Below are 57,671 nucleotides of genomic sequence, written 5' to 3' on the forward strand. Positions count from 1 at the left end.
GTTTAAACATCAGTGGCAGCGGTCTTTTGCTGTCACTGGTGCATTTCAAAAGACTTACTGAGCAACACTTTCTTAAGTTCTAGCGAGACATTACGTTGATCGACAGGTTTACACAAAAACGCTGACATGCCTGCTTCTCTACACGCTTTTCTGTCTTCTTCTGACGTATTGGCCGTAACTGCTACAATACTACCTTGGCTGTGCATTAACCCCTCTTCAAGAATGATTTTTGTGGCCGACACTCCATCGAGCACTGGCATGGCACAATCCATGAAAATAAGATCGTAGTCTTTCTCTCTGGCTTTTTGTATTGCCACTTCTCCATCTTCAGCTTCATCGGCAATGAAATTGTATTTTTCCAACATGGAGGCAAGCACGATGCGGTTAATATCGTTGTCATCCACCACCAGGATAGACAATGGTATAGTGAGTAAACTTGATGATAGGGCTTCGTCGTGTTCAAGCAGGCCTTGTTTAACATCAGTTAGGGTCACCGGAAGAACAATATCAAAACAAGTGCCTACATTCATTTCAGAACGAAGCTCTAGCTCGCCATCCATTTTCTCAACTAACTGCTTTACGATAGAAAGCCCTAAACCTGTTCCACTTCCTTTAATAGCCGATTGCTTTTGCCCTTGTACGAAAGGCGTGAATAACGAAGCTTTAGTTTCCTCATCCATTCCTTTACCAGTGTCTTCTATGGAAATAAGCAAGTTAGGCACTTTGAATGCTTCTCTTAGCGTCAACTGTATGGAGATGTGCCCCCGTGAAGTAAATTTAATGGCGTTATGGATTAATTTGGAGATGATTTGCCCTATCCTGTTGGCATCACCATTTATGTAACTATTTTCGGGGAATGACAGAGCCGCGTATAAACGAAGCCCTTTTTCTTTGCACAAGGGTTTAAATACATCAGTCAACTCTTCTGCCATTGCCCGCACGCAGAAGTCATTTTTCTTCAGTACAAGCTCACCATTGGAAATTTCAGTATAGTCTAAAACATCATCGATAAGCAGCAATAAGCGATCAGCACTCTTAAGCGCTAAATCAGTTTTTCGCTCACGAATATTTACGCGCTGCTCAAACTTTATTGCCTGCAGCATGCCTGTAATACCATTAAGCGGTGTTCTCAATTCATGACTGATACGAGATAACAAGTGGCCTCTTTCTTTGAATGCCATTTCAGCATCTTTCTGCCTTGCTTCTACTTCCAAGCGAAGTTTTACCGACTTATCAACATTTTGAAATGTACCGAAAAGGCGAACACAATGGCCATCAAACATTTCAACCATGCCATGATTTTCTACCCAGACAGAGTTTCCTTTTGCGGTTACTAACTGCAAAGTAGCACTCCATGGCTCACCCGTTTCTATCGCATGATTAACTAGGCGTATTATTTCATCACGGTGGGGCCCCTCTTTATAAAACTCTATGGCAGAGCTAAGCGCTGGCACATAGTTTTGAGGGACTTCGTGAATTACGCGGGTCTGAGATGACCAAAAAAGGGCGTTTTCAACAATATCAACTTCCCACACGCCTATGTTGGCCACTGACTGCAGTTTTTCGAACAACTCAGCATGCTTTATAGAATTATCGTCAGCACCACGTTCTTTTTGTAAAACGCTTTCTAACCAGTTATCAAGAAGAGACAACTTTCCTTTATCGTAAGAAGATTCTATATCTTCCACACTGTTTACCAGTATTAACACAACATGATAGTTACCAACACGGTGAACTCGGCCAATAATAAAGTCTTTTGCCAATAAGTTTTGCTTCGCCCACAGCTTAACCTCAGCGCAGCTTTCTAACTGACTGGAAGGAAGAGAAGCTATATCAACAGGAAAAGGGGGCAATAGTAATTGATGGGGAGCTAGAGAGGCATCGGCTTTGGCAATAACATCGATATGTTCACAAGTAACATGCAACAGTAAGCCTTGCTGCATGGATAATATGTCGCAACCAGACCTTAGTACTTTTTCAAAGTTAAGTACCGTTGAAGAAACGGAAATAGGGTACTTTTCTTTACTATCGAATTGTTGAGACATAGCAAACCGCCATTAAAATCAAGAAGCCCTCTAAGGGAGAGAGGAGCTACTACAGTTATTACACTGCTCCATTACGGCAATAATAGTGGTTCTTGCAAATAAAAAAAATTAAACAATAGGCTATTATTCTAAGGGAGAAGCGGTTTACCCTATGGCGCGATTACGCCCTGACTCTTTGGCTTCAAAGAGAAAAATATCAGCAGACTCGATAAGTGAAGATACGCCGGTGTCCTGTAACTCAACGGCAGATCTGACAGCATAGCCCGCGCTAAGGCTTAGCATTCCACCTTTACCGGCATAATGCGTAATACATTCACTTCTTATTGCAGCCACAATGTCTTCTGCAATTTTCTTAACGCCATTCAAATCGGTATAAGGTAATACCAACATAAATTCTTCACCACCAAATCGAATGGCAGCATCTTTAGGGCGTCGAGCATGCTCAGCAATAAGCCCTGACACTTGTTGAAGGCAGATATCACCTTGAAGGTGGCCATAGTTATCGTTGTAGAGTTTAAAAAAGTCGATATCCATCATGATGACACCTACGGTGCCATGATCGCGCGCAACTTGCTTTACTAATAATGGAATTTCATTGCTCAAGTACATTCGGTTGTATAAACCTGTTAACTGATCGTGAAAGGTCATTTTTTTAAGTAGTTCTGTGCGTAACTTACCTTGTAAGTGGTTTTTTATGCGATGCACAAGTGTAGAGGCGGTAACTGGTTTTAAAACAAAATCTGAAGCCCCCACTTCCCAACACATATTTTCAGTTTCAACATCAATAGTAGAAGTAACAAAAACAACCGGTATGTGAGCGGTATCAGCACTGTCTTTTAAAGTTCGACAAACCGTAAGCCCATCAATATCGGGCATGTTCATGTCTAACAGAATGAGATCGGGCTTATGCGCAACACATTGGCTAATTGCCTCTTCGCCGCTTGCAGCAGAAATACATGTAACGAAAGGCTCGAGTATTGAGGTTAAAAGCATCCTGCTAATAGGCTCATCATCGACTACGAGCACTTTGCATGCCGCGTATGGTTTAAGTTCTAACTGCATAAATTAACAAAACTGTTTTAAGCTCGGGAGGAAAATTGCAATTGATGTCATACTACAGCAACATTCGCTAAATATTAACTCAAAAAAATAAAACTTATATCTTTTCAGAAACTTAACAACTTAATTTTTTAAGTTGTTAAGTTATTATAGCATATCACTACGTCATTAATGACGTCTGGCTCAAAAATCGTGCGGTGAATTCATCCTCTGATAAAGGTTTACACATGTAGTAACCTTGGCCATATTCACAGCCTAACTGCCTCAGCGAGTGAAACTGCAATTCGGTTTCAAGCCCCTCTGCCACCAAAATCATGTTTAGACAATTGGCAAGGCGAACAATAGCGGTAACAATATCGAGCGCCTGGGGTTCGTGATCCATATCTTTTACAAAAGAGCGGTCAATTTTAAGTACGTTTAAAGGAAACTGACGTAAGTAAGATAAACTTGAATAGCCAGTGCCAAAGTCATCTAGTGCAAGTGAAAGCCCCAATGAGGAAAGCGCGAGTAACATTTTTCGCGTTTGGTCAAAATCGTCCATTAATGCAGATTCGGTTACCTCTAACTCTAACAGCCTTGGGTCGATGCCGGTCGAAATAATCACTTCCTCAACTTCTTTAGCAAAGCAAGGGTTCGCTATTTGCTGGGCAGATACATTAACTGCAATCACGAGCGGTTTATTTGCTTCAACACACTTAGCAATAAACTCACAGCTTTTTACCAAAACTTGCTTACCTAGCCGATGAATTAACCCCGTTTCTTCAGACAATGGAATAAATTCATCCGGTGGGATTATATTGCCGTCTTCGTCAATGAGTCTCACAAGGCTTTCTGCGCCAACAACTTTGTTTAAATTCAAATCGTATTTAGGTTGGAAAAATACCGCCAAGCCGTTGCTATCAAGCGCGCTACGAAGCTTTACTTCGGTCTCAACCCGCTTGCGCATGGCCAATTGGAGATCTTTTGAGAAGAAGCTGAATTTATCTTTACCTGTGGCTTTTGCGCGATACATAGCGGTGTCTGAGTGACGCATCATTTCTTCTGCACTAGAAGCATCTTGTGGATACAAGCTAATGCCAATACTCAAACTTAGTTGGTGATGCCGACCATTAATATGAATGGGTTCTCTTGCACTTTGCAAGCAACTCATTGCCACCCCGTCGGCACTTAAACCACTACCTACAGTCAATAAACATGCAAACTCATCACCGCCCACCCTTGCCAGTATTGCTGACGTACCACATGCTTGTTGAAGGCGTTTCGATATAGATAATATAATAGAGTCGCCGACTTTGTGTCCCAGCGCATCGTTTAAATATTTAAAATTATCAATGTCTATAAGTAACAAAGCGACACTATACTGCGCTTTGTCGGTGCGATTAATAGACTGAACAATTCTGTCATGCAATAGCACGCGATTAGGTAAGCCTGTAAGTTGATCGTGGTTAGTGACATGGGTCATTTGAACGGCCATTGCCACCGATTCAGACACGTCTTGAAACACTACAACGGCCCCTCTAACATTGCCTTGCGTATCTAAAATGGGAGATGCCGTATCTTCTACCCTGCACTCTTTACCTTGCTTGCTCACTAACTTTACGTTAAACGCCATTGCAACAGGTCGCTTAACCTTCATGGTGTATAACGCTGGGTTAATCATTGCCGTATTAGTTGTGGCGTCTCGCAACTCCATGATGTCATCAACCATTCGCCCGCACGCTTCAAATTCGTTAAAGCCCGTTAAGCGCTGAGCAACCGGGTTTATAAACGTCACAATACCTTCTGCATCTGTGGCGATAACGCCATCAGCGATAGCATTAAGCGTAATGTTTAGTTGCTCTTTTTCCTCAAGAATTCTTTCGTTATAAATGGCTAGCTGTGACTTTTGACGTTGAATTAAAAGATGGTTTTTAACTCGCATTCGACAAATTTCGATATCGATAGGCTTCGCAATAAAATCGATAGCGCCCAATGCGAGTGCCTTTCGCTCATTATCGCTGTCGGTAAACGATGTAACAAAAAGAATGGGGATTTCTCGTAAACCTAAATCCGCCTTCACCGCTCTGCAGATGTCGAAACCTGAACGCTTGGGCATACTGATATCAAGAATAATTAAGTCGGGTTTGTGTATTTCGATAAGGTGAAGGGCTTCTACACTGTCACTGGTACTAATTACGTTCGCTAAGCTACCTACCGCTGATTCTAAGATGACGACATTGACGGGTTCATCATCAACAATAAGCACTTTCTGTGCACGCATATCCATAGCTGTCGTTTTTCCTATTAACTTTTCTTAAAACCCTTTTCTATTACAAGTATCGACCACGCCATCTTTTTCGTTATTAGCCTTTAGTATATATTCGACCGAGCTTATGTAACTAAAATTGTATTGGCAGTATTGATGAAACGGGTTATCAGCCAAACAAAAGTTCATTAGGTTCAACCTTTGCATTAAAGTAAAACTTAAATCTGATTTTAGTATAAAATGTTTAAACGTATTGCAAATATGTTCACAATTAAATTTTTTTAATATAAGGTTTCTTTAAGAAGTTAGTTACTGACATTTTTAATCGGCTCAACAGGCAAAAGCAACTTATGAACTTAGACACTGCGTCGCTTTGGCAACATGAACAGGCGCTACAACGCTTAGCGGGAAACCACACGCTATTGAAACGCGTTGTTGAAATGTTTATTGATCAAATCGATGAAAAATATTTAGCGCTTACTACTGCACTTTCAAATAAAGAGCGAGAAGAAGTTCGCTTTATTAGCCACGCTATTAAAGGTGTATCAGGTGATGTGGGTGCCGAACTGTTGCGTCACAAAGCCTCATCTATTGAAATATTATCAGCATCGGATAATTGGGAAGAAATTGAAGTACAGGTTAATGCATTAGCAGAAGTGATTGATGCTACTAAATCTGAAATGGTTGCCGCCCACGCATAAATGCTATAACAAGCTAAGATACAATGAGCGGCATACCATCTTAGCTTGTTAAAGCATGTATGTGAGCAATGTGTTGTTGCTTAATGTCATCCGGTAAAAAACTCGCCTCGAAACTATTAATAGCCAGTTGCTTCACGTGTGCGTCTGTCACAGGTAGCGCATCACACAAGGCTGTATAATTATCATTTAAAAACCCACCAAAATACGTTGGGTCGTCTGAATTCACAGTAACCATTAAGCCCTTGTCGAGTAACGATAATATATTGTGTTTGGCTAGGTCATCTACCACGCACAACTTTAGATTGCTTAATGGGCATACAGTAAGAGGTATTTGGTTAGCGTTAATGTAAGCCATCAACTTCTCGTCTTCCTGACACCTTACGCCATGATCAATCCTATCAACGTTAAGTAAATCTAGTGCTTCCCAAATATATTCTGGCGGCCCCTCTTCACCTGCATGAGCGACTATTTTAAACCCAAGCGCTCGCGCTTCTCGAAAAACCCGTTCAAATTTAGACGGAGGATGACCTAGTTCAGAACTGTCTAAACCAACCGCATCTATTACACTGTAATAAGGCTTGGCAGCTTCAAGTGTGGCAAAGGCGTCGCTTTCTGGTAAATGCCTTAAGAAAGACATGATCAAATAACTAGAAATACCATACTGCTTTTGTGCATCTTTCATAGCCCGCAAAAAACCGGGCATGAATACATCAAATCCTATACCTCTTGCGGTATGGGTTTGTGGGTCAAACATGATTTCGGTGTGAACCACATTGTCTTCATGACATCGGGTGAAATACGCCCACATTAACGCGTAAAAATCATCTTCATCAATGAGCACGCCCGCACCGGCATAATATATATCAAGGAAGCTTTGCAAGTTAGTAAATTGATAGGCGGCAGCTATCTCTTCAATGCTTTTATATGGCAACGTGATACTATGTTTACTTGCCAGGTGCCACATAAGCTCAGGTGTTAGGCTGCCTTCTATATGTAAGTGCAGTTCAGCCTTCGGGAGTTTTTGAATTATTGTTGATAGCGACATGGCCCCTCACAGTTAGAAGCGCACCATTTTGATGCATTTTGATCTTAATTGGTGCGCAACTTCTTTTCTAGCGTTGATTTAGTCAGGCGTTGTTATAACGCTTCCGATGTGAAATACACGGTTTTTAAAACCTTTATTAGTTAGTTTCACTGGCGTACCACTGACTTTGCGTATTCTGGCTATGATTACCGTAGCACAAAACGCACCAACAAACTGACTAAGTGGTCAAGTTTTTGCTTCATGCAACATCAAATAATGATAAATGACTCAACGCATAGAGAAATCTACATGTCCAATAACGTATTAGAGCGCCTGTTTAAGCTTCAGGCGCATGGAACCACAATAAAAACAGAAGTGGTAGCGGGGCTAACTACTTTCGCCGCCATGTCATATATCTTAGTGGTAAACCCAGGGATCCTTGGTTTAAGTGGCATGCCTATCGAAGGGTTAATCACGGTAACCGCACTAGCTGCCTGTTTAGGTACGTTATTGATGGCGTTTATGACTAACTATCCCATTGCGCTTGCGCCTGGTATGGGGTTGAACGCCTTTTTTGCTTTTACTATTTGTTTGTCGAGAGAAATTCCTTGGGAAGCCGCACTCGGGATAGTATTTTGGAACGGTATTTTATTTTTGCTTCTTTCCCTAACTGGGGTTAGGACAAAAGTAGCCGAATCTATTCCCCCTGCCCTGAAAATTGGTGTGCAATGCGGCATAGGATTATTCATTGCCTTTATCGGCCTGAAGAATGCTGGGCTAATTGTTGATAACCCAGCTACTTTCGTGAGCCTTGGTGATTTATCTAACCCTGCGGTGATGCTGGCTTTACTAGGCATCATTTTTACCATTGTAATGGTAGTAAAAAAGGTGACGGGCGGTATTCTTATTTCTATCGTATTGCTTACCGTAATTGGTGCGTTTGTGCCCACAGAAAACGGTATGTTAACCGCAACCCCTGAAGCCATTATTGGCTTACCAGAACCTATATCAAACACCTTTATGGCAATGGACTTTTGGTACCCTATAGATCATATCGCTGAAACATGGGATCTAATATTTGCCCTTATGTTCGTGAATATGTTCGACACCATCGGCACCTTAATTGGCGTTTCTCGCCGTGCGAACTTGCTAGATGAAAATGGAAAGCTTCCTAAAATTGGCCCTGCTATGACTGCAGATGCTTCTGCCAGTGTGGTGGGTGCGTTTATTGGTACATCACCGGTCACCAGCTATGTAGAGTCTGCTACTGGGGCATCAGCCGGTGGTAGAACAGGGTTAACTGCGGTAGTGGTTGCACTGTGTTTTGTTTTAGCATTATTCCTTACGCCTTTAATGAAAGTCATTCCTTTAATGGCTACTACTCCTGCACTTATCATGGTGGGGATTCTCATGATGGAAGCCATTCGCCAAATAGATTTCGACGATTTAGGTGCTCTTGCTACCGCAACAGTTGCGCTAATAGCCATGCCCCTCACATTTAGTATTAGTGAAGGTATTGCACTTGGCTTTATTACCTATGTGGGTATTAAGATGGGTACAGGGAAATTCAGAGAAGTGAGCGGGTTAACCTACGCACTGGCGGGTGTGTTTATACTGCGCTATATATTTGACCTAAAATAGTAAACACAGCCCTATGCTTAACATATAAAAAAACGGTGAAGATAATCTTCACCGTTTTTTTATGCTTAACCTAAACTCATTGACCTATCTAGACCATCTAAATTATCTACACTGCTTAGGCGGCTATACGTAGATTGAACTTTCTAATCCTACTCTAAACCATCGTAGCTAAAGGTAACCGCTTTATCGCCCATAAAGACTATCTTTACGTGCTTCGCTTCTTCGTTACCCCAAACGCACGACACTGCGCCCATAGTTTTTGCGCAATTATCTGCAGCCCCTATCACTGATGACACTTCATCTTGTGACATACCCATTTTTAGTTTGTCGTAGTTTTCTTTATTTAGCTTCGAACAGCCCGTTAACACGAGTGCTGTTAATAAACATAAGGCAATTTTTGCTTTCATTTTTATATCTCCAGTTTATATAGCGTAGCTTACTTCTTATAGCTTTACACTTTACTGAGATTTTTCAACCATTGGATGTTCGGCTAACCAATGTCGAGCAATGTCTTCACGGGTAGCAAGCCACACTTTATCGTGAGATTTCACATATTCGATGAAACGTTTCAACGCCGCCATTCTTGCCGGACGCCCTAAAATACGGCAATGCATGCCTATTGATAACATTTTAGGTGCTTCGCTGCCCTCTTCGTACAACACATCAAAGGCGTCTTTTAAATACTGGAAGAACTGCTCGCCACTATTGAAACCTTGTGGTGCAGCAAAGCGCATATCATTGGTGTCTAGGGTGTAGGGCACCATTAATAGGGGTTTACTGTAATGGTTATCAAAATAGGGTAAATCATCGGCATAAGAATCGGCACAGTAGAGAATGTCTTCGCGCTCAGCAATAAGTTTGAGCGTATTAGGACTGGTTCGCCCTGTATACCAGCCAACGGGTTTCTTGCCGGTGAGTTGCTCATGCAAATTAATAGCGTCATCGATTTCTTTGCGTTCAGTGTCTTCATCCATGTCTTGATAATGAACCCACCGCATAGCATGACTCGCTATTTCCCATTTAGCATCTAACATAGCCTGCACCGCATCGGGGTGACGCTGCATGGCCATAGTGACGCCAAAAACCGTTACGGGAATATTGTAGCTGGTAAGCAACCTATGAAGTCGCCAAAACCCTGCTCGACTGCCGTATTCGTAAATAGATTCCATACTAAGGTGTCTATCATTGAATGCTTGAGCACCGATGATTTCAGACAAAAACGTTTCTGAGTGCTCATCGCCATGAAGCACGCAGTTTTCGCCGCCTTCTTCATAATTTAATACAAACTGGAGGGCAATTTTAGCGCCGTTCGGCCAGTTTGCTTTAGGTACATCAGCCCCGTAACCGATAAGATCGCGAGGGTAAGCGTGGGAGTTATTCGACATCAACATTCTCAATATAACGACTTGGCACAGGCAGATTGCAGCCACCTAGCACTAATTGAATTAACTGGCGTGTGGCCGTTTCAAAATCTGCTTTAATCATTTTACGACCACGAAGACGGGTAATTTGGGCAGAGAAATCGGCATAATGCTGGGTGCTGGCCCAAATGGTATAAAGTAAGTATTCGCCATCAAGCTGGGGGAGTTTACCGACTTCAATCCACTGATCGATAAGTGCTAAGCGCCCTTCCATCCATTTGGCATGTTCTTCATCAAAATAACCGGTTAAGTTCTGCGCACCGTTAATAATTTCCATCGCAAATATTTTAGAAGCTTGGGGATGGGTGCGAGATACTTCCATTTTTTCTGTGATGTATGCCGCTAACACTTCAGCGGGATCGTCTTCTACAGTGGCTCTGTCGAAATGGGAGTTCCATAAAGACAGTGTTTCTTCTAACACTGCCACATACAATTCTTGCTTCGTTTTAAAATAATAAAGCACATTGGTTTTTGGCAGGTTCGCTTCATCGGCAATTTTTTGAACCGCCGTACCTTTGAAGCCGAACTGGGCGAAACATTTTTCAGCTGCTTGCAGTATGTTTCTTTTGTTTGTGGCGCCGACACCTGCGTCCGTGTCTCTTAATTTGGTCATCGTTATTATTTTATCCTTTACTACACATCTGGCATCCGTTTGTATTACGTTATCACGGTTTTAGCGCAAAACAGAAAACGTAAACACTGTACCGTTACCTCAACTGAACATTGTGTTCTCTATATTCAACCTTGCATGATTCTTGCCTGTATTACATCAACAAGTATGCAGCTTTGCTTACCAGATCAGGGGCTATTCTCAAAGGAAGCCTTTTTTTTAAAGCAATTTTTTGACCAAATGGTCTACTTTTCTTTCAAGAATACCGCTATATTAATGGATATATCAATGAAAATAGTTATGAGGTGCGGGTATGATTCGCTTTCTTATTAATCAACAACTCGTTGAGCTGGACGATACCCGGGCTGAGCTAACGTTACTCCAATTCTTACGCGAGCACAGAAAACTTACGGGTACAAAAGAAGGGTGCGCCGCTGGCGATTGCGGTGCATGTACCGTTGTTATTGCAGAGCCAACGCCACAGTTTAATGCGTTACATTACCGTACGGTAAACAGTTGTATTACCTTAATGTCTGCTGTGCACGGAAAGCAACTCATTGCGGTAGAACATTTAGCTCAAGACAATACATTACACCCGGTACAACAAGCACTTATCGACTTTCATGGGTCACAGTGCGGCTTTTGCACGCCAGGGTTTATTATGTCTATGTTCGCTTTATATCATCAAGAAGGTACGCCCAATCGCGATGATGTTTTGCATGCACTATCGGGCAACCTTTGCCGCTGTACCGGCTATCGTCCGATTATTGATGCTGCACTATCCGTGTGTGGAAACACACCTGATGACACATTTGCGCGTAATGAAGCCGATACCTTGAGCGCGTTAAAGCAACTCACCAGTACGCCTGTAATTGGTACTAATAATTTGCTTGTGCCAGATTCCCGCACTGCATTAGCTGATGCCATCGCACAGCACCCAGATGCACTCTTAGTGGCAGGCAGTACCGATTTAAGCTTGATGTTTACTCAACAACTTAAAGATGTGAGCACGTTAATCAGTTTAAGCGGCGTAAAATCTTTAAAGGGATGCACTGTAAACGAACATTCGATCACCTTTGGTGCAGCCACACCACTAAGTGATTTAACACAGCCGTTATTAGCGCACTTTCCTCAGTTGGCAGAGTTGATTACCCGCTTTGCTTCATTGCCTATTCGCAACCAAGCCACCCTAGGCGGCAATGTTGCTAACGCTTCACCAATAGGTGATATGCCGCCGGTATTGCTTGCCTTGAACGCGGTATTGCATATTGATAATGGAACAGACACTCGCGCTGTACCTGTGAATTCGTTTTTTACTGGCTATCGCCAAACGGCGCTACAAAAAGGCGAATGGCTATCTGCCATTGAAATTCCTTACCTAACGGCCAATGAATTAGTGGCCGCGTACAAAATTTCAAAACGCATGGAAGATGATATTTCTGCCGTGTGTGCCGTGTTCAAGGTAACCTTGAATGACGGCAAAGTGGAAGATGTTAGCACTGGGTTTGGCGGTGTTGCCGCAACCCCTGCTAGCTGCGATGCATTAAATAGCGCACTAAATGGCAAACAGTGGGCTAGTAGCGAGTGCTTAAGTATTGGTAAGCAGATTTTGAGCGAAGCTTTCTCCCCTATTGATGATGTGCGCGCGAGCGCAGAATATCGTAAAACGGTACTGGCTAATTTGTGGCATCGGTTTTGGCTAGAGCATCAAAACGCTAGCCAAACTGGCGGTCACACAAGTAACAAAATTGAAACTCGGGTGGTGCAACATGCGTAAACTCATCGATAGCGCAAAAGATTCAGCCTCAACACAGGTTGTTCATACCTCGGTAAAGCATGAAAGCGCAGCTAGGCAGGTTCAAGGAAATGCGAAATACATTGACGATTTAGTAGAACCGCAAGGCATTCTGTATGCTGCTATTGGCACCAGCCAGTGCGCGGCCGGAATTATTGAGTCTATGGATTTGTCTGCCGTACGTGCAAGTGAAGGTGTGGTTGATGTTATTACCATCGATGACGTACCAGGTCATAAAGACATTGGGCCGGTTTTTGAAGGCGATCCTTTGCTGGCCAATGGTGAAATTAAATTCTACGGTCAGCCGTATTTTGCCGTACTTGCTACCTCAGTACATTTAGCCCGTAAAGCGGCATTAAAAGGTACTGTTCAGGTTATTCCTACAGCCCCTGTGTTTACCACCGATGAAGCACACAAGCACGAACGCTTTGTACGCCCTACTCATCGCTTTGGCCAAGGTGACGCTGATACCCAACTTGCAAGCGCGCCGTTAAGCTGCAAAGGTCACCTTTCGATTGGCGGTCAAGAGCATATGTATCTTGAAGGGCAAGTCTCACTGGCTATCCCTGATGAAGATGGCCGTATGAAGGTGTATACCTCTAGTCAGCATCCTAGTGAAGTACAAAAGCTTGTAGCTGAAGTGCTTGATATTAAATTGCATCATGTGATGGTAGATATGCGTCGCATGGGCGGCGGCTTTGGGGGAAAAGAAACCCAAGCAGCCCAATGGGCTTGTCTAGCGTCTTTATTAGCTTCTCGCAATCAATGCGCAGTGAAATGCCGTTTACCCCGAAGTACAGATATGCACGTGACGGGCAAGCGTCATCCTTTCGATAATAGCTTTGAAGTTGGCTTTAACCAAAACGGTAAAATTGTCGCCACAAAAGTGGATATTAACGGCAATTGTGGGCATTCCCCTGACTTGTCAGATGCCATTGTCGATAGAGCCATGTTTCATGCCGATAACGGTTACTTTTTAGGTGCAAGCAATATTGTAGGTCATCGCCTGCAAACTAACATAGTATCGCACACGGCTTACCGTGGATTTGGCGGCCCGCAAGGGATGATTATGGCTGAGGCCATGATGGATGCCATGGCTCGTAAATTACAGGTAGATCCGCTAACCGTACGTAAACAAAACTTATACGGGCCGGAAACTGGCACTACTACCCCATACGGAATGAAAGTAGAGCACAACTTACTGCCTGAAATGATAGCGAAACTTGAAAAAGACGCTAATTATTGGGCACGTAGAGACGAGATTACCGAATTCAACCGCAACAGCCCTGTGATTAAAAAAGGGCTAGCCCTTACCCCTGTTAAGTTTGGTATTTCTTTTACCGCAAAGCATTTAAACCAAGCAGGCGCACTAGTACATATTTATACCGACGGTAGCATTCAAGTAAACCATGGAGGCACAGAAATGGGCCAAGGTTTGCACACCAAAATTGCACAAATTGCGGCAAATGAATTTGGTGTGTCAATGGACATGATAGAGGTGACTGCCACCCGTACCGATAAAGTACCCAACACATCGCCGACGGCGGCTTCAAGCGGCACAGATATGAACGGTAAAGCCGTGCAAAACGCTTGCATCACGTTAAAGCAACGTTTAGCACTGTGCTTTGCAACCGAGCTAGGCATGCCAGAGCAAGCTGAAAAGGTACAGTTTATAGCAGGTAACCTGGTGTTAGGTGAGCATCAAAAAGCCTTTAGCGATTTAGTTCAAGTGGCCTACTTTGATCGGGTTTCTTTATCCGCTAATGGATTCTATAAAACGCCGAAACTGCATTACAATCGTGAAACTGGCGATGGCCGCCCGTTTTTCTATTTCTCTTATGGCGTGTCGGTAAGTGAAGTCTCTGTCGACACCTTAAGTGGTGAGTATTGCGTTGATAAAGTCGATGTACTTCACGATGTAGGTAACAGCTTAAACCCCGCCATTGATATTGGCCAAATAGAAGGTGCCTTTATTCAAGGCATGGGTTGGCTTACAACTGAAGAACTAGTATGGAATGATGATGGTCGTTTAACCAGTGAAAACATGGCGACCTATAAAATTCCTGCCATTGGCGATACACCTAAGCATTTCGATGTGAAACTTTTTGGCAGAGATAACGCTGAAGACAGTATTTACCATTCAAAAGCCGTAGGTGAACCTCCCTTTATGCTAGCGATTTCGGTATGGTGCGCATTGAAAGACGCCATTTCAAGTATTTCTGGTTACACCCAAGATCCACAATTAGATACCCCCGCCACGCCAGAGCGGGTGCTTAACGCCGTAATACAAACGCAACAAGCAGCGCATTTTCAACCGGATCAGAACACAAAACAGGCACCGCAATGAAGGCGAGCACCTGGTATGAGGCGGTAGCTCAGTGTCAGCAAGACGGTGCGCCCTATGTTATCGTGACGGTCATTAGCATTGCTGGCTCTACTCCCCGTGAAGCTGGCAGCAAAATGGTGGTTACCGATGCACAAAGCATTGATACCATTGGCGGCGGGCATCTTGAGTTCGACGCCATTAAAACAGCTCGGGGAATGCTAAGTTCTGGCGCTAATGCTGGTGCTAGTGGTGGTCGCAGTGAAAACCATGCCTATAATAATGCCAACACCGAAATACGTTCTTACCCTCTTAGCAGTAAGCTAGGTCAGTGCTGTGGCGGTGCAGTCAAAGTGTTGTTTGAAGTATGCAATCGACATGCACAGCACATTGCTATTTTTGGCGCGGGACATGTGGCAAAAGCACTAGTGCCTATTCTAGCTCAACTTCCAGTACGCATTTCGTGGATTGATAATCGAGAAGACTTGTTTAGTGACCCATTGCCAGCAAACGTCAAAAAAGTCGTAGAAGAAGCGCCTGAAACCGAAGTGCGTGGCCTTGAAGAAAATACGTGGTTAATTATTCTGACTCACGATCATCAACTCGATTACCGCATTACCGAGCAAGCCTTGAAATACCCTGCGTTGCCCTTTGTGGGGCTGATTGGTTCACAAACTAAAGCCAAGCGTTTTATTACGAAATTAGAACATCGTGGTTTTAATGAAAGTGATTTAGCGCGCTTAGCAACCCCTATTGGCGATACTTCAATACCCGGCAAGCGCCCTATTGAAGTAGCGGTGTCTATTGCCTCACAAATTATTCAGCGCTTACATGCTAGTGAGAACAATGATCAAAACACTGCCATTACTAACGCCGCGACATCCATGAATAAGGAACATAATGTATGACCTTAAACGAACTTAATACCTTATCGGCCAGCGCTGCTACCGATTGGTTTCAACAAACCTGCGCAGCACAGTCGTGGATTTACAGTATGGTAAACGGTCGCCCTTTTGGTACCGTTAACGATGTGAAAGAATTTGCAAAAACTGCATGGTCAAAATGCGGTAAAGACGATTTTTTAGAAGCCTTTACCGCTCATCCTATGATTGGCGATGTAGATTCGTTACGTAAAAAGTTTGCCAATACAAAAACTATTGCTAGTGGCGAACAATCAGGCACGGCCAGTGCATCAGAAGCTACATTGCTTACGTTAAAAGAAGCAAACCAAGCTTACCTGGAAAAGCATGGTTTTATTTTCATCATTTGTGCCACTGGGCTGTCGGCTGACGCCATGCTTAGTGCCTTGCAAGCACGATTACCCAATAGCACCGATGAAGAGATTCGTAACGCCGCCCAAGAACAAATTAAAATTACCTTGTTGCGCATAGACAAAGCGTTAACTGCCAAGGATGAACATTAATGAATACTTTATCTAGTCATGTATTAGACACTACATCGGGCAAACCTGTTGAAGGCATTGCGCTTACCCTTACCTTGCCTAACGGTGAAGTGCTTACCGGTAAAACCGATAACGATGGACGCTTCAACCAATGGGGCCAAAAATTTGAAGCCGGCGTGTATACCTTACGCTTTCATAGCCATGACTACTTAATTGCTACGCATGGAAAAAGCTTTTACCCCCATATTGATATTGCGTTTGAACTTGAAAGTAACGGCGGTCATTATCATGTGCCTTTGCTTATCTCTCCTTTTGGCTTCAGCAGTTACAGAGGCAGCTAATTATAATGCAGCTTTTTCGTGCGAATATTGCACACTTTCCAACGCCCAGCGCTGCGCCATCTTCCTTTGCACAAGATATTAGTGTTATTCACGATGGTGGTTTAGTAATCGATGGCAAAAAAATTATCGCTACCGGCTCGTTCAAAAGCATGCGTGAACAATACCCCAATGCCGTGTTGCATAATCATAAAGACAGCTGGATTTTACCCGGGCTAATCGACAGCCATTTGCACTATCCGCAAACTGAAAGTATTGCCAGCTATGGCGAACAGCTATTAAGTTGGTTAGAAAACTATACGTTTCCTACCGAAAAGCAGTTTGCAAGCGTGGAGCATGCAGAGAAAATTGCCAAGGTGTTCTTGCAACAGTTATTAAAGAACGGCACAACTACTGGCTTCGTTTTTTCATCGGTGCATCAAAGTTGCTGTAACGCGTTATTTAGCGCCGCCAGCGAAATAGACATGGCGATAGTGGCAGGTAAAGTATGTATGGACAGAAACTGCCCAGCAGACTTGCAAGATTGCCCAGACACCGCACAAAAAGACAGTGCCGTGTTAATCGAAAAATGGCACAACACAGGCAGAAATCGCTACGCCATTACGCCACGATTTGCGCCAACTAGCTCTGAAGCGCAATTAGCGGCTTTAGGTGAACTGGCCACCCAATACAAAGATGTATTTGTGCAAACCCATTTGTCTGAAAATAAAGATGAAATTGCTTGGGTAAAATCCTTATTTCCACATGCTTCTGGTTATTTAGACGTTTATGACAAGTACAACTTGGTGCGTCCGCGTTCTGTTTTTGGCCATGGTATTCACCTTTCCAGTGATGAATGGCAACGGTTAGGTGAAGCAGAGGCTACTTTGGCGTTTTGCCCAACCTCGAATTTATTTTTAGGCAGCGGATTGTTCGATCTGCAAACCGCACGAGCCAATAATGTACATGTGGCATTAGCCACCGATGTAGGCGCGGGTACCAGCTTTAGTATGTTAAAAACCTATGGCGATGCCTATAAGGTTAGCCAGTTGCGCCACGCACCTATCGACCCTATTGAAGGGTTTTACTTAATGACCCAAGGCGCTGCGGTAGCACACAAACTAGATGACGAAATTGGCAATCTTAACGCGGGTTCAGTGGCCGACTTTATTATTGTAGCGCCGCGGTATGATGAACTAATGGAATTACGAATTAAGCCTAATGCTGAATTTGACGATGTCTTTTTTGCGCTTAGTATTTTGGGTGATGATCGCGCTATTGCAGAAACCTGGATAAGCGGTCAATGCTGTTATAATAAGAAGGAAACACACTATGCCATGGCTTGATTGGATAAGCTTATTTGTACGCTGGTTTCACGTTATTGCCGGCGTGGCCTGGATTGGCGCATCGTTTTATTTTGTCTGGTTAGACAATAATTTGCGCACCCCTCCTAAGTGGAAAGAAGATAAAGGTATTAAAGGCGACTTGTGGGCTATACATGGCGGCGGCTTTTATGAAGTAGCCAAATATGCCTATGGCCCAGAAAAAATGCCTGAAACTTTGCACTGGTTTAAATGGGAAGCCTATACCACGTGGCTTTCGGGCTTTGCACTTCTGATTATTGTGTATTACTTTGGCGCTTCAGCGTACTTGATTGACCCTCAAGTTAACGATATGTCGCCTACGATGGCGATATCCTTAGGTCTTGGGCTTATATTTGGTGGCATTGCCATTTACGAATTTGCCTGCAGAAGCCCGCTGGCTAAATACCCTGTCGTATTTGCGTTATGTTTAGTGACACTTATTTGCGTAGTGACCTACCTGTCAACACAATGGTTTAGTGGTCGCGGTGCTTACATTCATGTGGGTGCGTTAATTGGTACCATTATGGTGGGTAACGTGTTTTTCAACATTATGCCAAACCAACGTAAAATGGTAGCTGCGGTACAAGCGAAAGAAAGTATCGACCCTCAATGGGGTGCGGGCGCTAAATTACGTTCGATGCACAATAACTACTTCACCTTGCCGTTATTGTTCATCATGATTTCAAATCATTACCCTATGACCTATCAGCACGAGCAAAACTGGTTGGTACTTATTGCATTGATGGCAGCTGCCGCATGGATACGTCACTTTTTTAACTTGCGTCATGTGGGTAAAACTAAGCCATCAATTTTGGTATCGGGTGCGGTTGCCATGCTGGCTATTGCCCTTTGGGTTTCATGGCCGCAAACGCCAGCCCATGTTGAGGTAACTGGCTCTGACAATGGATCTGTCAATGAAAGTGCGGCTGTGGTTACTGATGAACGTGTGGCAGAGCTTGTGAATACCCATTGTGTAGGGTGTCATTCGCGTACCCCTACTGATGATATATTCAAAGTTGCGCCCCTGGGTGTAGTGCTAGATAGCTGGGAAGATATCACTCGGTATGCACCTCAATTAGTAAGACGCACTACCGTGACCAAAGACATGCCGTTTTTGAATAAAACCGGCATGACAGAGGAAGAGCGGGCTGAAATAGCGGTGTGGTTTAGCACTACGCATGCTAATAAAGACAACTAAATTTTAAAGGGCAATATCATATTACCCGGCCTTACCGATAAATTAGGCTCTTTTTTACACTACCTTTTGAACGCCAGTATTTGTTTTATGCTGGCGTTTTTGTTTATACATTGCTTCATCAGCTGCATCTACCCAGTTTTGTGCAGTCACTATGCTTGAATCCCATGTGTGCCACCCCAAACTAAATGACAAAGATGTTTTAGTCATCGTCTCACTATCACCCTTTTTTGCGCCCTGTTGTTGCTCGCCGTTGTTTGCTAATTCATTGTCAAACTCACCGTCAAATTCTATATCAAATTCAGTTTGCATTAAGCGCTCGTAAAACACCTCTGCATCGGCGTCATCAGAACCGAATAAAAGCACAACGAATTCGTCCCCCCCTAAACGCGCAAAACGATCAGTTTCACGTAGGGTGTTTTTCATAATTTCTGAGAAGCTTACTAATGCTTTATCTCCGGCCTTATGACCAAAGGTGTCATTGATACCTTTAAAGTCGTTAAGGTCTATGAATACAAGCGTTGAGGGTTTCTGGCCGCGGTTCATTCGTTGTATTTCTTTATCTAACTGAATGAACATCTCTCGTCTGTTTGAAATACCGGTGAGTGGATCGGTCTTTGATAGATACTCAAGTTTAGAAATCGCTTCTAATAATGCTTGCTGTTGCTCTTTTTCATGAGAAACATCATCAGCGGTGCCTACCACTAATATCTGTTGATCGTTTTCATCAAACAGTGGCACCCCCCTATCATGAATGTACTTTATCTCTGCATTACTGGTTTTAATACGATATTGTAAATCCCAGCTTTCTAACGGCTTCGCTTTGTACGCCTTTTCCACTAGCAAGCGGTCATCTTCATGCACATAGGACAAAAACGCATCGGGCTTGGCGTGCAGCTCATATTCGTCACGCCCATAAATATTGCGATAACCTTCGTTGATGTAATGAATGCGGGTTAATTCGGGGTTTGCTACCCATACAAAAGTATGTGCAGAAAAGGCGGCTACTATCTTGCTGAACAGCGCCTCTGCTTTATAAAGTTCAGATTCAATGCGCTTTTTATCATCAATGTCTTCAACAACAGAAATAAAATAATCAGGCTCGCCTTGTTCATCACGTACAAGGGTAACCGTTAACTTAGCCCAAACGGAATGACCTTTAGCATGAATGTATTTTTTTTCTATTGTGTAAGTATCTATTTCTCCACGAAGTACTTGATGCAGAAGGTATAAATCCTCTTGAAGATGTGCGGATTCCGTAATACTTTGAAAAGACATTGTGACAAGTGTGGCACTTTCATAACCTAAAAATTCACTTAGCTTACTATTTGCGCGAATAAGATCGCCATGTGGACTAACATGCGCCAATCCCACGCCACACTGCTCAAATGTTTTTTCGAAAATATCCTTTTCTCTCATTAGCCCCGCGCTATCCATTCACTACCTACTTGCCCTATTTTTTCAACCCAAACCTCAAGTGTAGTCAATATTTCTCTGCTGCGACGGAATATAAAGATATTTTCGCCAATTACTCATGTTATAAGCAGCAAGAAACCACTTTAAATAGTGCGTATCTTTTTAACTTTAAAGATTCTGTAAGTGTTTAGCACCAGTGCCTTGCCTACTCATGCCTTACAGGTAGATGTATCAGGTGGGAAATTTCAAAATACTGAAATAACACATACGACCGAGTTATCACCGATTGTGACATTCACAATAGAAAAAGCTCACCAACATATTGTGATGAGCTTGTATTTAACGAAATGCCTTACGCATTGTTAAATTTGAAAGGAAAAATACGGTTAGGCGCTTGTTCTTTATAACGCTGAGTGCCAGAACATTACTGCCCTGCCACTTCATGTGTATCTTTTTCATTCCAATTTAAACGCATATCCCATTTAAAGCGATGCTCTGGCTTCAGCGGAGGTTGTGCAGCATCAATATGACTCAATACGTTGGTGGCTTCTGTGAGTGTAGCATCACGGCCAAACAAGTAGCTTTGCTCTTGTACAATGGTTAAGTACGCTTTGTTTAGCGCTAATGCGCGTTCGGGGCTTGGCGTGATGAGTTCATAAACAGACGCTGCCTTACTTACTTTTTCCGCATTTACCATGCCGTTTTCACTAAACCACTTCGCTAGCATCTCGCCGTTTTGGCGAAATTCATCGCCCCCACCTACCCGTTGCATGTAAGTAAGAAATTCACCTTGCTCTTCGTTAATATTGGGCACATCTTCCATCGCGTGCAGGTTGATATAACCCCAGCCGTTGCTTCCTGGTACTTTGCGGGCAAAGGAAAAGGTTTGATCGAATGTAGAGCCTACGGTTTTGTGACATCCATTACAAAACGCGAGCTCTTGATCATGCTGAGCCCGCAACTCACCTTGCTCATCTTCAATAAAGCCATTAATGGTCCAGCCAAATCCGTTTTCAATGCCCTGCTCACCTAAATAGCGCGTTTGCGGTAGATTTTCGAAATGCTTGTCTTTTGCCTCTGCGTAATAAGCTGACGCTAAACTCTCAAGGCTTCTAAAGCGGTGCTTTTGCATATACCGCACTTCTTTCATGCGTTCAGCGTTGTATATATCGCCGTTCTCATCCACACCAATGTAGCGCACGGTGTGCAAAAACTCGGTGCCTTCCGGGAACAACATATGCGCAAGTTCAACATGATCAGCATCGCCAATGTAATGGGGCTGACGCACCATGGTGGTTACGTGTTCACTTAATGCATTGTCACCGTTTATATCAAGCCCCAGTGTCTTTTCATTAAGTCCGGCTACCGGCAACGTATCAACTTCTTTTAGCGCCATTTCAACGAGGGTTAAGTTCGCTAAGTATACATCACGACTGTATTGCCCTTTATGTTGCTGAAAGGCGTGTGGCAGTCGAATCATAGCATCGCCTGTTGAGCCATTGGTGGGCCAAAAAGTACTGGGGAAAGGCTTGTAGTTATACGATACCCACCCGCTATTGTCTTTCGCGAACCCGTCTTCATCAAATGCAGCAGCACCGGTACTTAAATTTTCGATATGCATATAGCTTGGAATAGTGCTATCGCCTTCAATGGCCGCGGTATAGTTATCTTGGGCTATGTACTCCAAAATGGCATCGTCTTTTATGCCCGCTATTAATTCTCGTCTATCAATAAATAGGTTTTTCCAGCTATTGGTTAGCCCCACCTCTGAGAATTCATAATTGCCTTGAAGTGTGCCATCACCCATTTGATTCGGGCGTTTTTCGGTGCGGTCGTAGCTTTGATGGCACGCATAGCACGGGTTATTTTCACCTTGGGTTTTAGTGTAACACTGAGGTGGAATGACCGACTCAGGGTTATAGACTTCGTTATGCTCTATGTAGGCCAGTGCGGGAATGGTATCCCCTTCTTGGTAAGGGTATGTATTCGTTTGTTCTGCTAACACAGCTTCAACCTGCTGGGCAGGTGAACACGCAAACAATAAAGGCAGCATAGAAGCAGTGAATAAAGGTAGTAATTTAGTTTGTATTTTCATAATAGTAACAACGACAAAATCCGGGCACGATGTGCCCGGATGAATTAAAAGGAAAAACTTACTTATCTGCTGGCTCGTACATCCACAGCGTATTATTTTCCTGGAAACCGTCTTCACCGATAAGAATACGGCCGTCGTTCATCACCACTACGTTATCAGGTTGAGATAGCTGTTCTACATCACAACGCTCTGCACCAGTTAGGCTTGAGCGGTAAGTACCGCCCATAACAACAGGCTCAATGCGAGTAATGTCATAGCCAGCTTCCAGACGTGCACGATACACACCGCCACAATCTTTAACGCGAGCAGAAAGCTGAATATCACCTTCATCATCAACCATGGTGTTATCTAGGTCAGCTATGCCAATATAAAGGTAAGCATTTTCAACCACTTCACCCTCAATAGTATCGGTGCCTTCCACGGCTTCTTCAGCGCGTTTAAGGTTAATTGAAATACCTTCAAGTTTACGCCATTCAGCGGTGGCTCCTTTAGCTCGCGCCGCCGCACGTGATTCTAAGAACGCCACGCGATCGTCCATCGGCTCACCTGCAGTTTGGCTACTACCACCCTCTTCAACAGTAGGGTATGTAGCATCGCCATTTGCCCACGCTTCTACATCGGCCATGGTAATGTAAGAGCTTTGGCCCTCTACATAATCATCTGTGCCAATCCCGTTGTACTCGTCAACCCATGCACGAATCGTCATGTTATCGCCGCTAGCCAGCTCAACCCACTCAACGGCAAAGCCTGTTGTAGCAGGGTCATTTTGACCAACATCTTGCGTTAGCTTGGCGCCGAAAAGGGTACCCGAAGAAAGGTCTTCAGCAGTATCAGCAACAAATTTGAATAACACGCCACCGGTATCATCTTGAGAAAGATAAACGGTTTTTCCATCAGGCATAACCGTTGAGTTTTCATGCTCGTAGCGACCCATTGCTAGGTGCTTAACAATCACTGGCTCATCAGCAAGTGGCTCGGTCACTTCGGCAATGTAACCATAGTTATAAGGATTTGACGCATCAGGCGCAGTCATTTGCCACATACGACCAAGACGCGCTTCTGTTGCTACCGCTTCTGGGTTATTCCAGTTAGGTGATGTGGTTGAATCTACTTCTGAATCTACTACCCATTCTTCAGAGGTTAACGGCGTATTCCACGGTGACATTGAACCGAAACAGTTTGCCGCTGTGCCCCATACTGGCGAGAAATCAAGCATCATGGCTTCGGTAACTTGCCACATGCCAAAGTCGTCTTTTTCAACTTTCATACGGCTCATGCCGCCTGGAAGCTCTTCCCAGTTTGAGAACAAGTAGCCTTCGCCAGTATCAGTAGAAATGAAGCCATTAAAGTCTGGCATATCGTTTTCTAAAACAAGCTCTTCACCATCTAGCGTATAGATGTGACCTAGGCCTTCTGGTAGTTCAGTACCAAAGGTGTCGCCCGTTTGACCAAGTACTTGATATTGACCAATGGCTGAAACCACCACTTCTTTTTCTTCATCAGAAGCAGGTACAGGTGAATTAGGAAGCGTAACCGGTAAGTTATTGAAGTTAGCACCAGCTAATACACCTACCGTGCCAGTATTAATAGGCATAGCGTTAACGTCATTAGTCACTGAGTTAGTGCCCGAAGGATGTTGAACGTTGAAGAAAAGGTCCCCCTCGTCGGTTAAGAAAATACCCGTTACCTCAGCACCAAGAGGAACAGTAGCAATACGGGTTAATGTTCCCGCTGTATCGCCTTCTTCACCTTTATCGCCTTGCTCTCCCTGCTCACCTTGTTCGCCAACAGGGCCTTGCTCGCCAATTGCTCCAGCAACACCATCTTCTCCGTCATCGCCTTCTAATGAACAAGCAGAAATGCCAAATGCAACCGCTAAAGCTAGCGCCGAATATTTTAAATCGCGTAAACGTTCAATTTTCATCAACTATCCTTTTTATAATCGTTAGGTTGAGACGGAACAAATTCATTCATCTCTGAAATGGTCTTAGCGGCGAATATAGTGAGGGAGTTATGTGACTGATAGGTGACACATTATTGACATAAAATTGAAGCTTTCTTGACAGAGTCCTATTGCGCCGTTTTATGTTGTATTTGCAAACAACGAGAAATAATTGCGATGTATTAAAGGCACTGTTGTTTTTATAACGTATGGGAAATAACAACGTTGAAGCTATCATTATCTCTTTGCATCGCTAAATTTGTGTAAAGATGCTGTTGTAAAACATTAAGTTATGACTTTATGAGATGCTATAATTGGAATGCGACGAACGTAACTTGGTCAACGAGTGACATCAATGGATAGAACTATAAATACAATACGCTATAGCAATCGTGCTTGGCTAATAGCGTTAACTTTCACCCTATGGGTTTGCACAGGGAAGTTTAGCCTTGCTCAAGATGGAAACACAAATCCTTTCATTGGTGCGCCAGATTACCAAAATACACAAACGTTGCTCAGTGACTTTAGGCAAAGCAGGCTTGATTACTTAGAAAATGAAGACGCCCTCATAAACGCTTTTACGTTAACTAAAGCGCAAAACTGGGACGCCCTTCATAGAGAAGCTGCGGCGTTGTATTCCGAATTACTTTTTAGACAAGAAAAATACGCAGTCCTAGAGAGCCATTTATCACTTTATCTAGGTGAAACAAACCAACAAGAGCAAACTGACATAGATTTGCTTTTTTTAGAATCGAAATTAAAGACGTTATCTAAAGCTGGAGATCCAGAGCCAGGTAGAGCCCTCGCTAAACAATTAGAAGCACAAATTCCACAGCATACATCAGAAGAAAAAATCATTATTTTTCGGGCATTGGCCTACTACTACACCGACACTGATGTGTTGAGAAAAACCCTTAATGCCGCGTTGGAAGGCCTTGAATTGGCAATAAAAAACGGGGATATCGCATCGCAAGGCTATTTTTACCGAAAAATAGCGGATGCGTATAACTATTTAAGCGAAAAAACCAAAGCCATATACTATGCAAAAAAGGCGGTAGACACCTATGAAAATACCAATGACGGGCTATTTACGGCCAAAGCGCATTGGAGCTTAGGCAATATCCTTCTTGAAGAAGATGACACAGAAGCCGCCTTAGTATATTTAAATAAGGCGTTAGATTATTTCAAAAAAGTAAATATGAGAAAGGGCTTAGCGTTCGCTCAATACTCAATAGCAAGTATTCAATACCTCCAGGCTAACTACGATACCGCACTCACACTAGCAAAAGAAAATATCGAACTTGCTCGCGCGGCGGGGATTGATGATATGCAACTTGCGTCTATGATTTTACTCTCCAACATCTATTTAAAACAGGGCTTTTTAGAAGAAGCCGAACAAGTAAATGACGACGTTTACTCACTCATAGATAAATTTAGTCGCAGCATTTATAAAGCAGAATTTTTGAGCGAACGTTATAAATTAAAGCGAGAGCTCAATCATATTGATGATGCGTTTGATGCCATCGAAAAGAAGCTTTTTTATACCAAAAAGCATTATGAGGCTACGAGTGAAAGCAACATTAAAGCCTTACAAATAAAGTTTGAAGTAAAAGAAAAAGAAGACAAAATTCGTAAGTTAGAATATCAAAAAGATATTAGTAACCTTCAAGCTAAAGAAGAATATCAGCAAAAAATAATATGGCGTCTTAGTGCTACCATTGCGTCTATTTTAGTGCTGGTGGTTTTGCTACTGTTTTATCGACAAGCCTTACAACGTAAAAAATATCATCGTATTGCATCTACTGATTATCTGACGAAGAGTTTTAACCGCAGAGGTATATTGAAAACCGCTGAGGCTAGACTTGCTCAACAAGATATGGCAATTGCCATTGTTGATTTAGATTACTTTAAAAAAATCAACGACGAGTATGGCCACGATGTGGGCGATTTAGTGCTTATAGCATTCGCTAATGCTGCGAAAGACACATTGTCTAACGATGATGAGTTTGGCCGCTATGGTGGTGAAGAATGGTTATTTGTGTTGCATTCTACTGACGAAAAAGTCATTAAAAATACGTTTGAAAAGCTTGCTGCAAACTATCAAAAGTACTGCAATAACTTAGATGCATTTACGAACAATATAAACATGACATTTAGTGTTGGCGTATCTGTTGGTAATAAATCGAATAAAACATTAGATACGCTTATCAAGCGCGCAGACAGTATGCTTTATGAAGCAAAAGAAAACGGTAGAAATCAGGTAATTGTAAATTAAATCAAAAGAAGTGGTGCGACTACCCTGATTCGAACAGGGGACCTCTACCATGTCAAGGTAGCGCTCTAACCAACTGAGCTATAGTCGCAAATGTACTTCGGCAGAACTGCCTTAAGGACGGCGAGCATAATAGCGATGCGCAGTGCGTCCTGCAAGTATATTTTGTGTTTAAGGTGTGCGATTGATTGATTTGCCACCATTTGTTCAAAAAAAATAGGTGTTTCACTCCTATTTAAACGTTCTCGCGCTGCACAAATGGCAACGGCTTGATGTTATCAACAATACTGCCATCACTCGCTATTTTCATGAAGTACTCCCCTAACCTATCGGTTTCTTGCAATACCGTTTGCCAATACTTAATACGGGTAGTGGCATCGAGTTGCTCGAAGTCTTTTCGATCTGGAATTTTACCGTATGGCAGGCTTGCCACGAACTCGGCAGATGGCACCAGCATGACCACATTGTCGTAACTATTTTTATGTGCAACGCGGCGTTTTAAGCCTTTATCGAACCAACCAGGTATTGGTTTGGGGTAAAAATGTGGATACAGCACTAAGCCCTTTTCAGGGCCGAACTCTAGGTCAAAATGATAATCAACAATACCACCATCGCGATACATAGCTTGAGGGGCACCTGCAATATCTCGAATTCCTTCAAGTACAACAGGAATAGCACCGGAAGCTAGCAGTGCATTGTGGATATTTTCGTTGTTTAATTCGTAGTGTTCAGTGGGAAGTTGATAAGGGTCTTTCACTGAAAACTCGGTATTAGGCGAAGAAAAAATACAGCGTGTATAGTATCTACCTAAGTTTTTTCGCGTAACCGCGTTAGCCGCGGCGCTCATGGCAAGACCGGATAACTGCGAAAACTTATGCTCGCGGCGGGTAGCCCCTAAACATTTAGCGACAAAGATGTGTGCTTTAAATCGCTGGTTTGCCAATACTTCCTTTTTACCTTCGCTATCCACCATTTCTTTCACTAGCGCTTCGGCCTTGCGGGTTATTTCCGCAGGCGTAGGCTTATCGCTGTAGGTAGTCGTGGAATAAGAGGTAGCTAGCCGATTAATGGCAGCAAGTGGGTCATCTTGTACTGCACAGATAGCCCTGAAAGCACCGGCCGATGAACCTATAACATGTATTTGATGGTCGACATTTTTAAACCACTCTGGAAAGAGTACTCTGTCTAATCCTGCCAATGAAAACCATTTTGGACCGCCTGAAGCGCCGAGAAAATAACTGAATAATTCGGGGTGAAAGCCTTGTTGCTTAATGGTATTCATTGCCCCATTGCCGGCATAAATTTCTAGCGGTGCCACGTGTTGTCTCTATTATCATGTTTGCGCCTAATTTATCAGTAAAAGCCGTAAAATCAATGGGCCGTCCATCACCTTTATGAAACCACTACTATAAGTGAGCGCTTATGTAGGAAGTTGCCGCCTGTGTAAACAAATCATCACACATCGCCATTTCACTGAAATCCTATCGGCACCACGCAATTGATTTACTTATTATTAATATTTACGCTACATAAATAGTCGCGTTAAGCATCAGTAGTATTTGAAAGGTGGGTATGGTGAATCAACTAACTTATTTGTCGGGTTTTAATAATGAGCATGAAACTGAAGCCTTACCTAATGCATTGCCAAATGGGCAATTTAGCCCGCAGAAAGTCAATTATAAACTCTATGCCGAGCAGTTCAGTTCCAGTGCTTTTACCGCGCCTAGAGCCGAAAACAGACGTACTTGGACTTATCGCATACGGCCTTCTGTTGCCATGGGCGATTTTTCACCTTATAAAAACATGCAGCTTAAAACTGGGCCTGAAATCAATTCGCCATGCCCTCCCAATGTGATGCGTTGGAACCCCTTACCCTTGCCCGATGAAAGTAGCAGCATAGATTTTATTGAAGGTTTAGTCACCATAGCTACAAATGGCGATGCGAAACACCAAACCGGAATGGGCATTCACTGCTACAGTGCGAACTCGGCGATGGGAAATAAGGTATTTTACTCATCAGACGGTGAGATGTTGTTCGTGCCACAGCATGGAAACATGGAAGTAAAAACTGAGTTTGGCAAGTTACACCTATCCGCGGGTGAAATTATGGTGATCCCTCGAGGGGTGCGTTTCAGCATTACTCCTATCGATGACGCAATTCGAGGGTATATTTGTGAAAACTACGGCCAGTCATTTGTTTTACCAGAACGAGGCCCGGTAGGTGCGAATGGATTTGCTAATCAAAGAGACTTTTTATACCCCACTGCGTGGTTCGAGGATGTCGACACGCCCCATGTTATTATCAACAAGTTTTGTGGGCACTTATACGAAGCACCACTTTCACATTCCCCCTTTGATGTGGTGGCTTGGGTAGGTAATTCAGCGCCTTACAAGTATGATCTTAAGCGCTTCAATGTGATCAATACCGTCAGCTATGACCACCCTGATCCTTCCATATTTACGGTACTCACTTCGCCATCTGAATTAGCAGGGACTGCTAACGTTGATTTTGTCATTTTTCCGCCTCGTTGGATGGTGGCTGATAACACTTTCCGCCCGCCTTACTTCCATAGAAACGTGATGAGTGAGTTTATGGGCTTAATAGAAGGCAGTTACGATGCTAAAGAAAAAGGGTTCATGCCTGGCGGTATGAGTTTGCATAATTGCTTTACCCCACATGGCCCCGAAGCCTCTGTGTTCGAAGCGGCATCAAATGCCGAGTTAGCTCCCCATAAATACGAAAATACACTGGCGTTTATGTTTGAATCTCGCTTTCCCATCGCCCCCACTGAGTTTGCACTGAGTACCCCGCTTCGCCAAACCGACTATATCGATTGTTGGAAGGGGATAACCAAGCATTTCGACGGTAAAATATAGGCGCAGAGCTGTTGGGTGTTTTCATTAAATGTACCTAAAAATGAACATCAGCCCAACAGCATCAAATAAAAACAAACCAATTAAATACAGCAACTTAATTATTTAACGAGGGATTCAAATTGCCTTTTATCGCAACTGAAAACTAATCGTTACACTGAATATACAACAGCACCTCGCGTCATGTTTTAACAGTCTATTGCCCTTATATTTACCTCGCCATTACAATCAAATCTTCTATTTATATCCGCCTTTGCATGGGTTCAATAACAAAAACGACTTAACTAACGCAAAGGCTCTGACTTCAGTAAGCGAGAAAGAAAATGGCAGACGTATTTGAAAATCCAATTGGGTTAGATGGTTTTGAGTTTTTAGAATTTACCGCGCCGAAAAAAGGTTTATTGGAGCCTATGTTTGAAGCTATGGGGTTCACCCGAGTAGCAAGGCACAAATCAAAAGATGTAGAGCTGTGGCGCCAAGGCGATATTAACCTTTTAAGTAATTATGAAAAAAACTGTCACGCTTCCTACTATGCCGAAGAGCACGGCCCTTCAGCGTGTGGCATGGCCTTTCGTGTTAAAGACTCTCAGCACGCGTACTCTGAAGTACTAAAGCGTGGCGCACAGCCAATGGACACCCACACAGGTCCTATGGAACTGAAATTGCCAGCAATTAGAGGCATTGGTGGTGCGATGCTTTATTTAATTGATCGCTATCAAGGCGAAAACACCATTTATGACATCGATTTCACCTGGATTGAAGGTGTAGACAGACATCCCATAGGTTGTGGTTTCCATACGCTAGATCACCTTACCCACAATGTGTATCGCGGGCGAATGAACCATTGGGCAAAATTCTACGAATCGTTATTTAACTTTCGCGAAATTCGCTACTTTGACATTAAGGGTGAGTACACTGGGCTACTGTCAAAAGCCATGACTGCGCCTGATGGAAAAATTCGTATTCCACTCAATGAAGAAGCGGTTGGCGGTGGCGGTCAAATTGAAGAATTCTTAATGCAATATAATGGTGAAGGTATTCAGCATATTGCCTTTGCTTGTGACGACCTTATAAGCTGCTTAGATAAACTAAAGGCAAAGGGCATGAAGTTTATGACGCCGCCACCTGATACCTACTACGACATGTTAGAGGAACGGTTACCCGGTCACGGTGAGCCTGTTGGCGAATTCAAACAGCGAGGTATTCTGCTAGACGGTACCACTGAGGGCGAGTCTCCTCGTTTGTTACTGCAAATTTTCTCAGAAACGGTTTTTGGCCCAGTATTTTTCGAGTTTATTCAGCGCAAAGAAGATGATGGATTTGGCGAAGGCAACTTTAAAGCGTTATTTGAATCGATTGAACGGGATCAGGTAAATCGCGGTGTGTTAAGTAAGTAGTAGCCCAACGCTTCCTTACCGATTTACATATAATGGCGTTAGTGGTGTCAGCCCCCTTAGCTACAGGCTGACACCATCCTGTATATTCTTACAATATCTTTATTTTATTCCTGCGCGATCCTTGCCATACGTTTATCAATCTGCGCCTTGTTCATAAAGCGCACAATACGCCCCTGATGGGTCTTTGATAATGCAAAAACGTGAAGTGCCATGGTGACGAATGTCTCCAATTTGTTCCCCACCAGCGCTTTTAGATGCGGCTAATGCTGCGTCTAATTCGGCTACCGTGAAATACGGCACCCAACCACCAGGAATATTGCTATTGCAGCCTCGCTTATGACATATGCCACCAGCAGGGATACCATCTTCTTTCATCATGACATAATCGTTGTAGCCACCCATGTCGAAGGCTTCTTTTTTCCACCCCATTACATTGACGTAAAAATCAGCTAATTGGTCAGCGTCATCGGTGGTGATATCCATCCATAAACTATCGCTCATTTCATTCCCCTTTTGAGGTTTTGTGCTCTAAGACTAGCGAGCCAGTATTTTTACTTATTATTCATTGATAGTTGCACACTCATTGATAATAAACCACGTAGTGATCGCGTTTATTACGTTGGATAAAAGATAGCAGTGTCAAGACAAGAAATTGCAAAATAAGCAGAACAATTTTTAAATATGTATAGACAGAGGCTGTGGAAAATGCTTGTGAATAGGTAAATGTTATCCACTGGCTATTGTTTGTACAGTTTATTTTATTGTTTAAATTCATGCAGTTAAACAAAAGCCCCAAACTACTCAACAAACTTATCCACAGATTAAGTGGATAACACGTAGCACTTAACCACAGATAGTGTTTTAATGTGGATACTTTGATTGAAACCTTTTTTTCCGGTTATTCATGCCAAAACAAACACTCGCTGTACGCCCCCAACAATTTACGATCCACAGCCTAGATGGTGACAGTGCCATTCCTGCAAATGTACTTCAAAGCCCACTATTTTTCTTGGGCAAAACAGAAGATGAACTGTCTATTGTTATCCCTTCAAACCTAGATGTAGATTCACTTGATTCTGACGAAGGCTGGCGAGCACTTGAACTGCTCGGGCCGTTGCATTTATCTATGGTAGGTATTATGGCGCAGATAGGCGCGGTGCTTGCCGCAGTAAAAGTCTCTATCTTTGTTGTATCAACTTTCGAAACCGACTTTTTCCTTGTGAAAGATAATAAACTTGCTGATGCAACTAAGGCATTAAAAAATGCAGGCTATACGGTTCTTGAGGGCAAGTAGTGTTGATAGAAAAGCAACTCACCGCGCCTCCTGAGCAATTTAAAAAAGCCATTCCTATTGCATCACCGGTTTCAGGACAATGTGTTTTACTGCAACACGTTAATGATGACTTAATAAATGTTGGTGCATGGGGGCCGGGTTTAGCGCTTGTTACTGCTTCAAGTAAAGTGGTATCCCCCTTTAATGCAACTGTAATGAAAATAGATCCCCTCGACTATTCAATTGAAATTAAATCTTCTTTTGGGCTTAAATGTCGAATCAAATATGGCTTACACACCCAAATGCTGTGCGGGGCGCAGTTTTTAACTCCGTTAAAACAAGGCCAGCAGATTAAAGCCGGTGCGATGTTATTTAGTGTAAATTCTGCGTGGCTAAAACAACAAGGCGTGGAAAATATTTGTATAATGACCCTATTAAATGCCAAAGCCTTGTTAGGTGTTCTACCTACGCATCAAAAATTTGTTGATGCGGGTAGCGACACACTGTTAACCCTGTATATTTAGGCAAATTCGAACCCTTTTTGAAAATGTATAATAACGCGCTTATTATGCACCTATTCTAACTTCACGCTGTAACGGAGTATCCTTTTGAGTACAACAATGTATGGCATCGCAAATTGCGACACGATTAAAAAAGCTAAGAAATGGTTAGCTGAGAACAACATCGAATTTACTTTTCACGACTATAGAAAAGACGGCATAGACGCTGAATTTCTCGCCGACGCTGAAGCCAACCTTGGCTATGAAGTGATGTTGAACAAACGTGGGACTACCTTTCGCCAACTTGATGACAGTGATAAAACAGATATCACCCGCGAAAAAGCGTTAGCCTTGTTACTGGAACACCCTGCGATGGTGAAGCGTCCTATTTTAAATCATAACGGCACGTTTCACATTGGCTTTAAACCTGCGCAGTATGAGGAAATATTTTGTTAAACGATAACGTAATAGACATTGCTAAAAACTTAATGAACAGGCGTTCGGTTACCCCTGAAGATGAGGGCTGCCAAGAAGCCATGAAAGACTTCTTAGGTACCTTAGGATTTAACAATGAAACCATGGTGTTTGACGATACCACCAACCTTTGGTCTCGTCGTGGTACCGAAGGCCCAGTTTTTTGCTTTGCTGGTCACACCGACGTGGTGCCTAGTGGCCCAGAGAGCGCATGGAAAACTCCGCCTTTTACGGCTACTGAAGTAGATGGCTATTTACATGGCCGTGGTGCTGCCGATATGAAGGGTAGCTTAGCGGCAATGTTAGTGGCAACCCGCCAATTTGTAGCCGATTATCCCGATCATAAAGGAAGTATTGCCTACCTTATTACTAGTGACGAAGAAGGGCCGTTTATTAACGGTACTACACGTGTCATTGATACCCTTGAAGCGCGCAATGAGAAAATTACTTGGTGCTTAGTGGGCGAACCATCTTCTACGGATGAAGTGGGCGATATTGTCAAAAATGGCCGTCGTGGATCATTAACTGGCGATCTCACTGTTAAAGGTATTCAAGGTCATGTTGCTTACCCACATTTAGCTAAAAACCCGGTTCATTGTGCTACTCCGGCATTAACTGAATTAGCGCAATCTCATTGGGATAATGGCAACGAGTTTTTCCCCCCCACCAGCTTTCAAATTTCAAACATTAATGGCGGTACAGGTGCAGGTAATGTTATTCCTGGCGAACTTCATGTGTGCTTTAACTTTCGGTTTTCAACCGAAGTAACAGATCAAGAACTGATTAAGCGTGTTACGACTATTTTAGATAAACACGAACTTGATTACGACATAAAGTGGACGTTTAACGGCCAGCCTTTTTTGACTGACTCGGGCCCACTATTAACTGCCACTGAAAAAGCGATTGCCGATGTACGTGGTAAACCCACTATTTTGTCTACCGCAGGCGGCACATCTGATGGCCGCTTTATTGCGCCGACGGGCGCGCAGGTTATCGAACTAGGGCCAGTAAACGCCACCATTCATAAAATAGATGAATGCGTGAAAATGAGCGACTTAGAGTCTTTAAGCGACATGTATTACGGTATTTTGGTTAATCTGCTCGCATGAACCCCGCTATCTGGCTAGGGCAAGACAATCCTCACCTTGTTGATGCAGGAAATGGACATTCCTTGCATGCTAACGTGCTACCCCCCTTTGTTAATATGCAACAAGCTGCCCGTGATGATGGTATAGATTTATGTTTAGTGAGCAGCTTTCGTCAGTTTGATAAACAGTGCGCTATTTGGAATAGAAAATGGCGCGGCGAAGCGGCGCTATTGGATAGCAAGGGTACCGCATTAAACCCGAATACGTTATCGGACGTAGAAAAACTACATGCAATACTGATGTGGTCAGCGTTGCCTGGCGGTAGTCGTCATCACTGGGGTAGTGATTTTGATGTTTATGACAAGCACGCGGTTGAACAATGGGACGGTAAATTTTCATTGGTTGACAGTGAATACCGTGAAGGTGGGCCTTGCTTTGCACTGGCTAAGTGGCTTGAAGCGAACATGCGCACTTTTGGCTTCTTCCGCCCGTTTAGTGAAAACAAAGGAGGCGTGGCGTGTGAGCTTTGGCATCTGAGTCATCAGGGCGTTGCCACTGAATTTGAACAAGCGCTTTCCCTAGCAGCACTGACTAATGCTATTGAATGCAGCATCATTGAAGGTAAAGCCGTTGTGCTTGAGCATATTGAAGAGATTTACTTTCGCTATGTGTTAAATCGTGGCATGGCGTGGGAGGAATAAGCTCATACATAGCTGCAAACACATCACTGTGTGTAGAAGCGCGTACAAGAAGTTTAAGTAAGAATAACTAATGGAGACAGGGATGAATACGCTTTGGGTCGTCATTATTATCGTTATTGTATTGGGCGTGGTCGTTGGCAATATTACGCTGTTAAAATACAGTGCTAAATTTAAATTCCCAACGCCGCTTAAAAAGAACGACGATAAGCAAAAGAAAAATGGGTTTGAAGATGAAGAGGACGACTGGTAAAACAGTCGCCCTGCTGAAAAGTGCCCCATATTCAATTTTCGTACACTGGACTTGAACTAGAGTTTGGGCTCGAACTCGGATCTGGGCTAAAACGAATCAGAACGTAGAATCGTTTTAGCCTAACGGCTTCTTATAGCGGCGACGTTTTTACTGCAGTACCGCTAATACTCACCATCAACATACTGCCCTTATCCCCGATAACTTGGTAATCAAGATCTATTCCCACAACCGCATTTGCTCCCATGCTACGAGCCTCATGTTCAAGTTCCGTAAACGCCAGTTTTCTCGCTCGGGTTAACTCTTCTTCATAAGAACCAGAACGACCACCTACAATATCGCGAATAGAGGCAAATAAATCTTTGACTATGTTAGCGCCCATTACGGCTTCGCCAACCACAATGCCATAGTAGGCTTCAATCTTTTGGCCTTCTAAAGTAGGCGTAGTTGAAATTATCATGGGTTGCTCCTTGCTGAGTTATTATGAAAATTGCGTTTATATTTTGGTCTTTTAGTAGACCATGAATTATTCACAGAAGTGCTAGCCACCTAGCACACAATTGACCTGTACACGGTTACCCTAGCCTATTTAGATAATGCCTGTTTCAGCGCATCAACCAATTCAGTCGCTTTATCGTCAGGGTAAGCCACAACAGCTTGCGCGCCCCAAATTGGCTTTGGCCATGCGATATCACTTTTATACCTTGCAACATGGTGAATGTGCAACTGACTCACCACATTACCAAGCGCCGCTATATTTAATTTATCAGGTGAAAACTGAGTTTGTAATAAACGACTTACCTGTGCTGATTCTTTTAAAAATTGCTGCTGTTGCTCGTCTGATAATTCAATGATTTCAGTTACCCCATCTACACGAGGCACTAATATTAACCATGGAAACTGGCTATCATTCATGAGTAATACCCGACAAAGGGGCAAATCGTGAATGAAAATCGTATCAGACTCTAGCCTTGCATCTAACTTAAACACTGAGTTTCTCCAACTTTGTGGGTACCACTGTTAATAAAGCGCGTTGCCCTATTGCCACATTCGCATTAGGAAACACTATCGCTTCTCCGTCTTGCTGTGCAGTGTAGGTAGCACCAGTTTCAGTAGCTAATATTGTGCCTTTCGCATAATCCGTAAAATTAGGCGTATCGTCATCGAAATGCAACGTAAAATCGTCTTGATGGCGATTGATAACTTGATTCACCCGATAAATATCTAGCGAGTCTATATCAACCTCGGGTCTAAAGTCATCGTTACAAATAAGTGCAGTAATGGATTGTTTTGCTGCTTCAAAACGGCTCATGTCGTTTTGACCAAATGGCTGCACTTTACCTAATTCAACGGTAAAGGCATGCGCTTGATGCTGCACAGAAGAAGAGTAACTAAACGTTGTGGTCGCTGACTCAGATAACAAGATAGTTTGAATACCGCAGGCGGCTAAAAAACCAAGCTGGCTTTTACTGTGCGCTTTGCCATGTAAATACGGATACACCGCAAACTTTTCATTTTTAGACTCTCGAATAGCCGTATGTAAGTCGTAGTGATATTTCTCGTCGCCAGGACGTGCCACAGCAAAGAAATCGGTTATCGCATCTTCTAGCGCTTTAGCCCGTTTGCGCTCGTTATTGTTACAACCTTCACCTTTAGAGTGTGCACCATTAAACAACCGGTTCATGTTTTCTTCTACAAACCTTTCGGCAATATCCATAGCGGGTAAGTTACCAAACAGAAAAAGTACCCGATGGCTAAGCGCTATTTTACCGGTAAAAATATGCTGTACCAGCTCGTCGCATATTTCGATAGGGGCGGTTTCATTTCCATGAACCCCGCTAGATAACACAACGTGTTTATTTACCGACGTTTTTGCACGTGGCGTAAAGGCGATAATACCCGGCACGGTAATAGCAACGTCAGTACCATTGTCTAATGAAAATTGAATTGGAGAGGTAAATAACTCAGGTTGAGTTCTAGACAAAGAAAGAAAATTCCCTTGTTCGATAAGTTGCTGCATACATAAACCAATAATAGCTTGAATAGCACTAGTTTAGCGATTTGGTCAGGCTAATGCACGTATTGCCACAGTTAGCAGAAGGTATTTTATTTACGCTCGTAAAGGAGAGTTACCGACAATAATTTCTTGCTGCGCCAACTCAATAAAATCATTCAATGGAATGGCTTTTGAAAACAAATAACCCTGCCCTATGGTTACACCTACCTCTCGAAGAATGTGTAGTTGAGCAATAGTTTCCACGCCCTCGGCGATTACATCGCAGTTCTTGGCTTTTCCGATGACTTTGGCAGCTTCGATAATGGCTCGATTTACAGGATGTTTAGCTAATTCTATGACAAACGTTTTGTCTATTTTAAGGGCACTTAAATCAAGATCGCGTATATAAGCTAAGTTTGAATATCCCTTACCAAAATCATCTACTGAAATAGCGACCCCTAACGCTCGTAACTCATCGAGCTGCTTTTTCACCATAAGTGAATTAGACAAGGCCACGTCTTCCGTTAATTCTAACTCTATGCGTGTAAGCGGCATGGCGTACGATTTACTGAGCATCTTTAACGAGGGGATCAGATGATTATCATACAATTGAGTAGGCGAAATATTAACGGATAAGGTTAGCGATAAACGGTGAAAATCAAAATCAACTAAGCTTCTAAACGCTTGCTCTAACGTCCAATAGCCCAGCTCATTCATCATGTTATACGACTCTGCCGCTTCAATAAGTGGGCCTGGAAATAACACACCGTCTAACGGATGATTCCAGCGAAGTAGGCACTCTGCGCCAATGACTTCAAGGGTTTGCAAATTTACTTTAGGCTGATAGTAAAGCTCTAATTCATTTTGCGACAAAGCGCGTTTCAAATCGGCTTTTAATGCAAGGCTTCGACCTGTGTCTGTTGTATCTTGCATACTGTACAGACAGAAATTTTCGTACTTATTTTCTTTAGCTTGCTTTAATGCAGCCTCTCCGCGAGATACAAATGCTGTAATTTCGAAGGCTTGGCTATCTGATGTCACTACACCTACATTAAAATCGGCAATGAATGCATGGCCGTCGTGATGCATGGGGGTTTTGAAATGTTCTACCAACCGTTCGAACATGTCGCGCATTTGGCTGGGACTGCGCATACCAGGAAACGCAATACCGAACACATCACCGCTTATTCTTCCTAGGCCAATATCTGCACCAAATAGGGAATGAATACGATTAGCAATTTCTAGCAGAAATCTATCGCCAATATTAATCCCCAAACTGGTCGTGACATCTGAAAAACGGACCACATCTACCAGCATTAGTGATAACGACGGATGTAATACACCACACTTCGAAATGGTATCGATAAACGCAAATCGATTGGGAAGTGTAGCCAGCGACTTATGATGTTGGCTCATGACAGATTCCTTGCACTAAACGGCGGCTAGGTACTAAAAATTGGCAAATGGTAGTTCAACATGACTTATCACTAAGCGCAACGGCCGCTAAGTATATAAGTCCATACTTAATTATAAATCGTAGGCCTTTTTTCTTATGATCTGACTACGTATTGATTTTAATTTGTTTTTTTCTTTATGCTGACACACCATACCACAACAAAAAGCCCAGAAAGCATAGCATTTCTGGGCTTTTTTCAGAGACTAGTTGAGACTAGTTTTCTATCTTGCACGGTGAAAGTTTCCAAATACGTTCTACATAATCTTTGATTGAACGGTCTGAGGTAAACTTACCCATTTTAGCGGTATTAATAATAGCCATTTTAGCCCAACGCGCTTTATCGCGATACGCTTCATCAATAGCGATTTGTGCATCACAGTAGCTGCGGAAGTCAGCTAGCACCATGTATTGGTCACCATGATCCAACAAGCTTTGCTTAATCGATACTAACGCACCTGGCTTGCCTGGCGTGAAGTAATCGGTTTCAAGCCAATCTAATACCGCTTTAATTTCAGGGTCGCGATAATAGTAATCGTAAGGCTTGTAGCCTTTCTCTTGCTGTTCGTGCACCTCTTCAACGGTTAGGCCGAAGATAAAGATGTTGTCATCGCCGACTTCTTCAGCAATCTCAACGTTAGCACCATCTAGCGTACCTACGGTAATCGCGCCGTTAAGTGCTAACTTCATGTTACCGGTTCCTGACGCTTCTTTACCTGCGGTACTGATTTGCTCAGACACATCAGATGCCGGAATCATTTTCTCAGCAAGAGACACGCGATAGTTCGGCAAGAACACAACTTTAATTTTGTTATTTACACGCGGGTCATTATTGATTTTATCAGCCACTTTATTGATGGCGTAAATAATATCTTTCGCTAATTTGTAGCCCGGAGCCGCTTTCGCACCAAATATGAATACGCGAGGTACCATATCGTAATCTGGGTTTTCTAATAGACGGCGATACAAAGCCATAATGTGAAGCAAGTTCAAGTGCTGGCGTTTGTACTCGTGCAAGCGCTTAATTTGCACATCGAAAATAGCGTTTACGTCTACTTCGATGTCTAACGACTCGCGAATTTCATCAGCAAGTAACTGCTTGTTATTCAGCTTCACTTGCATGAATTGCTTTTGGAACGTCTTGTTGTCGGCGTACTTTTCTAGCGCCTCAAGTTTGTATAAGTCTTTTGGCCAGTCGGTGCCAATTTTCTTATCAATTAATTTAGAAAGCTCTGGGTTACACGCTTTCAACCAACGGCGTGGTGTAATACCGTTCGTTACGTTAGTTAATTTACCCGGCCATAACGCATCAAACTCTGGGAACAAATCAGACTTAACTAGGCGAGAATGCATTTCAGCTACGCCGTTAACCGCAAATGAACCGATAACCGATAAATGGCCCATACGTACCATTTTCTCGTTGCCTTCTTCAATAATAGAAAGCTTCGCTTTAATGCGGTTATCGCTTGGCCACTTCTTATCGACCTCAGCCATAAATCTATGGTTAATTTCATAGATGATTTCCAAATGGCGCGGTAAGATTTTTTCAATCATGCGAGCAGGCCACTTTTCTAGCGCCTCAGGTAACAAGGTGTGGTTGGTATAAGCAAACACTTTCGTGCTGATGCCCCATGCTTGATCCCAATCTAATTCCGCGCGGTCAACTAAGATACGCATAAGCTCAGGGATTGCGATGGCTGGGTGAGTATCATTTAATTGAATAACCACTTGATCAGCAAAACGGCTCCAGTCATCACCATGCGCACGCTTATAACGGCGAATAATATCTTTCAACGAACATGAGCAGAAGAAATACTGTTGAATCAAGCGAAGCTCTTTACCCGCTTCGGTTTCATCGTTCGGATAAAGCACTTTTGAAATGGTTTCCGCTTGCACGTTTTCTCGCTGTGCATCTACATAACCACCGGCGTTAAATACATCCCAGTTGAAGTAGTCAGAAGAGTCTGACTGCCATAAACGCAACACGTTTACGGTTTTGCCTTCATATCCAACAACAGGAATATCCCAAGGGATACCTTTTACAATCGAGCCAGGATGCCACTCTTTTTGAATACGGCCGCTTTCGCCATACTTGGTTTCTACATAACCAAATAGAGGCACTTCTTGAATTGATTCTGGGCGGCAGATTTCCCACGGATTACCGTAATCGCGCCAGCTATCAGGGCGTTCTATCTGAGCGCCACTCTTAATTTCTTGACGAAAAAGTCCATGCTCATAGTGAATACCATAACCAATTGCAGGCAATTCCATCGTTGCAAGTGAGTCGATAAAGCACGCCGCTAAGCGCCCTAATCCACCATTACCTAGCGCCATGTCTGGCTCTTCTTCCATGATGTCGGTAATCTCAACACCCAACTCTTTCAACGCGCCACTAGCAATGTCAAATAAACCCAAGTTTTGAAGGTTGTTTGACAACAATCTGCCCATTAAGAATTCGGCAGAAAAATAGTGTACTGCGCGAGTATCATTGAAGTAGTGACTTTTTTGGGTTTTGCGAAGGCCTTCTAATACCTGAGCCTGAATGGCAGCACAGGTGGCTTTCCACCATGCGTGGTTATTAGCCTTATTTTCATCCGTACCTAGCGTACAGTGAAGGTGCTTAACAATAGCGGCTTTAAATTCAGCCTTATCTAGCGGTAAAGAGGTTTGCGTTTTGGCAGCTTTTGCATTCATTTTGCGTCTCACTCTGGTTGACGTGTACAAAGGCACACTCAATGTGTAATTTAATTACAGAAAAAACCAACGATATGAGAGCAATATAGCAGTGCTTAAACGATTATGTTGTGATAATTTTGTTAAAATAACAAAAAACCGGATGAAAACGTATGCATTCATCCGGCTTTTAACTTATATGTAACAAATAAAGGCTTTAGGTGGTTAGTTTTTAGCCTTATTTGATAATTTTACCTACTAACGCTTCTGCTTCTTGAATCAATTCCTGTAAGTGAGTTTCACCTTTGAAGCTTTCAGCATAAATTTTGTAGATTTGTTCAGTACCAGATGGACGTGCTGCAAACCAACCATTTTCAGTAGATACCTTTACACCACCAATAGCGGCATTGTTACCCGGTGCATGGGTTTGCACTGCCGTGATAGGTTCACCTGCTAGGGAATCACTAGTAACTACCGAAGCATCCATTGCAGAGAGCTTCTGCTTTTGCTCTAAGGTAGCAGCGACATCTACGCGATTATAAACTGGCGCCGAAAACTGTTCGGTCAGTGTTTGATAATGTTCACCAGGATCTTTCTTGGTCACCGCCAAAATCTCAGCGGCCAGTAAGCAAAGAATAAAGCCATCTTTATCGGTAGCCCAAGTCTCGCCATCACGTTGCAAGAAAATACCACCGGCACTTTCTTCACCTGCAAAACCAATATTGCTGTTCGATAGGCCATCAACAAACCATTTAAAACCAACGGGCATTTCGGCAAGCGGCTTATCTAAGCTATTTGCCACGCGGTCAATCATGCTGCTCGAAACCAGTGTTTTACCGATTTTCAGTGAAGCTGGCCATTGTGGTCTGTGTGTATATAAGTACTGAATAGCCACCGCAAGATAATGATTAGGGTTCATCAGACCGGCACTTTTACATACAATGCCGTGGCGATCGAAATCTGGATCATTACCCCAAGCTAGGTCAAAATCGTCTTTTAATTCGATTAAGCCTGCCATAGCATAAGCGCTTGAACAGTCCATGCGTAATTTACCGTCTTTGTCACGACGCATAAATCCAAACTGAGGGTCGACAGCAGGGTTCACAACCGTGATGTCTAATCCGTATTTCTCGGCAATACGTGACCAGTACCCAATACCAGCACCACCCAATGGATCGGTACCTAGTTTTAAGCCGGCCTTAGCAATGGCCTGCATATCAATAACCTGAGCAAGGTCATCAATATAAGGTTCCATGAAATCTTCTTCGCGAACTAAACTTCTGGCTCTAACCGAACGGATATCAATGCGTTTAACGTCTTTATTGCCCTCGGCAATAAGCGCATTAGCGCGGTTTTGAATTTTCGTCGTCACGTCGCTATCTGCAGGGCCACCATGAGGAGGGTTATATTTAAAACCTCCGTCTTCAGGTGGATTATGTGATGGGGTTATGACTACCCCATCAGATTTAACAGCCCCGTTTTCACGATTGTAACGAATGATAGTACGGGAAATGACCGGCGTTGGTGTATAGCCTAAGCTTTCGTTGTCGCTCCGCTGGATAACAACATCTACCCCGTTGGCACTGAGTACTTCAATAGCGGTGATCATGGCAGGCTCAGACAAAGCATGGGTATCTTTACCTATAAATAGCGGGCCTGTAATACCTTCTGATTCACGATATTCAACTAATGCTTGGCATATTGCACTAATATGGGTATCGGTAAAAGTATAGTTCGACGCCGATCCTCTGTGCCCTGAAGTACCAAAACTTACTGCTTCAGTAGGGGCAGCGGCGTCTGGTTTGTAGCTGTAATATTGGCTAACAAGTTGCGCCACATTAATCAGTTGCTCAGGTGCAGCTGGTTTACCAGCCTGCGGATGTAAAGCCATGAAAAGTCCTTATTTTAAGTTAAGCGTTTATTTGCCCTCTGGGGCGAATCGACTTACTACCGTTTCGACGACATCGGGCTGATACCCTAATGTACGCAAAACTTGTTCCAGCATGTTTACTTTTTTCGCGGTATTGTTGTTGGTGACTACCCAAAATGGGCTATCAGGAATGGCTTTAGGGTTAGTACTACTGCCATTTTCTAACAATGCCTCTTTGCTTGTAGCAAAATAGGTACGATTTTTACCGATAATCGATTTAACATTTTCAAAGGTATCGCTATTTAGCTTATGCGCAGCACTTAAAATAAATAAGAACTGATCGACACGTTTAGTAAACGTCGATAACGCATCTTTAGATACCATACCCACAATATCATCTTTATTGTGATTTTCTATTTCAGTCACTACTGGCGCGGTCACGTCTTTTTTAACAGGCGCTTTGGCGGGGGTTGTTGATTTTGCAACAGGTGATTTTGTCACAGGCGCTTTGGCTGCAGTTGCTTTAGGCGCCGCTTTTGCAACGGTTTTACTAGCGGGCTTCACTTGTGCTTTTTGCGCCGAAGCGGTAACAGTAGGGGCAGCTGCAACCGGTGCTGGCGTCGCTTGTACTGACTCATCAGGTAGGGAGGCGTTGCTTGCACCCTTTATTTCACCATCTTCAGGCAACAAAAGCCTACGTAAAATTTCTGATGCGCTCTCGCCTATATGTTTTGTTTGGCTGGCGATAAAGGCATACAAATCATCATCTATTTCAATGCTTTTCATAACTACTTCCTTAACAAGATGCCCCATTATAGACAACCGATACGCACAGCGCAGCACTATTTCTAACCTAGCCCTAAATTCGTTAAAACCAACATTAAAATGATGCTTTTAAGATGTTAAATAACCAAGCTTATACCTTTGTATGGGAGCCAACTGCTATTTCAGCACTTTAGTTGCTACTATCAGTATATAAGGGGTTTAAAAGGTAACGTTTTATCATGCGAAAAGAGATTCAATTAGTGCATGACGCGCTAAGTCAGAAAATTATCGGCAAATCTGAACAGCTAAAACTCGCGGTGACGTGTTTACTAGCACATGGTCATCTCCTTATTGAAGATTTACCTGGCATGGGTAAAACCACACTTTCCCACGCACTTTCCCACGTATTCGGTCTTCAGTATTCGCGTATCCAATTTACGTCAGACTTGCTCCCATCAGACATGCTTGGCGTGAATGTTTATCAAAGTCACAATGGTGAATTTCAATTTAGACACGGCCCCATATTTAGCCAAGTTGTTCTTGCCGATGAGCTGAACCGAGCCAGCCCTAAAACGCAAAGTGCCTTGTTAGAGGCGATGGAAGAACGCCAAGTGAGTATTGATGGCACCACCCACGCGCTACCTTCGCCCTTTTTTGTTATTGGCACTCAAAACCCTGGTTATCAATCTGGCACCTATCCGCTGCCTGAATCACAACTAGACCGCTTTTTTATGCGTATATCGCTGGGCTTTCCTAATTGGGAAGCCGAAAAAGCTATGCTACAACAATCAACCGACGTCCAGCAGCAGATAGTGTCGTGTTTATCGCAGACCGATTTGATCACGATGCAAGATGCGGTTACCCATGTGCATGCTAGCGATGATGTGATTAATTATATATTGCGATTAGTGACAGAGAGCCGAGCACAAGGGCGCTACCCTACCCCATTATCGCCACGGGCTAGCCGAGCCTTGTTGCAAGCTGCTAAAGCTTGGGCTTATATGCACGATAGAACCTTTGTTACGCCAGATGATGTGCAAGCTATTTTCATTGCCGTTACTGAGCATAGGCTTAGTGCAAGTACCCCTGAACATACGGGCTCGTCACTAAGTCAGCATTTACTGGATAGTATCGATCCGCTGGCGGCGTAATCCATGTTTAAAAAGGTATTTCACAAGCCTTGGCTTGCTTGGCTAGATAAACGCATTCCGCCGAATCCTTCACATGCACTGAATATGCGTTCGGTATTTATTTTACCGAGCCGTTTTGGCTGGGGATTTATCGTGATGTGTATGTGCTTATTTCTTTTAGGCACTAACTATCAAAATAACCTCATGTTGCTATTAAGCTATTTGTTACTTAGCGTAATGTTACTCACGTTGTTTTACAGCTATCAAAATTTTGCGGCTATTGCCCTTAGCGTGTCGCCGCCAAAAACCGTTTTTGCTAACACGACAGCACACCTAACTCTCAATCGGGTTAAGCACTCCAACTACAAAACCAAACCTGAAGGTTTATTGCAGGTTCAGTGGCTTCAGATTCATAAGCTCAAGCTGCCGAAGCTCAAAGATACGACCTCAATAACCTTTGATATTGGTAATCAAGAACATCGACTTTCTATTCCGGTGTTACTTTATACCAGAGGTGAACACAAACTTCCCCGCTTAACGTTAAAAAGCGCCTACCCCTTCGGGTTATTTAATTGCTGGACCCACCTAGATTTTGACGTAGAGGTTATGGCATATCCAGAGCCAAAAGCTGGGAAACTTGGTGAAGTGGTTCACCACACGCAAGACGCTGCTGGAAGTAAAGAAGATGAGCGACAAGGTAATGAGGACTTTTTTGCCCTTACCGATTTCATTGAAGGCGAACCATTAAACCGAGTTGCATGGAAACAGGTCGCTAAAACAGGAAACTGGGTGGTAAAGCAGTTTAGTGAACAAAAAAGTGATGACGTATATTTAAGCTTACCGCCAAACATACCACTCGAAGAAGGGTTAAGTGCGTTAACCCAAAAAATAGTGTCGATGCAATCACAAGGTGTGCACTATGGTTTAAAGCTAGGTAGTACAACCTTTACGCCCAATAACTCTATTGCACATATGCATCAATGCCTAAGGGCACTGGCGACTTACCCCAACACAACTTTTGCGGTCAACAGTGCTTCTACCACTCCAGTTGCCGCAGCCTCATCCTCATTAGCAGCCCAAACCACAGGTGACAGCGCTTCGAAAGGGCTTAGCAAATGAACCATAAAGCAAATATGCTGCTAGCCACCTGCTTTATGGTATTAACGCTTAGCCTGCTTACCCCACTGCTAACTTGGGTGGTATTGCTCGCCATATGCGCGGTTATTATGCAAAGCGCATTGTATTTTAGGTGGCAAGAATATAACCCAAGTAGCCGCACCGTAAATTTATTAGCGGTTCTGTCCTTAATAGCGTTAGGTTGGTTTGGTCTTTCTATTGGTTTGCTCAATAGCATGATTAACCTCTTAGTCATCGCCTGCTCATTGAAGCTTATGCTGCTTTCAAGAACAAAAGATTTTTTACAGCTTTTCTGCTCCTGCATATTTCTTGTGGGCTGCGGTTTTATTTTTGCGCTAGGGTTAGAAGCGTGGCTAGGCTACGTCGCGGTAATTGTGCTTTTGTTTACTGCTTTATCATTGGTATACGCCCCCGCCAGAAGTTTTAGGGTGTCTATGCGTAAATCGGCGGTATTACTGCTGCAAGCATTTCCTTTGGCTGCATTGTTATTTGTAGTGATGCCGCAGCTTCCGCCTTTATGGCAAATGCCGACGTCTAAATCGAATGAAACGGGTTTATCGGACTCGGTCACGCCAGGGGATATTGCTTCACTGGCGAGATCGTCCGATTTAGCTTTCACTGCAACCTTTGAGCAAAGCCCGCCTTTGGCCGAACAGCGATATTGGCGCGCCATGACGATGGAAGCCTTTGACGGTAAAACGTGGGCCATTAGCCCAAGACGAAAACAAGCTGAAGCACAGCTTAAAACCATGGGCCGAAGTCTTGCAGCGCCCTCAACTAAGGCATCATTAACACCCTCAGAAAACTACCAGTTGATTGTAGAGCCCAGCAATCAGCGCTGGCTATACTCTCTTGATGTGTCTGCTGAAAACACAGATTTAGACAATCCTGAGATGTGGCGTCAGTTTAATTATGCATTAAGAGCAGCACGTCCAATTGTGGGTAAACGAGCGTTTTATTTAACTTATTTTCCAGATACGCCACTTGTTAGTGAGATATCTGATTTTGATTATCAGCTTAATATTCAATACCCAATAGACAGTAACCTACGTACCCAAGCGTGGGTAAAGCAGCTAACGGCAAATGTACAAAGTGAGCGAAGTATTGCCGAAGATATTTTACGTCACTTTAAAACCGGTGGATTTAGCTACACCCTACAACCTAACGCTATGCCGAACTCGCCTATAGACACCTTTATGTTCGAAGCAAAGGCAGGATTTTGTGCCCACTATGCCAGCGCCATGGTGTTTGCCCTTCGGGTTGCGGATATTCCTGCTCGTATGGTGACAGGCTATCAAGGTGGTGAGTTATTAAGTGATAACGTAATACAAGTTCGCCAATATGATGCCCACGCTTGGGTGGAAGCGTTAATAGACGGCGTTTGGGTGTCGTACGATCCTACCAGTATGGTTGCTCCCTCTCGCATTTCCTTTGGGTTAGAGCAAGCACTAGCCGATTTTAACGAAACCCGCAGTGAAGGCATGTTTAAAGATTTAGGTTCTGCTGAGCTGTTTTTATCGATAAGAGGATGGTTTCGCCAGCTAGATTATCAGTGGAGTAGATTAGTACTGGGTTTTGATAATCAAACACAAACGGATTTATTGAAAAAACTCCTTGGCGATTTAACCTCTCAAAAAATGACGTTTTTCTTTCTAAGCGTACTTGGAATAGTGAGTATTTTTTTGCTGGTGTTGTTCTTCCCTATTAGAAGAAAGTCGACCTTGCCTAAACATCAACGCATTTATTTAAACGCCGTTGAGTTGGTGTCGAATTTTACTCAGATAGCGAGAGAAAATAAGGGAAGTACTGCCTACTTCAAACAAGTGAAACCTTTTTTACCAGCAAATGCAGCATCGCTATTTAACACGCTTACTCAAGATTTTGAACATGCACAATATCAAGGTGCCACAGACGGTGGTCGCGATAGCCAAAAGCAAAAAGAACGTACCATGACAGATGCACTTGCTGCGTTACAAAAAGACTTAAAGCGAACAAAACCAAATTAACGCTGTGTGTTGTTGATCCGCTTTAGTGTTCACTATAGTGATCAGCGAAAAATGCGTAAGTACATTTGGTTTAATATCCACCAATTCAGTGCACCTTAGCACTTCATTTGCACCATTGTGGTTTGATTCTGATCATTCCAGCAATACATTAGCTTAAGTGAATAATAATAAAGCACTGATTTTAAACAATTTAAAATAAAATCGCTTTTTTGGCACTATTCTCGCTAACCATTAATTAGTACGAGTCAGTGTGTAAACTGGCTATCACAATCTATCGAATTGGATAAAGACGTCCACAACCTTCTTTGGAAACAGGGAATGGTGTGGACGTTTTTTTTTGTTCGTTTGTTCTATCGATGAAAGCAGTGATGTGGCTCGTTATTTTAAATAAATTACAAATCAGGGTGATTAATTATGGCTTATTTACTTCCCGCCGAGTTTGCTACGAAAATGGTAGATGCCGGTGAATCTAAAATCTACATGTCTACACGCGATACACTTATTCGTGCGTTTATGGCAGGTGCAATATTAGCGCTAGCCGCCGTATTCGCCATTACCATTGCCGTACAAACAGGCATCTTCTTACTGGGCGCGGTATTGTTCCCGGTGGGCTTTTGCATGTTGTATTTAATGGGATTCGATCTGCTAACCGGCGTATTTGTACTTACGCCGCTCGCCTGGCTTGCCAAGCGACCCGGTGTTACCCCTAAACAAATTTTACGTAACTGGGGTTTAGTATTTTTAGGCAACTTTGGTGGTGCACTCACGGTGGCCTTCATGATGTCTTTCATTTTCACCATGGGTTACAACGTAGATGGTGGCGCAATTGCAGCTAAAGTGGCTAGCATTGGTGAAGCAAGAACATTAGGTTACGCCGAACATGGCACTGCAGGTTGGTTTACCATTTTTATTCGCGGCATGCTGTGTAACTGGATGGTATCACTAGGTGTGGTTGGCGCTATGATCTCTACGCATGTAAGTGGAAAAGTACTGGCCATGTGGATGCCTATCATGCTGTTCTTTTTCATGGGCTTTGAACACTCTGTTGTTAACATGTTCCTATTCCCATTCGGCCTTATTATGGGTGGCGAATTCTCTATCATGGATTACTTCGTGTGGAATGAAATTCCAACAGCCCTTGGTAACCTAGTGGGTGGTTTAGCATTTACTGGTTTAACGATTTACAGTACACACGTTAAAACTGCACCTAAGCGTAAAATTCCTGTTGCTGAAAAAGCACCAGCTAAAGTCGCTGCAGTATAATTTAACAAGCCCGATACGCTTCCTCTGTATCGGGCTTTTTTCTTATGCAGATACAGTCTTTATCACTTCACTATAGCGAATGTAGCAGCGCTGGCGTAAAGCCTATAAATCAGGACGCTTGCGATGCATTTATTCCCGCTAACACTAGCCCAGCGTTGACATTAAAAGGCGCCGCCTTTGCGCTTGCCGATGGTATAAGCAGCAGTACTGTTAGCCAAATAGCCAGTGATTTAGCAATTAAAGATTTTATAAAACAATACTTTTGTACCCCCGAAACTTGGGGAGTAGCGCAAAGTGCTAAAACCGTTATACAAAGTATCAATGCCACTTTATATACCAAAACCCAGCAAAGCCCTTTTTGCTATACCCCTGATAAGGGTTACGTATGCACTTTTTCTGCGGTTATTGTTAAAGGCGATACGGCGCATATCTTCCATGTGGGTGATGCCAGAGTGTGTTTGTATTCCGATGAAACGCTACAAGTACTTACCCAATCTCATCGGGTAAACCACTCAAAACATGAATCTTACCTCGCTAACGCACTGGGCGTGCATGCTAATGTGGACATCGATTACCTTACGGTACCGTTAAAAGCAGGCGATACCCTTATTCTAATGACAGATGGCGTGTATGAGTATGTCTCTTCCCTCACACTTGCTTCACTGATATCGACGGTGCACGCACCTGAGAATGACGCTTCTGTTCGTAACAGCTCTATTCAAAACAGTTCTAGTGTAAAAAAGAGTGACACGCCTCTCGCACAACGCCTTGTTGATATGGCTTTAGAGAACGAGAGTGATGACAATGTTTCTTGCCAATGTATAACGGTAGCGAGCGTGGGCGATGGCAAATTTGTAACACCGGAATATGCGGTTGATGAAACGTCACTTCCTATTATTAAGCAGTTAAATGTAGGAGAGACAGTAGATGGCTATCGTATTGATCGACAACTATACCAATCCGCTAGAAGCCATGTTTTCTTGGCTTGGGATGAAAATACCAAAACCCATGTCGTTATTAAAATACCCTCTACTGAACTGGCACAAAACGGCGAATACTTAGAACACTTTGCGTTAGAAGAATGGCTAGCACGGCGGATTAAATCTAACCATGTGATTAATGTACCTGCCCGTACTCAGCCGCCTTCATGCATGTATAGCATTAGCGAATATATTGAAGGGCAAAACTTAACCCAGTGGCTAACAGACAACCCTAAGCCAGATGTAGAAAAAGTGAGAAGTATTATTGAGCAGGTAGCTAAAGGCTTAATGGCTATGCATCGGGAGGGGCTGCTTCATCAAGATATTCGCCCTGAAAATATCATGATTGAAGCATCTGGTAACTGTAAAATAATAGATTTAGGCTCGGCTCGTGTTGCGGGCATTAGTGACGCACTGTTTGAACATGAGAGTGATATTATGGGCACTGCAGCTTATGTTGCTCCAGAATATTTTTTGGGTGACAGTGGCTGTGATCAATCCGACCTTTATTCCCTTGCGGTACTTACCTATTACTTACTCAGCAACCGTTTTCCTTATGGAACACAGGTAGCCAAAACCCGCACCGTGGCGGCGCAGCATAAACTTAAATACCAATCGGTACTTGATGATAGACGACCTATTCCAGCTTGGATAGATGACACGTTAAAACGGGCGTTACAGCCTAACCCTGAAAAGCGTTTTACCAGCTTATCTGAATTTACCTATCATCTTCGCCACCCTAGTCCAGCTTTTCTCAATCGCGTAACTGCGCCATTAATACAACGTCATCCACTGAAATTTTGGCAGGGACTTTCTCTGCTATTAGTGATTAGCAATGTAGTGACATTCTTACTGCTTTATGGCAGTCATTAACTCATATCAATAACCCGTATCACTCGAAAAAGGAAATGCAATGATTACCAATCGAACTCAAGTTACCGACATGATCCAGTCTTCAAAAATTTCTAAAGGAATTAAATGGAGTGAAATTGCCCAAGCTGTCGGACAATCTAAAGAATGGAGTACCGCAGCTTGCTTAGGCCAAATGGCCATGACTAAAGCTCAGGCAACGGCCGTAGGTGAAATGCTTGAACTGAGTGATGAAGCTATTGCGTGGTTGCAGATTGCGCCCTATAAAGGCTCATTGCCAACCGAAGTACCTACCGATCCGCTTATCTATCGCTGGTACGAATTAGTAAGTGTTTATGGCACTACCTTAAAAGAACTTATTCATGAGGAATTTGGTGACGGAATTATGAGTGCTATCGATTTCTCGATGGATTTACAACGTGAGAACGATCCAAAGGGTGACCGTGTAAGCGTGGTGATGTCTGGAAAGTTCCTACCTTACAAGATGTATTAATTAGCCAAGGTGCTATTGGTAATAGATTATGGCTGAAGCGGCCTTTACTCACTTCTTATAAGAGTGTCCTGAAGTAACCCACTTAGTCGCTTTGTGTAGAAGCTCCGCGTGGCGAAGCAGGCATAATGTGCGTAGCGTTAAGCAACAAAAAAGCCCGTCTGGTATGCCAGACGGGCTTTTATATGCTCCACACTAAGGTAAGCATGAATGCCTACCTAGTTAGTCGCTAATTACTTAGCTTCTTTACGTGCTTTAGCTTCTTCCATTACTTTGTCTGCTACGTTTTGTGGACAAGCTGCGTAGTGTGAGAACTCCATAGAGAACTGACCACGACCAGATGTCATTGTACGTAGTGAACCGATGTAACCGAACATTTCTGATAACGGAACGTCTGCTTTAATGCGAACGCCAGTTAAACCAGCTTCTTGGTCGCTAAGCATACCACGACGACGGTTAAGGTCACCGATTACATCACCAACGTGATCTTCTGGCGTGAATACGTCAACTTTCATGATTGGCTCAAGAAGTTGTGCACCCGCTTTAGGGATCGATTGGCGGAAAGCGCCTTTAGCTGCGATTTCGAACGCGATTGCTGATGAATCCACTGCGTGGAAGCCACCGTCAAAAAGTTCAACTTCAACGTCTAGTACTGGGAAGCCAGCTAGAACACCTTCGCCCATCATTGACTTGAAGCCTTTCTCTACTGCAGGCCAGAATTCTTTTGGTACGTTACCACCAACAACTGATGAAGTGAACGTGAAACCAGAGTTCGCTTCGCCAGGCTTGATGCGGTAGTCGATTTTACCGAACTGACCAGAACCACCAGATTGCTTCTTGTGCGTGTAGCTATCTTCAATTTCTTTAGTGATAGTTTCACGGTAAGCAACTTGAGGTTGACCAACAATAAGGTCTACACCGTAAGTACGCTTAAGAATGTCTACTTTGATGTCTAAGTGAAGCTCACCCATACCTTTAAGGATGGTTTCGCCTGAATCTTCATCAGTTTCAACTTGGAAAGAAGGATCTTCTGCAATCATTTTACCGATAGCGATACCCATTTTCTCGTTTCCGCCTTTATCTTTAGGCTGAACAGCAATCGAGATTACTGGAGTTGGGAATACCATTGGCTCAAGTGTTACTGGATCTTTCGGATCACAAAGTGTGTGACCAGTTTGTACGTTCTTCATGCCTACGATTGCAATGATGTCACCCGCTTGTGCGCTAGATAACTCAATACGTTCGTCAGCTTGCATCTCAACCATACGGCCAACACGCTCAGTTTTACCTGTAAACGAGTTAAGGATGGTGTCACCCTTATTCAACTTACCAGAGTAAATACGTACGAATGTTAGTGCACCAAAACGGTCATCCATGATCTTAAATGCCAACGCTTTAAACGTTTCATCAGCAGATACGATTGCATGTTCACCGTTTTCAACGCCTTCTTCATCCATAAGAGGCTGAGGATCAACTTCTGTAGGAGATGGTAAGTAGTCAACAACAGCGTCAAGTACTAGTTGAACACCTTTGTTTTTGAATGCAGAACCACAGAACGTAGGGAAGAAAGCAAGGTCACGTGTACCTTTACGGATACAACGCTTAATGTCTTCAACCGAAGGTGTTTCACCTTCCATGTACGCTTCCATTAGGTCATCGTCTTGCTCTACAGCAGTTTCGATAAGCATTTCATGGTATTCATCAACTTTGTCTACCATGTCTGCAGGAACGTCTTTAATTTCGTAGTTTTCAGGAAGACCAGTGTCATCCCAAACGTATGCTTGTTTAGTCAATACGTCTACTACACCTACGAAGTCATCTTCGATACCAATTGGTAGCGTCATAACTAGTGGTACAGCACCAAGTACTTTACGTACTTGCTCAGTTACACGGTAAAAATCAGCACCCATACGGTCTAATTTGTTTACGAAGATAATACGTGCAACTTCTGATTCGTTAGCATAACGCCAGTTAGTTTCTGATTGCGGTTCAACACCACCAGAACCACAGAATACACCGATACCGCCGTCTAATACTTTTAATGAACGGTAAACTTCAACTGTGAAGTCAACGTGTCCAGGAGTATCGATAACGTTGAAGCGGTGATCTTTCCAGAAACAGCTTACTGCTGCCGACTGGATAGTAATACCACGCTCAGCTTCTTGTTCCATGAAGTCAGTAGTTGACTCACCGTCGTGTACTTCACCGGTTTTATGGATTTGACCAGTAAGCTTCAAAATACGTTCTGTAGTGGTAGTTTTACCCGCGTCTACGTGGGCGAAAATACCAATGTTTCTGTAATGGGATAAGTCTGACATTAGTTCACTTTCATTGATTCAGCGTAAAAAAAACGGCCGGATTATAAAGGATTTCTGTACAAGAGATATACCTTTATTTAGCACAAACTCTGAAAATGTTTGTGGAAAACCGAGCCACCATTAATTTTTTATTTAAATATCAATAGCATAAGCAATATGAATATTTTATTAAAAATAACAAAAACACACCTCGTTTTACGAAGTGCGTACAATCGTTACTGTAACTTCATCTCTGTCATGATAGAGATGTCTTACCTTGACAGTGAATGCATCGTCTAACGCATCCAATCTGGTCATTAACGTCGACATGGCCTCGATTACGGTTTCATATCGTCGTTTCATGGGTAGCTTTAAATTAAACACTGCGTGAGTGGCCCAATGTTTTACCAACCAGTCACCCATCAGCTTTGCTACCCGATCGGGTTGCTCTATCATATCACACACAAGTAAATCTACACGACCAAATTGTGGTCTGTATGTAAACCCGTCTGCAGCATGATGTTCAACAAGCCCTGTGCTCATTAAACTCTCGGCAATGGCACCATTATCAATCGCTTCTACGTACATTTCACGTTTCACCAATTGATAAGTCCACCCGCCTGGGCAGGCCCCTAAATCTACAGCTCTGCCACCGGCTCTTAACACCAATCGTTGTTCTTCGGCACTTAGCATGTTCACCAACGCGTCTTCCAATTTAAGGGTCGAACGACTTGGCGAGTCAGAAGGGAACTTTAATCGGCAAATGCCCAAATGGTCATTAGAGCGGTAGCCAGCAAGACTATAACCTATATAGCAGGTTTCAAAAGATTCAAAGAAAACATGCAGTTTAGGTTTAGTATCGTTTTCCTTAGGCGATAACCAGCCCTTCTTTCTTAATGCCTGACGAAGAGGAACGGTAAACTTCCTACAAAATTTCGCAAGGGTTTTGCCATCTTCCGTATCTGGGTATTCAACGTCGATAGCGCCGAATACGCCATGTGCGCCAGTGAGTTCTTCTAGCGATACATCTTCTAGCGCCTCGAGCACTTGCCCTACTCTATCGTCTTTTTCTATGTTATTCAGGGTAGCGAACACCCCAATCAATTGGCGGGGGAATATAGACTCACTCACTGCAAATAACGAAAGGGCGTTGCCCAAGCTTGTTTTGTCGTACAAATTATAATGTACAAAGCCTGTGTTCGATTTTGATACAGGATAACCAAAGAATTCTTTTTCGCCATATCGGGTAGCCAGTTCATTAGCGGTGTCGTTTTCATAGCCGGGGCGACAATAAGCCAAAATGCTAGTCATTAGATTTTTCCCTACGGGTCTTTCCATTCAGAACGGCGAAGGCCAATGCTATCCACCCGATAATAAAACATAGGCCGCCCAAAGGCGTAATGGGGCCAAATAATCCGTTACCGGTTATTGCTAATAAATACAAACTGCCACTGAACAGCGCACAGCCAATTACATAAAGTGCTGCTACCGCATTAAGCCATTTAGGCGAAACGTACGCCGATAAAGCAGGAAGCGCGACTATGGCTAAACCGTGATACATCTGGTAGCGAACACCAATTTCAAATGTAGATAATGCGGCTGGTGCTAATATTGCCTTTAGCCCATGTGCACCAAAAGCTCCTAGCATTACCGCGGTAGCCGCCAAAAGAATGCCAGCGCAAAGCCAGATTTTATTTAGGCTTTGGCTATCGTTTAGCCCCTTGTTAACAGCTCCTGCGTTATCTATTGGCTTATTCAAAGCTGCTACCCATGACATTGAGTGAGAGTAAAACCGAAGGTAATTGGTAATTCATTATGTATTTACGCGTGCCTTTATAAAATCAGCGGTCGATTTAGCCGCGCATTCTATATGGGTCTCTAACGTAAAGCCACTTTGCTTTCTAGGTTTAAAACTGTGATCGCCGTCAGCCAAATAGGAAACCGCAATAGCACTAGATAAAGAATAGGCACTCACCTCATCTTTCGTTCCAAAGGTATCACGCTCGCCTTGCAGTATAAGCAGCGGCTTGTTAAGCGTTTCTAAATGGGCGGTTCTGAGTTTTTCTGGCTTACCTGGTGGGTGAAATGGATAACCGAATGCTATAGCGCCTATTATTGATTCAGCATCATCAAGCAACATGGTTGCCATTCTACCGCCCATGGACTTACCACCGATAAAGGTAGGTACGCTAGTTTGGGTTTTAGCCACTTCGTTAATAAGCGCAGTGAAGTGTGCGAGTAACTTTTCAGCTTTATCTGGCGGTCTACGCTTCCCCGTTTCCATCATGGTTTGCATATAGGGAAAGTTAAATAGTACCACTTCAATATTTTGACTAGTTAACTGCGAAGCCATTGCTTGCATAAAATCATGGTGCTTACCCGCACCCGCGCCGTGCGCAAGAATAAGGCGGGCTATAGGTGACTTGCTCTTTTCATCGGTAATTACAGGGTGAATTTCAATATCAAACATCACCGCACTCATTATCTGAATTATTTCTATTTTTGAAATTCATTACTCTTGCTCTTCTTCTACCAAGCCTAAGATCCACTCTCTGAACGCGGCAATCTTACCTAACTCAGCTTGTGACTCTTCGCACACCAAGTAAAAAGCATCACGACTTTCTACTTTCTCTTCAAATGGCATAATTAATCGGCCTGCATCTAATTCTGGACGCGCAAGTACTGTGTTACCTAATGCAATCCCCTGCCCCAATGCGGCCGCTTGCAGTACCAGCATAGAGTGACTGAATACAGGTCCATGGTTAACATTTACCCCTGATACGCCCACATGCTTGAGCCAGTTTTTCCATGCTGCTCGGCTTAAGTCGTGAAGCAGCACATGATGACGCAAATCTGCCAAGCTTGTTAACGGCTTAGGCCCATTAAAAAGCATAGGGGAACACAGTGGAGTAAGAAATTCGCGGTGCAGTTTGTCGGCCTGCAACCCACTCCACCGGCCTTTGCCGTAGTAAATGGCAACATCTACGTCATCGTCCAAAAAGCCTTCATCAAAATCTACCGCTTTAATTCTTACGTCTATATCGGGTTGCGCCACACTAAATTGACTGATTCGAGGCACCAACCACTGACTGGCAAAACTCGGCGGCATGGCTACAGTGATGGCGCCTTTACTGCCTCTTGCCAGTAACCTTTCCGTCGCTTCTTGTAAGTTTTTAAAGATGTCCTTCAACTCAAGGAAATAGGCTTGACCTTCTTCGGTCAAAAGCAAGGTTCTGTTACGACGAATGAATAACTTCATCGATAAGAATTCTTCAAGCGCTTTTATTTGGTGACTAACCGCAGCTTGCGTAACAAAAAGC

Annotated in this window: 48 protein-coding genes and 1 tRNA gene (1 of these 49 only partly in view); 24 read left to right on the forward strand and 25 right to left on the reverse strand. The window is 43.3% G+C overall.

Going from position 1 to position 57,671, the window contains the following annotated elements:
• Positions 1–32: 32 nt before the first annotated feature.
• From J8L84_RS02875 to J8L84_RS02885, 3 genes are all read right to left on the reverse strand, one after another.
• Positions 33–2,045 carry an ATP-binding protein gene (locus J8L84_RS02875; protein ID WP_211069379.1) on the reverse strand — a complete coding sequence of 671 codons (2,013 nt, stop codon included), beginning with the start codon at positions 2,043–2,045 and terminating at the stop codon, positions 33–35.
• A 144-nt stretch (positions 2,046–2,189) separates the two neighbouring features.
• Complete coding sequence (locus tag J8L84_RS02880) at positions 2,190–3,071, reverse strand: diguanylate cyclase (RefSeq protein WP_348771800.1); 882 nt, start codon at positions 3,069–3,071, stop codon at positions 2,190–2,192.
• A 193-nt stretch (positions 3,072–3,264) separates the two neighbouring features.
• Positions 3,265–5,370, reverse strand: coding sequence for an EAL domain-containing protein (locus J8L84_RS02885; RefSeq protein WP_211069381.1), 2,106 nt, complete (start codon positions 5,368–5,370; stop codon positions 3,265–3,267).
• 329 nt (positions 5,371–5,699) lie between these two features.
• Here J8L84_RS02885 and J8L84_RS02890 point away from each other — a divergent pair, with 329 nt between their 5' ends.
• Positions 5,700–6,050 (forward strand): Hpt domain-containing protein, encoded by a 351-nt coding sequence (locus J8L84_RS02890; protein WP_211069382.1) that lies wholly within the window; start codon positions 5,700–5,702, stop codon positions 6,048–6,050.
• 40 nt (positions 6,051–6,090) lie between these two features.
• Here J8L84_RS02890 and J8L84_RS02895 read toward each other — a convergent pair whose 3' ends face one another.
• Positions 6,091–7,095: an adenosine deaminase gene (locus tag J8L84_RS02895; protein WP_211069383.1), complete on the reverse strand. Its 1,005-nt coding sequence runs from the start codon at positions 7,093–7,095 to the stop codon at positions 6,091–6,093.
• Between the two features lie 288 nt (positions 7,096–7,383).
• On the opposite strand from J8L84_RS02895, the gene J8L84_RS02900 reads away from it, so the two are divergent.
• Positions 7,384–8,715 (forward strand): NCS2 family permease, encoded by a 1,332-nt coding sequence (locus J8L84_RS02900; RefSeq protein WP_211069384.1) that lies wholly within the window; start codon positions 7,384–7,386, stop codon positions 8,713–8,715.
• 149 nt (positions 8,716–8,864) lie between these two features.
• On the opposite strand, the gene J8L84_RS02905 is transcribed toward J8L84_RS02900, so the two are convergent.
• From J8L84_RS02905 to J8L84_RS02915, 3 genes are read right to left on the reverse strand one after another with little or no spacing between them, the layout of a single operon-like run.
• Entirely contained in the window at positions 8,865–9,122 is a 258-nt protein-coding gene (locus tag J8L84_RS02905; protein ID WP_211069385.1) for a DUF3862 domain-containing protein, read from the reverse strand.
• Positions 9,123–9,173: 51 nt separating this feature from the next.
• Positions 9,174–10,100: an allantoinase PuuE gene (gene puuE, locus J8L84_RS02910; protein ID WP_211069386.1), complete on the reverse strand. Its 927-nt coding sequence runs from the start codon at positions 10,098–10,100 to the stop codon at positions 9,174–9,176.
• Positions 10,090–10,749 carry a TetR/AcrR family transcriptional regulator gene (locus J8L84_RS02915; protein WP_211069387.1) on the reverse strand — a complete coding sequence of 220 codons (660 nt, stop codon included), beginning with the start codon at positions 10,747–10,749 and terminating at the stop codon, positions 10,090–10,092. The genes puuE and J8L84_RS02915 overlap by 11 nt, the downstream gene beginning before the upstream one ends.
• Before the next feature lie 310 nt (positions 10,750–11,059).
• Here J8L84_RS02915 and xdhA point away from each other — a divergent pair, with 310 nt between their 5' ends.
• The 7 genes from xdhA to J8L84_RS02950 are packed head-to-tail and all read left to right on the forward strand — an operon-like array spanning position 11,060 to position 19,145.
• On the forward strand, positions 11,060–12,523 hold the full coding sequence (xdhA, locus tag J8L84_RS02920) for a xanthine dehydrogenase small subunit (RefSeq protein WP_211069388.1): 1,464 nt from the start codon (positions 11,060–11,062) through the stop codon (positions 12,521–12,523).
• Positions 12,516–14,888, forward strand: a complete 2,373-nt coding sequence (gene xdhB / locus J8L84_RS02925) for a xanthine dehydrogenase molybdopterin binding subunit (RefSeq protein ID WP_211069389.1) — start codon at positions 12,516–12,518, stop codon at positions 14,886–14,888. The genes xdhA and xdhB overlap by 8 nt, the downstream gene beginning before the upstream one ends.
• On the forward strand, positions 14,885–15,772 hold the full coding sequence (xdhC, locus tag J8L84_RS02930; RefSeq protein ID WP_211069390.1) for a xanthine dehydrogenase accessory protein XdhC: 888 nt from the start codon (positions 14,885–14,887) through the stop codon (positions 15,770–15,772). Before xdhB ends, xdhC begins: the two co-directional genes overlap by 4 nt.
• Complete coding sequence (gene uraD, locus J8L84_RS02935) at positions 15,769–16,287, forward strand: 2-oxo-4-hydroxy-4-carboxy-5-ureidoimidazoline decarboxylase (RefSeq protein WP_211069391.1); 519 nt, start codon at positions 15,769–15,771, stop codon at positions 16,285–16,287. Before xdhC ends, uraD begins: the two co-directional genes overlap by 4 nt.
• Positions 16,287–16,607, forward strand: coding sequence for a hydroxyisourate hydrolase (uraH, locus tag J8L84_RS02940; protein WP_211069392.1), 321 nt, complete (start codon positions 16,287–16,289; stop codon positions 16,605–16,607). The genes uraD and uraH overlap by 1 nt, the downstream gene beginning before the upstream one ends.
• 5 nt (positions 16,608–16,612) lie before the next feature.
• On the forward strand, positions 16,613–17,929 hold the full coding sequence (guaD, locus tag J8L84_RS02945; RefSeq protein ID WP_211069393.1) for a guanine deaminase: 1,317 nt from the start codon (positions 16,613–16,615) through the stop codon (positions 17,927–17,929).
• Positions 17,916–19,145 carry a urate hydroxylase PuuD gene (locus tag J8L84_RS02950; protein WP_211069394.1) on the forward strand — a complete coding sequence of 410 codons (1,230 nt, stop codon included), beginning with the start codon at positions 17,916–17,918 and terminating at the stop codon, positions 19,143–19,145. Before guaD ends, J8L84_RS02950 begins: the two co-directional genes overlap by 14 nt.
• Before the next feature lie 54 nt (positions 19,146–19,199).
• Here the strand turns inward: J8L84_RS02950 and J8L84_RS02955 are convergent, their stop codons facing one another.
• The 3 genes from J8L84_RS02955 to J8L84_RS02965 all read right to left on the reverse strand — a co-directional run bounded on the left by J8L84_RS02955 (position 19,200) and on the right by J8L84_RS02965 (position 24,577).
• Positions 19,200–20,561 carry a diguanylate cyclase gene (locus tag J8L84_RS02955; RefSeq protein ID WP_247670536.1) on the reverse strand — a complete coding sequence of 454 codons (1,362 nt, stop codon included), beginning with the start codon at positions 20,559–20,561 and terminating at the stop codon, positions 19,200–19,202.
• 421 nt (positions 20,562–20,982) lie between these two features.
• Complete coding sequence (locus J8L84_RS02960) at positions 20,983–22,653, reverse strand: hypothetical protein (protein ID WP_211069396.1); 1,671 nt, start codon at positions 22,651–22,653, stop codon at positions 20,983–20,985.
• Positions 22,654–22,711: 58 nt separating this feature from the next.
• Complete coding sequence (locus J8L84_RS02965) at positions 22,712–24,577, reverse strand: alkaline phosphatase PhoX (RefSeq protein ID WP_211069397.1); 1,866 nt, start codon at positions 24,575–24,577, stop codon at positions 22,712–22,714.
• A 373-nt stretch (positions 24,578–24,950) separates the two neighbouring features.
• On the opposite strand from J8L84_RS02965, the gene J8L84_RS02970 reads away from it, so the two are divergent.
• Positions 24,951–26,870, forward strand: a complete 1,920-nt coding sequence (locus J8L84_RS02970; protein ID WP_211069398.1) for a tetratricopeptide repeat-containing diguanylate cyclase — start codon at positions 24,951–24,953, stop codon at positions 26,868–26,870.
• A gap of 11 nt (positions 26,871–26,881) precedes the next feature.
• Here J8L84_RS02970 and J8L84_RS02975 read toward each other — a convergent pair.
• A tRNA-Val gene (locus tag J8L84_RS02975) sits at positions 26,882–26,958 on the reverse strand.
• A 144-nt stretch (positions 26,959–27,102) separates the two neighbouring features.
• Positions 27,103–28,185 carry a patatin-like phospholipase family protein gene (locus J8L84_RS02980; protein WP_211069399.1) on the reverse strand — a complete coding sequence of 361 codons (1,083 nt, stop codon included), beginning with the start codon at positions 28,183–28,185 and terminating at the stop codon, positions 27,103–27,105.
• Positions 28,186–28,442: 257 nt separating this feature from the next.
• Here J8L84_RS02980 and hmgA point away from each other — a divergent pair, with 257 nt between their 5' ends.
• Together hmgA and hppD are read left to right on the forward strand one after the other, a co-directional pair.
• Complete coding sequence (gene hmgA / locus J8L84_RS02985) at positions 28,443–29,744, forward strand: homogentisate 1,2-dioxygenase (RefSeq protein ID WP_211069679.1); 1,302 nt, start codon at positions 28,443–28,445, stop codon at positions 29,742–29,744.
• Between the two features lie 320 nt (positions 29,745–30,064).
• Positions 30,065–31,138: a 4-hydroxyphenylpyruvate dioxygenase gene (gene hppD, locus J8L84_RS02990; protein ID WP_211069400.1), complete on the forward strand. Its 1,074-nt coding sequence runs from the start codon at positions 30,065–30,067 to the stop codon at positions 31,136–31,138.
• Between the two features lie 135 nt (positions 31,139–31,273).
• On the opposite strand, the gene J8L84_RS02995 is transcribed toward hppD, so the two are convergent.
• Positions 31,274–31,639, reverse strand: coding sequence for a VOC family protein (locus tag J8L84_RS02995; RefSeq protein WP_211069401.1), 366 nt, complete (start codon positions 31,637–31,639; stop codon positions 31,274–31,276).
• 403 nt (positions 31,640–32,042) lie between these two features.
• On the opposite strand from J8L84_RS02995, the gene J8L84_RS03000 reads away from it, so the two are divergent.
• The 6 genes from J8L84_RS03000 to J8L84_RS03025 all read left to right on the forward strand — a co-directional run bounded on the left by J8L84_RS03000 (position 32,043) and on the right by J8L84_RS03025 (position 35,424).
• Positions 32,043–32,432, forward strand: coding sequence for an ACT domain-containing protein (locus J8L84_RS03000; RefSeq protein WP_211069402.1), 390 nt, complete (start codon positions 32,043–32,045; stop codon positions 32,430–32,432).
• Entirely contained in the window at positions 32,432–32,935 is a 504-nt protein-coding gene (locus J8L84_RS03005) for a PTS glucose transporter subunit IIA (RefSeq protein ID WP_348771801.1), read from the forward strand. The genes J8L84_RS03000 and J8L84_RS03005 overlap by 1 nt, the downstream gene beginning before the upstream one ends.
• A gap of 96 nt (positions 32,936–33,031) precedes the next feature.
• Complete coding sequence (locus J8L84_RS03010; RefSeq protein WP_211069681.1) at positions 33,032–33,367, forward strand: ArsC family reductase; 336 nt, start codon at positions 33,032–33,034, stop codon at positions 33,365–33,367.
• On the forward strand, positions 33,361–34,494 hold the full coding sequence (gene dapE / locus J8L84_RS03015; protein ID WP_211069403.1) for a succinyl-diaminopimelate desuccinylase: 1,134 nt from the start codon (positions 33,361–33,363) through the stop codon (positions 34,492–34,494). The genes J8L84_RS03010 and dapE overlap by 7 nt, the downstream gene beginning before the upstream one ends.
• A complete protein-coding gene (locus J8L84_RS03020; RefSeq protein ID WP_211069404.1) occupies positions 34,491–35,174 on the forward strand; it encodes a M15 family metallopeptidase in 684 nt (227 codons plus the stop codon). The genes dapE and J8L84_RS03020 overlap by 4 nt, the downstream gene beginning before the upstream one ends.
• Before the next feature lie 82 nt (positions 35,175–35,256).
• A complete protein-coding gene (locus tag J8L84_RS03025; RefSeq protein ID WP_082605049.1) occupies positions 35,257–35,424 on the forward strand; it encodes a DUF2897 family protein in 168 nt (55 codons plus the stop codon).
• 130 nt (positions 35,425–35,554) lie between these two features.
• Here the strand turns inward: J8L84_RS03025 and J8L84_RS03030 are convergent, their stop codons facing one another.
• The 7 genes from J8L84_RS03030 to seqA form a co-directional block, all read right to left on the reverse strand.
• A complete protein-coding gene (locus J8L84_RS03030) occupies positions 35,555–35,881 on the reverse strand; it encodes a heavy metal-binding domain-containing protein (RefSeq protein WP_013784663.1) in 327 nt (108 codons plus the stop codon).
• 125 nt (positions 35,882–36,006) lie between these two features.
• Positions 36,007–36,411 (reverse strand): HIT domain-containing protein, encoded by a 405-nt coding sequence (locus J8L84_RS03035; RefSeq protein WP_211069405.1) that lies wholly within the window; start codon positions 36,409–36,411, stop codon positions 36,007–36,009.
• A complete protein-coding gene (gene astE / locus J8L84_RS03040; RefSeq protein WP_211069406.1) occupies positions 36,404–37,441 on the reverse strand; it encodes a succinylglutamate desuccinylase in 1,038 nt (345 codons plus the stop codon). Before astE ends, J8L84_RS03035 begins: the two co-directional genes overlap by 8 nt.
• A 90-nt stretch (positions 37,442–37,531) precedes the next feature.
• On the reverse strand, positions 37,532–38,833 hold the full coding sequence (locus J8L84_RS03045) for a bifunctional diguanylate cyclase/phosphodiesterase (protein WP_211069407.1): 1,302 nt from the start codon (positions 38,831–38,833) through the stop codon (positions 37,532–37,534).
• A 253-nt stretch (positions 38,834–39,086) separates the two neighbouring features.
• Positions 39,087–41,564: a glycogen/starch/alpha-glucan phosphorylase gene (locus tag J8L84_RS03050; protein WP_211069408.1), complete on the reverse strand. Its 2,478-nt coding sequence runs from the start codon at positions 41,562–41,564 to the stop codon at positions 39,087–39,089.
• A 217-nt stretch (positions 41,565–41,781) separates the two neighbouring features.
• Entirely contained in the window at positions 41,782–43,434 is a 1,653-nt protein-coding gene (pgm, locus tag J8L84_RS03055) for a phosphoglucomutase (alpha-D-glucose-1,6-bisphosphate-dependent) (protein ID WP_211069409.1), read from the reverse strand.
• Positions 43,435–43,461: 27 nt separating this feature from the next.
• A complete protein-coding gene (gene seqA, locus J8L84_RS03060) occupies positions 43,462–44,199 on the reverse strand; it encodes a replication initiation negative regulator SeqA (RefSeq protein WP_211069410.1) in 738 nt (245 codons plus the stop codon).
• A 218-nt stretch (positions 44,200–44,417) separates the two neighbouring features.
• Here seqA and J8L84_RS03065 point away from each other — a divergent pair, with 218 nt between their 5' ends.
• The 6 genes from J8L84_RS03065 to cynS all read left to right on the forward strand — a co-directional run bounded on the left by J8L84_RS03065 (position 44,418) and on the right by cynS (position 52,057).
• Entirely contained in the window at positions 44,418–45,329 is a 912-nt protein-coding gene (locus J8L84_RS03065; protein WP_211069411.1) for a MoxR family ATPase, read from the forward strand.
• Between the two features lie 3 nt (positions 45,330–45,332).
• Positions 45,333–46,427, forward strand: a complete 1,095-nt coding sequence (locus tag J8L84_RS03070; RefSeq protein WP_211069412.1) for a DUF58 domain-containing protein — start codon at positions 45,333–45,335, stop codon at positions 46,425–46,427.
• Positions 46,424–48,451, forward strand: coding sequence for a DUF3488 and transglutaminase-like domain-containing protein (locus tag J8L84_RS03075; protein ID WP_211069413.1), 2,028 nt, complete (start codon positions 46,424–46,426; stop codon positions 48,449–48,451). The genes J8L84_RS03070 and J8L84_RS03075 overlap by 4 nt, the downstream gene beginning before the upstream one ends.
• Positions 48,452–48,865: 414 nt before the next feature.
• A complete protein-coding gene (locus tag J8L84_RS03080; protein WP_211069414.1) occupies positions 48,866–49,714 on the forward strand; it encodes a formate/nitrite transporter family protein in 849 nt (282 codons plus the stop codon).
• 44 nt (positions 49,715–49,758) lie between these two features.
• A complete protein-coding gene (locus J8L84_RS03085) occupies positions 49,759–51,567 on the forward strand; it encodes a bifunctional protein-serine/threonine kinase/phosphatase (protein ID WP_211069415.1) in 1,809 nt (602 codons plus the stop codon).
• 40 nt (positions 51,568–51,607) lie between these two features.
• Positions 51,608–52,057 carry a cyanase gene (gene cynS, locus J8L84_RS03090; protein WP_211069416.1) on the forward strand — a complete coding sequence of 150 codons (450 nt, stop codon included), beginning with the start codon at positions 51,608–51,610 and terminating at the stop codon, positions 52,055–52,057.
• Positions 52,058–52,287: 230 nt separating this feature from the next.
• Here the strand turns inward: cynS and fusA are convergent, their stop codons facing one another.
• The 5 genes from fusA to J8L84_RS03115 form a co-directional block, all read right to left on the reverse strand.
• The gene (fusA, locus tag J8L84_RS03095) at positions 52,288–54,372 is read right to left on the reverse strand and encodes an elongation factor G (protein WP_211069417.1); all 2,085 of its coding nucleotides are present in this window, start codon (positions 54,370–54,372) and stop codon (positions 52,288–52,290) included.
• Positions 54,373–54,567: 195 nt separating this feature from the next.
• Positions 54,568–55,662, reverse strand: coding sequence for a 23S rRNA (cytidine(2498)-2'-O)-methyltransferase RlmM (rlmM, locus tag J8L84_RS03100; protein ID WP_211069418.1), 1,095 nt, complete (start codon positions 55,660–55,662; stop codon positions 54,568–54,570).
• Positions 55,655–55,999 (reverse strand): DUF423 domain-containing protein, encoded by a 345-nt coding sequence (locus J8L84_RS03105; protein WP_247670568.1) that lies wholly within the window; start codon positions 55,997–55,999, stop codon positions 55,655–55,657. Before J8L84_RS03105 ends, rlmM begins: the two co-directional genes overlap by 8 nt.
• A 165-nt stretch (positions 56,000–56,164) precedes the next feature.
• On the reverse strand, positions 56,165–56,821 hold the full coding sequence (locus J8L84_RS03110) for an alpha/beta family hydrolase (protein ID WP_211069420.1): 657 nt from the start codon (positions 56,819–56,821) through the stop codon (positions 56,165–56,167).
• A 42-nt stretch (positions 56,822–56,863) separates the two neighbouring features.
• Positions 56,864–57,671 carry the 3' portion of a transcriptional regulator GcvA gene (locus tag J8L84_RS03115; protein ID WP_211069421.1) on the reverse strand. Its footprint extends 86 nt past the window's final position, so only the last 808 of its 894 coding nucleotides appear in the window; its start codon lies off the right edge, out of view; its stop codon occupies positions 56,864–56,866.

Source organism: Alteromonas sp. MMG017 (assembly GCF_018100795.1).
In the GTDB taxonomy this organism is placed as follows: Bacteria; Pseudomonadota; Gammaproteobacteria; order Enterobacterales; family Alteromonadaceae; genus Alteromonas.

What these genes read in the sequence shown, in the direction of transcription:
- fusA (WP_211069417.1), bottom strand. Translation starts at nt 54,372, where the DNA reads ATGTCAGACTTATCCCATTACAGAAACATTGGTATTTTCGCCCACGTA.
- J8L84_RS03110 (WP_211069420.1), bottom strand. Translation starts at nt 56,821, where the DNA reads ATGTTTGATATTGAAATTCACCCTGTAATTACCGATGAAAAGAGCAAG.
- J8L84_RS02955 (WP_247670536.1), bottom strand. Translation starts at nt 20,561, where the DNA reads ATGAGAGAAAAGGATATTTTCGAAAAAACATTTGAGCAGTGTGGCGTG.
- J8L84_RS03085 (WP_211069415.1), top strand. Translation starts at nt 49,759, where the DNA reads ATGCAGATACAGTCTTTATCACTTCACTATAGCGAATGTAGCAGCGCT.
- xdhA (WP_211069388.1), top strand. Translation starts at nt 11,060, where the DNA reads ATGATTCGCTTTCTTATTAATCAACAACTCGTTGAGCTGGACGATACC.
- xdhC (WP_211069390.1), top strand. Translation starts at nt 14,885, where the DNA reads ATGAAGGCGAGCACCTGGTATGAGGCGGTAGCTCAGTGTCAGCAAGAC.
- uraD (WP_211069391.1), top strand. Translation starts at nt 15,769, where the DNA reads ATGACCTTAAACGAACTTAATACCTTATCGGCCAGCGCTGCTACCGAT.
- rlmM (WP_211069418.1), bottom strand. Translation starts at nt 55,662, where the DNA reads ATGACTAGCATTTTGGCTTATTGTCGCCCCGGCTATGAAAACGACACC.
- J8L84_RS02950 (WP_211069394.1), top strand. Translation starts at nt 17,916, where the DNA reads ATGCCATGGCTTGATTGGATAAGCTTATTTGTACGCTGGTTTCACGTT.
- J8L84_RS02875 (WP_211069379.1), bottom strand. Translation starts at nt 2,045, where the DNA reads ATGTCTCAACAATTCGATAGTAAAGAAAAGTACCCTATTTCCGTTTCT.
- J8L84_RS03030 (WP_013784663.1), bottom strand. Translation starts at nt 35,881, where the DNA reads ATGATAATTTCAACTACGCCTACTTTAGAAGGCCAAAAGATTGAAGCC.
- cynS (WP_211069416.1), top strand. Translation starts at nt 51,608, where the DNA reads ATGATTACCAATCGAACTCAAGTTACCGACATGATCCAGTCTTCAAAA.
- J8L84_RS03080 (WP_211069414.1), top strand. Translation starts at nt 48,866, where the DNA reads ATGGCTTATTTACTTCCCGCCGAGTTTGCTACGAAAATGGTAGATGCC.
- J8L84_RS02960 (WP_211069396.1), bottom strand. Translation starts at nt 22,653, where the DNA reads ATGAAAATACAAACTAAATTACTACCTTTATTCACTGCTTCTATGCTG.
- J8L84_RS03070 (WP_211069412.1), top strand. Translation starts at nt 45,333, where the DNA reads ATGTTTAAAAAGGTATTTCACAAGCCTTGGCTTGCTTGGCTAGATAAA.
- J8L84_RS03075 (WP_211069413.1), top strand. Translation starts at nt 46,424, where the DNA reads ATGAACCATAAAGCAAATATGCTGCTAGCCACCTGCTTTATGGTATTA.
- astE (WP_211069406.1), bottom strand. Translation starts at nt 37,441, where the DNA reads ATGCAGCAACTTATCGAACAAGGGAATTTTCTTTCTTTGTCTAGAACT.
- J8L84_RS03105 (WP_247670568.1), bottom strand. Translation starts at nt 55,999, where the DNA reads ATGCTAGGAGCTTTTGGTGCACATGGGCTAAAGGCAATATTAGCACCA.
- J8L84_RS02890 (WP_211069382.1), top strand. Translation starts at nt 5,700, where the DNA reads ATGAACTTAGACACTGCGTCGCTTTGGCAACATGAACAGGCGCTACAA.
- seqA (WP_211069410.1), bottom strand. Translation starts at nt 44,199, where the DNA reads ATGAAAAGCATTGAAATAGATGATGATTTGTATGCCTTTATCGCCAGC.
- J8L84_RS03050 (WP_211069408.1), bottom strand. Translation starts at nt 41,564, where the DNA reads ATGAATGCAAAAGCTGCCAAAACGCAAACCTCTTTACCGCTAGATAAG.
- J8L84_RS02885 (WP_211069381.1), bottom strand. Translation starts at nt 5,370, where the DNA reads ATGGATATGCGTGCACAGAAAGTGCTTATTGTTGATGATGAACCCGTC.
- puuE (WP_211069386.1), bottom strand. Translation starts at nt 10,100, where the DNA reads ATGTCGAATAACTCCCACGCTTACCCTCGCGATCTTATCGGTTACGGG.
- J8L84_RS03065 (WP_211069411.1), top strand. Translation starts at nt 44,418, where the DNA reads ATGCGAAAAGAGATTCAATTAGTGCATGACGCGCTAAGTCAGAAAATT.
- xdhB (WP_211069389.1), top strand. Translation starts at nt 12,516, where the DNA reads ATGCGTAAACTCATCGATAGCGCAAAAGATTCAGCCTCAACACAGGTT.
- J8L84_RS02900 (WP_211069384.1), top strand. Translation starts at nt 7,384, where the DNA reads ATGTCCAATAACGTATTAGAGCGCCTGTTTAAGCTTCAGGCGCATGGA.
- J8L84_RS03025 (WP_082605049.1), top strand. Translation starts at nt 35,257, where the DNA reads ATGAATACGCTTTGGGTCGTCATTATTATCGTTATTGTATTGGGCGTG.
- J8L84_RS02970 (WP_211069398.1), top strand. Translation starts at nt 24,951, where the DNA reads ATGGATAGAACTATAAATACAATACGCTATAGCAATCGTGCTTGGCTA.
- hppD (WP_211069400.1), top strand. Translation starts at nt 30,065, where the DNA reads ATGGCAGACGTATTTGAAAATCCAATTGGGTTAGATGGTTTTGAGTTT.
- J8L84_RS02895 (WP_211069383.1), bottom strand. Translation starts at nt 7,095, where the DNA reads ATGTCGCTATCAACAATAATTCAAAAACTCCCGAAGGCTGAACTGCAC.
- J8L84_RS03010 (WP_211069681.1), top strand. Translation starts at nt 33,032, where the DNA reads ATGTATGGCATCGCAAATTGCGACACGATTAAAAAAGCTAAGAAATGG.
- J8L84_RS02965 (WP_211069397.1), bottom strand. Translation starts at nt 24,577, where the DNA reads ATGAAAATTGAACGTTTACGCGATTTAAAATATTCGGCGCTAGCTTTA.
- guaD (WP_211069393.1), top strand. Translation starts at nt 16,613, where the DNA reads ATGCAGCTTTTTCGTGCGAATATTGCACACTTTCCAACGCCCAGCGCT.
- J8L84_RS03045 (WP_211069407.1), bottom strand. Translation starts at nt 38,833, where the DNA reads ATGAGCCAACATCATAAGTCGCTGGCTACACTTCCCAATCGATTTGCG.
- J8L84_RS03020 (WP_211069404.1), top strand. Translation starts at nt 34,491, where the DNA reads ATGAACCCCGCTATCTGGCTAGGGCAAGACAATCCTCACCTTGTTGAT.
- J8L84_RS02905 (WP_211069385.1), bottom strand. Translation starts at nt 9,122, where the DNA reads ATGAAAGCAAAAATTGCCTTATGTTTATTAACAGCACTCGTGTTAACG.
- uraH (WP_211069392.1), top strand. Translation starts at nt 16,287, where the DNA reads ATGAATACTTTATCTAGTCATGTATTAGACACTACATCGGGCAAACCT.
- pgm (WP_211069409.1), bottom strand. Translation starts at nt 43,434, where the DNA reads ATGGCTTTACATCCGCAGGCTGGTAAACCAGCTGCACCTGAGCAACTG.
- J8L84_RS02995 (WP_211069401.1), bottom strand. Translation starts at nt 31,639, where the DNA reads ATGAGCGATAGTTTATGGATGGATATCACCACCGATGACGCTGACCAA.
- J8L84_RS03000 (WP_211069402.1), top strand. Translation starts at nt 32,043, where the DNA reads ATGCCAAAACAAACACTCGCTGTACGCCCCCAACAATTTACGATCCAC.
- J8L84_RS02915 (WP_211069387.1), bottom strand. Translation starts at nt 10,749, where the DNA reads ATGACCAAATTAAGAGACACGGACGCAGGTGTCGGCGCCACAAACAAA.